The sequence below is a fragment of the Paenarthrobacter nitroguajacolicus genome, assembly GCF_031455195.1.
Classification (GTDB): domain Bacteria; phylum Actinomycetota; class Actinomycetes; order Actinomycetales; family Micrococcaceae; genus Arthrobacter; species Arthrobacter nitroguajacolicus_D.
In genome coordinates this window covers 1-56,193 of sequence record NZ_JAVDSH010000013.1, presented here as the reverse complement: position 1 = coordinate 56,193, position 56,193 = coordinate 1, and the positions used below count along the sequence as shown (strand labels likewise).

Genomic DNA, 56,193 nt, shown 5'->3' with positions numbered 1-56,193 from the left:
ACGACGGCGACTACGTCAACCTCGGCATCGGCATCCCCACACTGGTAGCGAACAACCTGCCCGACGGCGTGCGGGTGATCCTCCAGAGCGAAAATGGCCTGCTCGGAATGGGCCCGTTCCCGTACGAGGGCGAAGAAGACGCGGACCTCATCAACGCCGGCAAGCAAACGGTGACGATAACTCCGGGTGGCAGCATCTTCGACTCCGCTACCTCGTTCGGCATGATCCGTGGCGGCCACGTGAAGGTAGCCATCCTGGGCGCCATGCAGGTGTCCGGCAGCGGCGACCTCGCCAACTGGACTATCCCCGGCAAGATGGTCAAAGGCATGGGCGGTGCGATGGACCTGGTTGCCGGGACACCGCGCGTTGTGGTGCTCACCGAGCACAACGCCAAGGACGGTACGGCCAAGATCGTCGCCGAATGCACCCTCCCCCTCACGGGGCTCAGCTGCGTGGACCGGATCATCACGGACCTCGCCGTGTTCGACATCGCCCCCGAAACAGAAACGCCCGACGGCGACGCCCGCCTCGTGCTGACCCGGCTCGCCCCCGGCGTCACCGTGGAAGAGATCCGTAGTAAGACGGACGCGGAGTTCACGCTGGCGCTGGACGAAGACGCATGGGAAACAAACCTCGAAGGAGCCAACGCATGAGCCTGCAAGACCAGTTCGGTAAAGACATCCTGCTCACGGGCTGGGGCCACAGCAAGTTCGGCAAGCTGACCGACGAGACCCTGGAATCGCTGATCGTCCAGGTCGCCGGGGAAGCCATCAGCAACTCCGGTTTGGACCCCAAGGACGTCGACGAGATCTACCTGGGGCAGTTCAACTCGGGCATGCAGCCCCTGGGTTTCACATCGTCCTTGGCACTCCAGCTCTCCACGGAACTCGCCAACGTCCCCGCCACCCGTACCGAGAACGCCTGCGCTTCCGGCTCGGCTGCGTTTCAACAGGGAGTCAAGGCCGTGCTCGCCGGAACCGCCCGGAACGTCCTGGTGATCGGTGCCGAGAAGATGACCGACGCCGGAGCCGACGTCGTGGGAGCTGCCCTGCTGGGCGCTTCGTACGAGATGGCCGGAAAGGCGTCATCCACTGGTTTCACGGGCCTGTTCGCTGAAGTCGCCAAGCACTACGAAAAACGCTACGGCTCTTCCATTGCCCGCCCCGGATTCGAAGCAGGTCTCGGCGACGTCCTCGGTTCCATCGCCGCCAAGAACCACCGCAACGGCATGGACAACCCCTATGCCCAGATGCACCGGGACTTCGGCGAGGAGTTCTGCCGGACCATTTCGGACAAGAACCCCATGGTGGCGGAGCCCTTGCGCCGCACCGACTGTTCGCCGGTCTCCGATGGGGCCGCCGCCGTCGTACTGTCCACCCAGGCGACCGGAGGCGCAACCGCAACCGTGCGCCTGGCGGGTTTCGGCCACGCGAACGATTTCTTCCCCGCCGAAAAGCGCGATCCCACGGAGTTCGCCGCCACCAGGGCTTCGTGGGAGCGGGCGTTGGGTATGGCCGGCGTCGGAATTGACGGCCTGGACTTCGCCGAAGTGCACGACTGCTTCACCATCGCCGAGCTCATCATGTACGAGGCAATGGGCCTGACCCCGCGCGGCGAAGGTTCCCGCGCCATCCAGGAGGGGTGGGTATATAAGGACGGCAAGCTTCCCATCAACGTCTCCGGCGGCCTGAAGGCGAAGGGCCACCCCGTCGGCGCCACCGGTGTGTCGCAGCACGTCATCGCCGCCATGCAACTCACGGGCACCGCCGGGGACATGCAGCTCCCCAACGCCCGCCGGGGCGCCGTGCAGAACATGGGCGGCGTGGGCATCGCGAACTACGTGAGCGTGTTGGAGGCGCTTTAACCCCGGATCAGCGCTGCGATCTCCGCGAATCCGAGCCGCTCTGCGTTCTGCAGGGCGGTTCGGCCTTGGGGGTCGCGGATGTCCGGGTTGGCTCCAGCGTCGAGCAGTTGCCGGACCACGTCCTGCTGGTTGGGGCCACCATTGTTGAGCAGGATGGCTTCCTGCATGGCGGTCCATCCCAGGTTGTTGACGTGGTCCACGGGCACCCCTGCAGCAATCAGGATCCGAACGGTTTCCGTGTGCCCGTGTTCGCTGGCCGGGATCAGGGCCGTGCCACCGTACCGGTTAATGCTGCGCACATCTGCCTCGGCGGCCAAGGTGAGCTTGAGAACCTCGTTGAAACCCTCGGCCCCTGCATAGAGGAACGCGGAATCCTGGATCCCGTCCTTGGCGTTGACGTTCCCGCCAGTCGCGATCAGTTCTTTGACCTTCACGGGATCATTGGCTTTCGCAGCAAGGATCAGGAGTCGGTCGGTTTCCAGTTGGGCATCCGGGGACAGTTTGGGTGGCGTCGCCTGGGCAGCAAACGACGACGGCGGGACCGGGCTGGCGCTCGACGGCGCCGTGGACGTGGGGGCTGCTTGCGACGCGGGGGGTGCGGCAGGGCTGGAAGGCGAGGTTCCCGCCGTCGTACATCCAGCCAGCAGCACCTCAACCATCAGCAACCCAACCCCCACCGCCCGTGCTTTCATGGCTACTTCGCTGCCGCGGCCAGGGCGTCCGCACCGGCGGTAGCGCAGGCTTCGTCGAGGGCGCCGTCCGGAGCGCCGCCGACGCCGATACCCGCCACCGAGACGCCGTTCACCTTCAGCGGCACGCCGCCGGACAGGAAGAGGGTGCCGGGGAGGTCGGCGATGGATGGGCCGTTGCCGTTGATGCGCTTGGCAAGCTCGCTGGTGGGCGCACCGAACGCGGCTGCCGTGTAGGCCTTCTGCTTGGCGGCCTCGATGGTGTGCTCGGCGGCGTTGTCGCCGCGGAGGATGGCCTGGACCGTGCCGAAACGGTCCACCAGTGCGACCGTCACGAACGGCAGCTTGTCCGCTTGGCACTTGGCGAGCGCAGCGTTGACGGCCTTGCTCGAGGCACCCACCGTGATGCGGTTCTGGGCAACCACGTTCTCCGGTGCGGGCTGGACGTCAGCCGGAGCTTTGGCCTCGACGGCAGCGGGGGCGGCGGCCGGAGCTACGGCGTTGGCCACAGCCGTGGCGCCACCTGTGAGCAACAATGCTCCAGCAGCGGCAACGGCAATCATCTTGTTGGACTTCTTCACGGCATTCTCCTTGTAGTCAGCATCGGTACACCTTCATGCTCCCGGGGCGGCCCCGGCACCACATCGGCCTGTCGCCGTTCCCAAGCTCAGCCTTTTCGCTGGCCGTATCAGCCAAAAGGTGGAGAGACCACAACCGCGCAGGGACCTAGCATGGAAAGAACGCCTCCACGGGAAACGGATACCGGAACCGATCATGCCTACTGCCCCTCCACAGCCCGCACCAGGCGGCCGTATCGATGGCCGGATCGACGCCGTGGTCCACCTCGGCTTTGCCGTCCTCATGGTGGCCTCCGGGGTCCGCTACGTCATGCGCCACTCCCCCGCGGACAACCTGTGGACGGTGGCCTTGGCGGCCGCGGTTTGCGTGCTCTACGCAGTCACAGCGGCCCTGGCCGGCCCCCGCACACCGGGCCACCGAAACAGGCCATGGATGTTCGCGTTGCTGGCTGCCTGGGCAGCGCTGGTGATTGTCGCCCCGAGCTTCGCATGGTGCTCCTTCGCGATCTTCTTCCTGGCCCGCACGGCTTTCCGCGGCTGGGCAGGATACGTGGCCGGGGGCGCGACGGCGGCGGCCACCGCCGTCGGGCTCTTCCGCATGAGCGACTTCACGGACGTGGCCATGCTACTCGGCCCGCTTGCCGCGGGCGCCCTGCTCACCCTGATCTACGACAAGATCGAGCGCGACGCCGCCCTCCAAAAGAAGCTTTTCGACGACGTCTCACAAGCCCAGGAGCAGCTCGCCGCACGTGAACGGGAGGCCGGGATCGCTACGGAACGCCAGCGTGTTTCCCGCGAAATCCACGACACCGTCACCCAAGGGCTCGCCAGCAGCTTGCTGCTCCTCGAAGCAGCCCAGCGATCCTGGCCAGCCCAGTCCGCCCAGGACGATGTGCGCCACGCGACCGGGCTGTTGCGGCGGAACCTCGCCGACACCCGCAGCCTGGTTCATGAGCTCTCCGCCCCCGGACTGGAATCGGGGCCCCTTCCCGAAGCCCTCGAACAAGCAGCACGCCAGTATGTGGACACCATCCGGGTCCAGGTCACCGGCGAGGCAAGGCCGCTTCCCAACGAGGTGCGGCATGCCCTGCTGCGAGTCACGCAAAGCGCCGCGGCCAACATCAACCTGCACGCCCGCGCCGAGCACGCCAGCGTAACCCTCGGGTACTTGCCGGACGCCGTCACCTTGGACGTGTTCGACGACGGCCTCGGCTTCGATCCCGGAACGGTACCTCCGCCGTCGCCAACCGGAGGATACGGGTTGCGGGCCATGAGGCAACGCGTGAAGCAGTTGGGCGGAGAATTGTCCGTGGAGAGCACACCCGGCGAGGGCACCATCATCGCCGCGCAACTGCCCTTGCCAGCTGCAGGCCCCGAGATGAGGGAGCGACCATGACCACCATTTCCGTGCTGCTCGTGGATGACCACACGGTGGTCCGGAGCGGACTCAAGGCGCTGCTGGGCACCCAAGCCGATATCGCCGTCGTCGGTGAAGCGGCATCAGGCGAGGAAGCGCTGGAAGCCGCCCAACGGCACCAACCCGCGGTGGTCCTCATGGACCTGGCGATGGGCGCCGGGATGGATGGCATCGAGGCAATCAAGCAACTGCGCCAGCGCACCCCGCAACAAGCCATCATCGTGTTCACCACCTACGACTCCGACGCCGACATTGTCCGCGCCGTCGATGCCGGAGCAATGGGGTATCTACTTAAGGACGCCGCGCCTGAGGAGATCTTTGCCGCCGTCCGCGGGGCGGTGCAGGGAAAGAGCGTCATGTCCGCGCCCGTTGCCTCCCGGCTGTTCCAACAACTGCGTCATCCGGACGAGATCCTCACCCCACGCGAAGCCGAACTGCTCAGCCTGCTGACCCAGGGGCTCAGCAACCGTGACCTGGGCAAACGCCTCTTCATCTCCGAAGCAACGGTGAAAACCCACCTTGCGCACATCTACGCCAAACTGGGCGTCGAAACCCGTGCGGCGGCCATCGCCACCGCCATCCGACGCGAGGGGATGCGGTAACCTCCGGTGGTTGGTTACGCTGACCCTATGTCGGACACAGCGGATCGCAGAATGTTCAAAACCCCGGGAACTGCTTTGCTGGTCCGGGGAGCCCTCGCAATCGTTTTTGGCCTCCTAATGCTCGTGCTGCCAAGTGCCACCGCGTTCGTGGTGGTGGTCATGTTCGGTTTCTTCGCGATCATTGACGGCATCACCAGTGTGGCCCACTACTTCTACGACCCCGCCGGCCGGTCGCGCTGGTCAGTGGCGGGTGGCTTCATCTCCATCGCCGCCGGAATCGTGGCCATTGCATGGCCCGGGCTGACAGCTGCAGCCATTGGTGTGCTCATAGGTTTGTGGGCGTTGGTGTTGGGTATCTCGCAAATCATCCTGGCCCTGGCCGCACGGACCTTCGTTCGAAGCTGGGGAATTTGGCTGCTGGTCGGCCTGGTCACCACAGTGTTCGGCATTGTTGTGCTGGTCAACCCCGGGCTCGGATTGCTGGGGCTGGTGGCAATGTTGGCGACATTCGCCATCGTGACAGGGTTGCTGCTGATTGTCTCGGGCATCGGGCTCCGCAAACTCGCCCACACGCAACCGCTGTACGGCCACTGATCCGGCGGTAAAAAGCGGTAGGGGGATGCGCTCAGCGCCAAGTTCGGTAAGTTAGTTGCTGTGAAGATAGCTACCTGGAATGTGAACTCCCTCCGTGCCCGCGCCGACCGGGTGGAAGCCTGGCTTGAGCGCAGCGACTGCGACGTCCTGGCAATCCAGGAAACCAAATGCAAGGACGAGAACTTCCCGTGGGAGCTCTTTGAACGCATGGGTTACGAGGTTGCTCACTTCGGCGTGAACCAGTGGAACGGTGTGGCCATCGCATCCCGCGTCGGCCTGGAGGACGTGGAGCGCACCTTCCTGGACCAGCCAGCGTTCGGGAAGGCGGGCAAGGACCCTGTCCAGGAAGCCCGTGCCATCGCGGCCACCTGCGGCGGCATCCGCATCTGGAGCCTGTACGTTCCCAACGGACGCTCGTTGGATGACGAACACATGCCATACAAGATCAAGTGGCTGGACGTCCTCCAGGGCCACGCCGCCGAATGGGTCAAGTCCGATCCGACCGCGCAGATCGCCCTCATGGGTGACTGGAACATCGCCCCGTTCGACGACGACGTCTGGGACATCCAGCTTTTCCGCGACAACAACTTCACGCACGTCAGCGAACCCGAGCGCGCCGCGTTCCACGCCTTCGAAACCGCGGGTTTCACCGACGTCGTCCGCCCCCACACCCCGGGCCCGGGCGTCTACACGTACTGGGATTACACGCAGCTTCGCTTCCCCAAGAAGGAAGGCATGCGCATCGATTTCTGCCTCGCGTCACCGGCGTTGGCCTCACGGGTCACCGGGGCTTCCATCGACCGGGAAGAACGCAAGGGCAAGGGCGCCTCGGACCACGCACCCGTGATCGTGGAGCTCGCAGACTAGGTACATCCACATCGACGAAAGGGAGGCTGGACATGGCTGGAAACCTGTACCGGGGCCAGGCAGGCCTGCCCTTCTCTTCGTCGCTGCGCGTTTACGAGCCACTCGAAGCGTTTCCGCCCGAGCAGCAGCAACAGCTCGCGGCGGCAGGCGGCAAGACGGGTTCCCGGGCCGCCGTCGAAAATGCGGAGCTCCAAGCTTCGCTGGGCCGCATCACACGGCCCGGAGGCGATCCATTCCCTACCGGTCGTACAGACCTTGTCCGGATGACGCGCGTCCCCGTGGGACGGCACGCCGCCACTGAAAAAGACGGGGACGACGCCGGGCGACTGCTTTACTGCCCCAGTCAACTGGTGATTCGGGCCGGTTTGGCGGCCAACGCCCTAATGGACGGAGTGCACAGTCCGCTGGCTGATTTGCTGATCCCGGTATCGCAAAGGGACAAGCACCAAGTCAGGATAGACCGCCTCAACGCCGGTGACGGCGCCAAACGGGTGCATACCCGGGCGTCCACCTGGGGCATCCCCTTTAGTTGGTTCTCACTTTTCGCCGAGTCCGACCGCAAGGACGTGGTTGAAGCCGACGGGCGTATCCTGACCGTCCGGGTGTGGACGCCCCTCACAGAAGCGTTGGAAAGGGCGCGGTTCGCCGTAGCCCACCTGGCTTTGGCTGCTCCCGACCTGGACATGCTGGACGACCTGACACAGCTCACGGAATGGCTGGAGCTGTTCCATGCGCAGTCAATGGTGGAACTCGATTACGGTGCCGTGGCTGACAAGGTCTATCCGGACGACTCGCCCATGGATGTCCGGCTGGGCATTGAATGCTTGGCCGAAGGCGACATGACAGGAGCTGCGGCCGCGTACCGACGCCTGGCGTCGCGGTGGATTCCCATCAGGCAGCTGGCACGCGCTTCCTAGCCTTGGCTGGCTGTGCTGGGTGGCGCGGTGGTCTCCCGGACGATCAGTTCGTGCGGGGCAACCTGCGAATGAACGGCCCCGGGATTGCCATCGAGTTCGTCCAAAAGCATCTTGGTGGCAAGCTCGGCCTGGTTGTCAGGGCGTTGGCCCACGGTGGTCAGGCCAAGGGACGACGAGAAATCGTGGTCGTCGATGCCAATGACCGACAGATCCTGCGGCACCCTGACACCGTGGCGTCCGGCTTCGAAAATCACGCCCATGGCCATCTCGTCCGACGAACAGAAAATAGCTGTGGGTTTACGGCCGGGCTGGCTCCACAACCGGTTGAAGGCCTGCTGTCCGCTGGCAACGGTGAAGTCCCCCCACTGGTCCCATTCCGGCCGGACTTCCAGGCCGGCGTCGGTCATGACCTCCTGGAAGGCGCGGATCCGCACCCGGGGCACGTCGAAGTTAAGGTCCGTTTCATCGTCGCCGTGGAGCAAGGCAATGTCCTTGTGCCCCAGATCCAGCAGGTGTCGCACGGCGGTGGAAGCGGCGTCGTAATCGTTGATACCGATGTAGGCGCAATCCTCGACGTGACCACCCACCACCACCAGCGGGATGTCGATCTTGTGGAGGTGTTCGAGTTCCTCCTCGGTCAGCGACATGCAGAGCACCAGCAGGGCATCGATCTGCTTGTACACCATGGTGGAGCTGAACAGCCGCTCACGGTTGCTCCCGTGGCCGCCCAGGTTGAACAGGGACAGGTTGTACTTGCGCGAATGCAATTCCCTGTCTGCGCCCTCGATGGCCTTGGAGAAGAACCAGCGGCTTACGAACGGAGCCAGGACGCCGATTGTCCGGGTGCGGCCCGTGGCCAGCCCGGAAGCCGACGACGACGCCACATATCCCAGCGAACTGGCTACCTCCAGGATTTTTTCCCGTGTGGCCGGGGAAACCCTCGGCAGGCCCCTGACCGCCCTCGAAACAGTTGCTGTGGAGACGCCTGCCGCCGTGGCGACGTCCTCGATGCTGACGCCCGTATGGCCGCCGCGTTGGGATCTACCCGTTGTTCGTGACACAGGCTCCCCTCTCCGGCCGCCGTTGCTCCGCATTCACCTTATGTGGGACTTGCCTTCTGCAACGCCCGGTTACGCAACGGCGTAATGCGCTGCGTAACCGGGGCTGCAGTGGTTATCCCTTGAGACCGCCGGACAGAAGGCCCCGAACGAAGTACCGCTGCAGGCCGAAGAACACCAGGAGCGGGATGATGATCGAGACGAATGCCGCCGCCGGGTTCAAGTAATCCCGGGCACCGCGCGTACCGGAAATCTCGGCCAGGCGTTGGGTAATGGGAGCAACGTCCGCTGTTCCACCCGAGAACACCAACGCCACCAGCAGGTCGTTCCACACCCACAGGAACTGGAAGATCGCCAGCGATGCAAGTGCCGGCACCGACAGCGGCAGGATGATCCGCCAGAAGATGGTGCTGTGTCCGGCGCCGTCTACCCGGGCTGCCTCAATCACTTCCCCGGGAATCTCAGAGATGAAGTTGTGGAGGAGGAAGATACCCAGCGGGAGACCGAACATAGTGTGGGCGATCCACAGCTGCGCATAGGAACCGGCAGGCAGGTGGAGCGTCTGCGTGAAGAACTGCAGCAGCGGGATCAGTGCCATCTGGAGCGGGATGATCTGCAGGGCGAAAACGAAGATGAAGAGAGCGTCGCGGCCCTTGAACTTGCCCCAGGCGAACACGTAAGCGGCCATGGAAGCCAGCACCAGCACAAAGATGGTGACCGGAATGACGATCGCTATCGAGTTAACGAAGTACTGCGAGAGATTGGCCGACTGCGAGCCTGCAGGGGTCAGGACGTCCGTGTAGTTCTTGAACGTGAAGTCCCAGTCAACAAAGGCATTCCACCAACCGTTGGAGCGGGGCCCAATCTGCTTCGCAGCAGGACGGAACGACGTAACGAACAGGCCGAAGGTCGGAACGGACCATACGACGGCGATGATGATGGCTGCCGCTGTTGCCCACTTGGAGGTGAGCTTGGTCTTGACGCGCCGCATCATTGGCTGGGCGTCCTCCGTGGGATCGGATCCAGGACGCTGCCGGGTTACGGCCTTCGAGGCCTCTTTCGGGGCTGGCGTGGCTGTCAATGGATCTCCCTTTGCTTGCGAAGGACTCGAGCGTTGTACACGACGATCGGCAGCACCATCAGGAACAGGATCAGGGCCAGAGCCGCACCACGTCCCGGTTCACCGGCACGGAAGGCCTGCGTGTACATTTCGTTGGCCACAACCGAGGTGTCGTAGTTGCCGGCCGTCATGGTCCGGACAATGTCGAACACCTTCAACGTGGCGATCGTGATGGTGGTCAGGACCACCACAAGTGCTCCACGGATGCCGGGCACCGTTACGTTGCGGAACTGCTGCCAGGCGTTCGCACCGTCAAGGCGGGCCGCCTCAATGAGTTCCACCGGGACACCCTTGATGGCTGCCGACAGAATCACCATGGCGAAACCGGTCTGAATCCAGACCATCACGACGATCAGGAAGATCGTGTTTTCCGGGGCGTCCAGGAGGAACTGCTTTGGATCCAGTCCCAGGGCGTCCCTGAGGAAGTTGATGACACCGGTCTGCTCGAGACCAGGGCCGCGGTAGTCATATACGAGCTTCCAAATGATGCCGGCGCCCACGAAGGAGATGGCCATTGGCATGAAGACCAAGGACTTCAGGACCTTCTCGCCGCGTGCCTTATCGATGAAGACTGCGTAGGCCAAGCCGAAGCTCGTAGACAAAAGCGGGACCAGGACGGTCCAAATGACGGTGTTCCGCAGCGTGGTCAAAGCCTCAGGCTGCGTGAACATCCAGACAAAGTTGTCGAAACCATTGCCGTTGCCGCTGGCGTCCGTGAAGGCCAGCATTGATGTGCGCACCGCGGGATACACGAGTCCCACGAGCATAAGGATGGCTGCCGGGGCGAGGAAGCCGGCCACTGTGACCTTGTCCTTCACCGACTTCGGTGCCCTGTCCACCACCAACATGATGATGCCGATAATCGCCGCGAAGATCGCCAGCGCTATCACTACTTGAAGGAGTTTTCCTCCGATAAAATCCATACCCAACCTCCGGGGCGTGAGTGAATCACTGAGTTCCGGGAAAAGCGCTGCCTCCCAGACCAGGCGAAACCCTGGCAGGGAGGCAGCGCTTTCGTAGTTAGCTCTTAGGCCAGCTGGCTTCGATGCTGTCCGTTACCTGCTGGGAGGAGCTTCCATTGATCCAGGAAACAATGCCCTTCCAGAAGGAGTTGGAACCCACTGCACTCGGCATCAGGTCCGAGCCGTCAAACCGGAAAACAGTCTTGGGATCCTGGAGGAGCTGGATGGACTGCTTGTCCAGGGCCGACTGTGCGTTGTTCGGGTCGAGGCCCTTGTTGGCGCTGATGGCACCGCCGAGCTTCACGCGGTTGTTGGCGAAGTCAGCGCTGGCCATGAATGCCAGGTAAGCCTGAACCTCAGGGGTGTCCTTGTAAGCACCAACGGTTTCACCGCCACCGGTGATGGCCGTGCCCTTGGATTCGTCGACGGGAGGGGTCATGAAGGCCCACACGTCGCCGTCCTCGGCAACGTTGGTTCCAGCGGGCCAGTTGGCTGCCTGGAACGATGCCTGGTGGTGCATGGCGCACTGGCCATCAAGAACCGGCTGGCCAGCCTGGGCGAAGGCCGTGCTCAGGATGGAGCGCGGATCGCCGAAGCCACCGTTGACGTAGGCCGGGTTGAGGAGGATGTCGCCAACCTGATCGAATGCCTTGACGATCTTGGGGTCATTGAAAGGAATCTGGTGGTTGACCCACTGGTCATAAACCTCGGGGCCCTGGGCGCGAAGGACGACGTCCTCGATCCAGTCAGTGCCCGGCCAGCCCGTTGCCTCGCCCGATTCGAAACCGGCGCACCATGGCTTCATGGTCTTGTCATCGGCGATCTTCTTGGTGAGGTCCATCATCTGGGCCCAGGTCTTGGGAACTTCCCAGCCCTTGTCCTTGAAGGTCTTGGGTGAGTACCAGACGTAGCCCTTGACGTTCGCGAGCATCGGGGCGCCGTAGTAGGTGCCATCTACGGTGCCGTACTTCTTCCAGTCAGGGGACCAGTTCTTGTCCACCAGGTCGGAGACGGTCTTCGGAGCGGGCTTGAGGTAGCCGGCGCGGGCCTGGGTGGCGAGAAGGCCCGGCTGCGGGAAGATCGCTACGTCAGGAGCCGTTCCGGACTGGGCACGGACGCCGATCTGCGTTTCGAATTCCTTGCTGCCTTCGTACTTGATGGTGATGCCCGTGCACTGCTCGAACTGCTTCCAGGATTCTTCGAGGTTGGTGGCTTCGGTGTCCACGATCGTGGAGTACACCGAGACGGTTTTGCCATCGTGCTTGCCATACGTGTCGTAGGCGGAACAGTCGCTGGATCCGGCGGTGGATCCCCCGCCGCCGCCATCGCCGCTGCAGGCGGACAGGGTAAGTGCCAGAACACCGGCCGTTGCGACCGGTAGCAGGTACTTGGTTTTCTTCATGCTAAAGACTCCTCGCTGAGTACAGGTGATTCGGCGGCGCAATTGATGTGGTGACGCTCACACTAGCCATGATCATCGCACATATGCAAGCGCTTACACGCACCGTAACCACAACGATACAAAGTAGCCTGCCTACTTCTGGATTCGCCCGCGCGCTGGCTTCCTCGGCTCTGGCGTGCCCGGCCATGGAGCAGGTTGCCCATTATCCGATTTGGTTGCCTAATGTTGCCTATGGAAAACTAAGAAGTGTGGATGAACTTGAAGCACTGCAGACCATCGGCCGATTGATCAAGGAAGAACGCCTGGCGCAAGGCCTGAGCCAGGTGCAGTTGGCCAAGCAGGCTGGAACGGCCATCAAGACCGTCCGGACGCTGGAATCGGGAACCCGCCGCGCGCAGGAAATCAACCAACGCAAGCTTGAACACGCCCTGGGCTGGCGCGCCGGCTCGGTGTCCGAGGTCCTCAAAGGGAAGTCAACGTTCGCCCCGGACATGATCACCCCGGACGACATGCGCAACGGAGACGAAACCCGGCCAGGTCCTCCCCGCGTCGCCGTTCCCAGCGCGCCCATTGCGCGGGCCTCGCACCTTTCAGACGAGGAACTCCTCGCCGAGATCACCTACCGAATGATGCACCGCAACAGGGGCTAGTTTCGCGGAGATCAGCCCTTGCGGCGGACCATTTCATTGATCCAGATGGGTGCAAAGGGTGAGGTGCAGTTGGGCGGCGTGGGATAGTCCTTGAGGACCTCCAACCGTTCACCAATGCTGAGCGCCCGGGCCCGATGCCCAGGGTGCTCGATTCCGATCTGCGCCAGGCAGTTGTTCATTGCCCACTGGAGCCGGTCAGGGGCGTCCTTCATGCCAGCCTCGATCAGGTCCAGGAGTTGGTCCAGGTCCAGGCCCTCGGGCTTCTTGACGACCCGTTCGGACGTCAGGGCCCAGCCAGCAGCGGCCACCACAGGGTCCGGGTCGGAGAACCACGACACCCGCAGTTCCTCGCAGTACGGGCTTTTCTTGATCACATAGTTTACGAGCCAGTCGTTGACCTTCGGGGTGTGCGCTTGGCGCAACATGCCGTCCAGCTCGGTCTTCGCAAACGCTTTTGGCCGGCAGATCAGCAATGACAGGAGCCTGGCTGCCGTGTCACCGGTGTCCCAAAGCTCTTGGGCCAGGTCCTGTTGCGTCTTAAGCCTCTTCGCGACGGCGCGCAGCTTGCTGAGGTTCACTCCGTGATCGTCGCCGTGCCTTTCGTTCACTTCACGCGCACGGGGATCCTCCAACGCCGCCAGTTCGGCCATCACCTCGGCCACCGACGCCTCAAGCACCGGCGTTCCAGCCATTGCGGCCTCTCGTCCTGTCTGATTCGTTCCCTAACATCAGCGAACCCGTTCAGCGCGGGTGAACCGGGACCGGGCGCCCGAAACCATATGAACCAGCACAGGGGTTTTCTGCCCAATCACCAGGTCCAGGGCTTCAACCAGTTGGGACACTTCGGCGGCAAGGATGTGGGGTGCTACTCCTTGCCTGGGTTGGATGCGGATGCGCAGCCCCGGCTTTCCCTTCACCTCAAGGGTTGCCACTGATGCGCTGGCGAGGTCCGTCCTCTCGGAAAGAGCGGCCCGCAACGCCTGCTCGGCGACGCCGCCGCCAATCCGAACTTGGCCGTCGACGTCGCTGTCGTCATCACTGGATACCAGGAAGTTGGCCCGGCCTTTGCCTTGCTGGGACACCCAGGCAATCATCGCGACAATGATGGCCACCAGGACAAGGCCAGCCACGATCCACAGCCAGCTCTCTTCCCGCCCCGGAAAGCGGGTGTCCCGGAAGAGCTCTTCTGTCCGCGCCCACGCGGCGGCGGACCAGCCATGCCACCACGTGGCTACTGCCGGAACTGTGGCCAACAGCAGGAGGAGGAGCCCGACAGCAAGGAGTTTCACTCCAATAATGAACAGCAGCACGCGGTTGAGGGCTCTCGGTGTTCCGTTCATGCCCCGATCACCCCCGACGACGCCAGATTGACCCGCACCGAAGGCATCGGTACAGGCGACATCTCCTCAAGTTCAGCCTGGACTGCGGACCGCACAGCCTCTTCGCTCACGCGGCTCCCCGAAGTAGGCCTCACGTTGACGACGACCAACTGCCGCGACACCACCACCATGACCTGTTCCTGCGTGACATTCGCGGCAGTCCGGGCCCTGCGGGCCAGCGCCGAGGCCAGGACCTCGTCATCGATGACGACGGCGGTGCGGGGGTCGCGAAGCAGATGGCGGGCCCGTCGGCCCGGAAGGACGGCGTGGAGGAGGAAAAACAACCCGACCATGGCTATCACAGCACCACTTGCGCCCAGCAGCAACGGCGAGATGCCTGCCGGAAGGGCGATGACGCGTTCCGCCGCCGTGCTGGGATCGATCAACCACGGAGGCTGTCCAACAGCACGGACACCGGATTCGAGCAAAGCGTAGACGCATAGGACAATGACCAGCACTGCCGCGATGGTGGCTGCTCCGGCGCGGGATGAGTGCGTTTCACGGCGCAGGATGCGGGCCATCTCCGGGTCTTCCCCGGCAACCGGACTGGCTCCGGAATCCACTGCGTTCACATTCTGTGTTTCCTGATCCTGCGTCATTGAACGCGCCCTCCCTCCGTGACCTGGGCTCCACTGATCCTGATGTCCACCCTGCTTAGCTGGGAGCCACTGAGCCGGGTGACAATCTCCAGTATTGTTGCCTTGGCCGCAACGGACCGGTCCCAGATCGACCCTCCGAAGCCCTGGACCCGCCTGGGATCTCGAAGGACCTCGGTTAAGGCCGGAATGCTGATAGGTGCCACGATCGACAAAGCCAGCAGGCCGTCGTCGTCTGCCCAATCGGCCCGGATGTCACTGGCCTCAACGCCGAGCGCCTCGGCGGCTGCGGCTCGGGCCAACGATGTCAAAGCCTGGGTACTGATCCGGTTGTGGCCGGCCAGGCTGGTGGTGGATTCCACAGCCTCAGCCACGCTCATGACGAGGAGCGCCGGCCCGTAATGGCGTCCAGCACGCTGCGCAGGTCCAGCTTGCCGTCAGCCGCGCGGCCCAGCAGCGCGCCGATGCCCATGAAAAGCAGGGATATGAGGAAGCCCCACAACCCGAAGGACAGGGACATGAAAGCCACGAAGGCGCCGATCGCGATTCCCACCACGGTCATACTCATTGGAGCGCATCCCTTTCCACTACAACTGTTTTGCCGCCGGGGGCCTTCACAGGCGGGGCGATATAGACGTCCGTGATTTCGATATTGACTTCGATAACCTGCAGTCCCACCAGTTCCTCGACCGCCCTGAAGACAGCGGCCCTGACCTGGTTGGCGACGCCGTGAAGGGGATGGCCATAGAGGGCCACAAGATTGATGTCCACGGCTACCTGGGTCTCGCCGACCTCGGCCCGAACACCTGCTGCATGGTCTGAACTGCCCACGGCGTCGCGGATCGCGCCCAGCGCACGGGACGGGCCCGAACCCAAGGAGTAGACGCCAGGAACCGTCCGGGCAGCGATCCCGGCTACCTTGGCCACCGCAGCTTCGGAGATGACGGTGCGTCCGGTCCCGACGATCTCGCCACCAGGCACGGGCTCAAGCTGCACGTTCTGTTCTTCCATGGAGCACTCCCCTTCTCTTGACTACCACCCTAGCGTCTAGCTCCGACGCTTTGGCCACAAGGGCCAAGAGCCATGCGGTGGGCCCAGGGTCGGGTTATCCACAAGCGCCAAAATTCGACTGGGTAGCGCCCGATCGCTCCACCTAGACTGGCCGACACATCGCCACAACAGCTGCTGGGGAGCCTGTCATGCCATGCCGTCCGATTGCCGCAATATCGTCTGTACGCGCCTCTGTTGCGGCGGTGGTTTTGTGTGTGGTGTGGCTTTTGACGGGCTGCTCCACGCCGGGCAGCGCACCCTCCGAGACAAGCACGACGACGGCGCCACCCGCCTCGAGCGCCTCGGCGGCCACTCCCTCGGCTACCCCTTCAGCTCCGGGTGCCTACAAGCCGGCCGACGCGCACGGCAAGGCCCAAAACGTACCCGTGCCCGTGATGCCGGAACTCGCGAAGGAAAACTCGGAGGCGGGGCTGGAGGCGTTTATTGGGTACTGGTACGCGCAGCTGTCATATGTGGACGAAACAGGCGACTTGTCCGCTTGGCTCCCCCTCAACTCACCGAACTGCAGGCTCTGTGTTCAACTGCAGAAATCTGGCGAAGACGCATACATCAATGGCCGGTGGATAGCTGGTGGCAGGATCACAGTTCCCGTTGTTAACGTGCAATGGTCAGCTGACGATGTCCACGCGTCAACAGTCCAGGTAATCCAAGAGCGAATTGATTACTACAACGCCGACGGAAGCATCGGCCGCGCGAGATCGGAAGCATCCAACGACGCATTCGCATTCTTTGCAAAACACATCGAAGGTGCTTGGACAGTGGTGGACCTTGGTGTCGTCGCATAGAACTCCATCTCGGATCACGGGGACTGGGTTTTGGACTGTAATTTTGGTAATTGCGTGCTGCTATCTGGCGGCACCATCTGCAGCAGGCGACGATGCCTGGGCTGCAAACAATGGAGGCGATCAGGCAATCGATATAGGCGCGAGATTCACGACCAATCCCGCGACAGGAGAGCTCAAGCCAAGCTTGAGCGGATCAGGAAATTCGCCCGCCGTGGAGGATCCGAATCAGTACATGGCTGACACTCACTGCCGAGCCGACGGACCTGACACCAAGGACCCCGGCTGCGATGCCCTGAACTGCCCGCCCAAGTCTCCAGGAGGTGAAGTCGGTATACCGGTGATCTGGAAAGAGGCGCCTAAAGCCATCACCAACCCGGGATGGACCGATTGGGTTCCTGTCAGCGGACCAACCTGCCTCTACGACGCCAAACCCGAAGACGTCCTGGCCAACATCGCCGCCCGAATCCTCAACGACTTCCGCCAACTACCCGTCAACCCCGGAACCCTCCAAGCCCAACCCTTCCCCAACACGCTCAAAGGCGGACCCACCAACTTCTACGCCACACCAGGGCAACAAACCTTCGACCTCACCATCCTCGGCCAGAACGTCCACCTCACCGCCACCCCCGCAAACTACACCTACACCTACGGCGACGGCACCAAACTCGGACCCACACCCCTAGCCGGCTACCCCATCCCCCAAACCCAATGGCTCACCACCGAGACCCGCAACAGCCACACCTACACCCAAACCGGAAACTACCCAGCCACCCTCACCACCAGCTTCACCGGAACCTACTCCGTCAACAACGGCCCACCACTACCCATCAACGGAACCCTCGACCTCACCACACCACCCACAACCATCCACGTCTGGAAAACCGAAAAAGCACTCGTGGCCGACACCTGCGAGCAAAACCCCAAATCCTGGGGCTGCCCCGAAGCCGGTGGAGACTAAACAGGCACCACGTTCAGGGCAGCCTGAACTGAACTTGGACAATCAGCCGCACTACTTACCCACTCCGTCGGCGAGTCCACGGATGAAGTAACGCTGTCCTGCAAAGAAGAGCACGATGACCGGAAGCGCAGCGATCACCATCCCCGCGAACACCACTGGGTAGTCCGTGCCATGTTTGGACATCAGATTCGTCAATCCCACGGGCAGGGTTTGCAAGGCTCCCCCACTGGTGAACACCATGGCGAAGAGGTACTCATTCCAGGTGAAAAGGATGTTTAACAGGACGGTAGAAACCAAGATGGGCTTGCACATTGGCAGGATGATCTGCCAAAAGGCCCTGGACTTCGAAGCACCGTCGACGGCGGCCGCTTCGTCAACTTCGGCTGGCAGGTCCATCATGTAGGCCCGGATCAGAAAGGTAGTAAAAGGAACCCGGAAGGCCGTGTAGAGAATCAGGAGTGCCCAGAGGTTGTTGTAGAGACCCAGGCTTTGAAACATCTTGACCAGAGGGATCAGGGCCACCGTTGGGGCCAGCATTAACCCACCCAGTATGAGCACCAAAACCAGCCGGTTGAAGGGGATATTGACCCTTGTGAGTCCGTACGCGGCCCAAGCGCTGATGAATACGGTGGCAATGGTGGAGGCTACTGTCACCAACACACTGGTGGTGAGGTAGTCCCCTACCCCACGGTTCCAGGCAGTGACGTAGTTATCCCATTTCCAGGCGACTGGCAGGGCGAACGGATTGGAGAACAACTCGGAGTTGGACTTCACTCCGTTCAACGTCATCCACAACAACGGGTAGATAACTACCACGGCCAGCGCCAGTAGGAATGCTTTGACCAGCACCCTTCCCAGAACCAGCAGAACTGATGAACGCGTCACCATTGGACCCTCCTGCGCTTGGAGATGCGAAGCTGAACGACAGCAAGCACCAGCGTGATGATGAAGACAGCGGTGGCGACGGCGGCCGCGTATCCGAAGTCGTTTCGCACAAAGCCACTCCGGTAGAGCCAGGTGCCCAGGACCTGGCTCGAATTGTTGGGCCCGCCGCTGGTCATAACCATGACTTCGTTGAAGACCTGAAACGCACCAGACACAGTGACGATCATCATCAGGCCGGTCATTTCCCTGACAAGCGGCAAGGAGATGGAGAAGAAGCGTTGAAACGCGCCTACACCGTCTATTGAGGCTGCTTCGTAAAGCTCGGACGGTATTCGCTGTAGGGCGACCGAGAAAAGCAGTGTGCAGTACCCAAATCCTTGCCATTGGCTCATTGCGATGATGGCGAAGATCGCCGTGTTTTCCTGACCCAGCCACGCTTGGGCAAATTCGCCCAAGCCGAGGAAGTCCAGAGCCGCATTCAGAATGCCCATCTGGGGTTCGTAGATGAAGTAGAACAAGAGGCCAGCCACGGTCAACGAGATCGCTGAGGGAACGAAGTACACGGCCCGGAGAATTCCGCGCCACCGTTGGCTTCGAAGCCCTTCAATCAGGGCTGCGAGGATCATTGCTCCAAATACTTGGAACGCGATGGAGATAACCGCGTACAGAGTGTTGTTGAGCAGTGACTTCCAAAATATGGGGTCGTTGAACATCCTCACATAGTTGTCCGCCCCAACGAAGGTCTGGCGACCGCTGTATATGTCCCACTTGAGGAAGCTGAACCCCAGGTTCTGAACCAATGGAAAGTACGCAAAGACGCCCAACAGGAGGATTGCGGGCAAAACCCAGACGAAGCTGAGCCAGCGTCCCGAAGAGAACTTCTTTCCCGGCAGGCTCTTCGGCTTCATCCCGGAAGAAGTTGCCGGCGGCGATGCTGCCGGCTTCCGGGCGGTGTCAAAAACAGTCATGGCGTTGCCCGCTACTTGGCCGCGCTGGAAGCTGCCCGGACGGAAGCGAGAACCTGTTCGGGGCTCTGCGTCCCTGCGACCAAGGCTTCACCACCAGCCAACCAAGCGTCAGCGACGGCGGGAACGGTCACCGAGTCCAACCAGGTTATCGCCGCCGAAGCGTCGTTCACTTGCTTGATCCCTTCAATGACAGGCCCTGAGGAGTTCTGTTCGGAAACTGCGCCCTTGACCGCACTCGGCTGGCCATACGGCGGAGCCGAGAGCTTGGCGGCGTTTTGACTGTTAGTCGCGAACTTCATGAAGTCCGCCGCCAAGGCAACGTTCTTGGACCGCGCATTGATGATGTAACCCTCGGGTGAACCTTCAATCGCCTTCGTGTCACCTTTGGCGTCTGTTGCTGCAGGAAGTTTGAAGATGCCGAGCCCATCGACTTTAAGCTTTGAGTCGGCGGATGCGGTGCTGTCGAACTCGAGCACCTCCTGGTAGTACATACCTGACTTACCTTCTGCCAGTGCCTGCTGGGCCGTGGTGTACAGGACGCCGTTGGAATCCTTGCCGCTGCCGGTGCACTCGTTGACCAAAGATTTGAACTGATCCATGGCCTTGAGATAGCCCTTGTCCTCGAGCTTTGCAGTTTCAGGGCTGAAGTCTGCTTGCAGCGTCTCAGCGGGAACTTCGTAAGCGAAGAGCTGTTGCAGGTAGTGGAGCCCAGGCCAGCCGTCCTTGTTACCGAAAGAGATCGGCTCGTAGCCTGCGCCCTTGAGCACCGAGCAGGAGGAGATGAGTTCCTCGAAAGTTGTGGGTGGGGTCAGACCCAGTTCTTTGAAGATCCTCTGGTTATATCCCATGAATTTTCCGTTGTTGTACAGGGGAACAGCGAAGTACTTACCGTCCTTGGCAAACGCTTTAAGCGCCGACTCCCCGAACTTGTCACCCCACTCCGTGCCCGGCGCGATCGCGGGCGTGAGGTCAGCGGCGAGCCCGCCGTCGATGAAGTCATTGGCCCAACTGCCCGCCCAGGTGAAGTAGATATCAGGCATGGCTTGCGACGCTGTCAACGTCTTTGTTTTGTCCTTGATGCTTTGGTCGGTCTCCTGGATGAGGTCAAAGGACACCTCAGGGTGCAGTTTCTTGTATTCGGCGGCCAGGTCCTCGAAATACGGCTCCAAGGGATCTCCGCCGAACTTCGTGAGGATGCTCAGCGTGCCCGAAAACTGTGGTGCCGCATTCAGGTCCACGGAGGCTGCTGGCTGGCTTCCGCCGTCGGCACAGCCCGCGAGCGCCAAAGCGGCGCCTGCCAGCAATGCCATCATCGTTTGGGTGCTTTTACGCATGGTTTCTTCTTTCGCTCTGTGGCCGTTCAGCCGGCGCTCCACGTTCTGGAGCAGTAGTCATGCCCGCCGTTGGGATGAGGCCGGACTACATGGGACGAGAAGTGTGTGGGTGAAACTTGTGATACCGGTACCACAGTGAATCATGGTTTGGGGCAGCGAGGGAAGAGCCCGGCAAGAATTGCTCGAAGGAAAATTGCTAGCGGCGACTGGCGGCGCGGACAGGCCCGTCCGAAGAGCGTGCGACGAGCAGTGAGGGCAGCACGTGCTTCTGCGCCGCCGACGTGTCGCCGTCGATCCTTGCAATGAGCTGCCGGGAAGCCACCGAACCCATTTCACGCATGGGCTGCTGGATCATGGTCAAAGGCGGCTCCATGACGGCGGCCCATGGGCTGTCATCAAACCCAATTAAGGAAACATCTTCCAACAAGCGGAGGTTCTTCGTGCGCAGGGCATGAAGCGCCCCTACTGTAGCTTCGGTCTCGGTGGTGAAAATCGCAGTAGGAGGATCGGCCAGGGCCAACATACCGCTGATGGCTCGCGCAGCCTGGCCCTCGTTCTTCAAAACATGGGTGATCAGGGCCGTGTCGAAGGGAATTCCCGCCTCCTCCAGCGCGTCCAAGTACCCACGCAGGCGTTCACCATCGCTCCACAGTGCTTCATCCAGGATGCTGTGCATCTGTTTCAAATCCGTAGCCGGACTCAGAGTTACTGGACCCCACGCAAAAGCTATACGCCGATGCCCATTTCTTATGAGGGAGGCCACGGCTGATCGCGCCGCTTCCCTGTTGTCGATCACCACAGAATCTGTTTCCAACCTGTCCACCAGGCGGTCGATGAGGACTACCGGGGTGCCACGATCGATGGCGTTGGACAGATGTGAAACGTCGTCATTCCTTCCAGCGGCAGATGCCACCACGAGTCCGTCCACTTGCTTTGCCAGCAGGACAGCTATCGCGTCACGCTCCAGCTCCAACTTCTCGTCGGTGCTCAGGATGATGGCGTCGTAGCCAGAAGCCTTGGCTGTTTCCGAAATTCCCCTGAGCACGCCCGAGAAGAATGGGTTAGCCAAATCCGCCAGGACGATCCCCAAGGTTTTGGTGACGCCCGTCGTCATGCTCCGCGCCAAGGAGTTTGGTTGGTAGCCCAACTTCTCGGCCGCCCGCATTACCTTGGCGCGGGTAGCATCGCTGACGGACCCGTAGTTCCCGAGGGTGCGGGCCACTGTAGCCCGCCCCACCCCCGCGGCTGCGGCGACTTCGGTGATGGTGGGAGCAGCCGGGTGGTTCTGATGATCCGACGCCATCCGGTCCCCTTTAGTCGTGGAATCCGCCGCTGCGGTTCCTTGCTTTGATTGGTCTCTGCATCAGATCCTAGTTGGTTCCCCGACGGGGCGGCCGTATCCGAATGCCCCCTCCACATAACACTGCGTTGCAGCGGCCTGCGCCCCTCGAGCCAGGGCATTTTGCAGGGCACTGCTCGAGGGCAGGGAACCCCGGGTCCAGCCGGACCCCAACAAGCTGACCACCAGCCCTGCAAGGAAGGCGTCCCCACAGCCCATGGTGTCTGAGAACTGCCGCGGATCCGCAGGTGAGGCCGACTGGGCAAGGAAGCGATCGCCGTCGAACATCAGCGCACCCGACTGACCCCGCGTGCCTATGACCAACGAAGCCCCAGCCGCGTGCACCCGCTTCAGGTCGGTTTTGGCCGCTTCCGCGGACATACCCCCGCAGGAAAGGAGGGCGAGATCCACATAGGGCGCCGTGCGCTGGAGGTACAGGTCCGTCCTCCGCTCTGGCTCGGACGAGTAGTCGAAACTGACCAGGGTTCCAGCAGTCTGGAGAGCCGGAAGTTCGGTTTCGGACGCAGAATAGACGCTCGAATGCACCAGGTTGGCCGACGCCAGGTATGCGAGGTGTTCCGGCCCCAGCTTGAAGGGTTCACTTATGGTGACACCTCCCTCGTTCCAGCCCATGAAGACCCGGTCCCCCTCCACCACCTTGATTTCGGTGACTCCGTTGGGCCCGTCCCGGACAATACATCCGCTGGTGTCCACGCCTTCGGATTCGATGGCATCGCGGACGAAGCAGCCCAAGGCATCCGAGCCGAAAACACCGAGATATGCAGATTCAATGCCCAACCTACGCGCAAAGACGGCGAAGTTGACGCAGTTTCCTCCCGGGTACATCACTTTGCGGTCAACAAATCGGTCGACGATGTTGTCTCCGAACCCGATTACTTTCATGCTCTTCCTGTCTCGATGCTGCGGGTCCGGGACCACCGGACCCGCAGCGCGGGATTTGACGTCCCCAAACGGGGTGCGGCAATTGGTCAGTACTCGACCACCCGGTAATAGCGGCGAAGATCCAGGGAGTGATTGCGTACACGTTCCAGATGCTTGCTGAAGCGGTCAAGGACCGTATCCAGAACAAGTGGGGAAAGCAGCGCACGGAATCGCGGGCTTATGCCCGGAAGCTCGTAATCCTTGCTGTCCAGCAATGTGGTGTTCTTGTTGTAGTTCTCGGCAAACTTGACCACGCGCTCCATGAGCGGGCGGCTCTCATCCTCACCCACAAGAAGCATGAGGCTGGTGTCCTCCTCGATCAGTTCCAGCGAGCCGTGGAAGAACTCTGCGCCGTGAACACGGGTGGTCCGGAGCCACTGCATTTCTTCCAGAATGCACATGGAATACAGGTAGGTGAGGCCCCACAGGTTCCCGGTTCCCACCAGGAAATGGTAGTCAGCGTCCTTGTTCTTCTCCGCGAAGGCTTCAGCCACTGATTCTGCCTGGCGGGCGGCATCGACCAAGCTTTCGGGGACGGTCTGGAGTTCTGCGGCCAGTTCTTCGTATCCTTCAAATTCGCCCCGGGCTGCGAGAAGGCACGCGCTCAAGAGAATCATTGGGATATCGAACGGCCAGGTTTTAGGTTCGGTCACCAAGACGACATCCAAGGCATTGGCGAACGGGCTGTCACCGAATCCAGTGAACCCAACGGTGTATGCGCCCTTGGCCTTGGCAAACTCGATGGCCTCAATGACGTCTTCCGTCGTACCCGAAAGGGAGGCGAAGACAGCCACGGAGCCGGGGCCGAACGTGGGATCCTGGGTCAGCATCAGCTCTTTGCCGATGGACGCACGGACGGGCAACGTGGAGCGGGACCGGATGAAGTGTTCGTACGGCAGCATCGCGGCATAGGTCCCGCCGGCGCCGATGAGGAACAGATTGGTCATCCCGCGCTGCTGGATGGAGTCAACCACCGTTTCGATTTGTCCCTGCAGTGCCAGTGCGCTGCGGGTCTGCGTGAGGAATTCCTCTTCTTTGAAGCCAAGCACGGGTGGTCCTTTCACTATGACGATCTGAGAGAGTTGAAACAAGTTGATACCGGTATCAAGATGTGGTCATCATGGTGTCATGGGGAATCGGGGGCGTCAATAGATTGATCGGCGTGGATTTCGGCAGAACGGAGGTAGCCGGTGCGCACCAAACGTTAGGAGGTGGCCCTACGGGCGAAAAATGGGAACGTACGCAGCACGACGACCGGCCTGATCAGGATGGCAGTTCGCGATGCTTGAGGGGAGGCCCTCGAAATCGCTCTCCGCAGTGTGCGTCATCCGTGGATGGGTTTGGTCAGGTTGAGGCTGATGATCTGGCCGGGGGCTACCTCCCCGGAGGGCAGGTCTGAGAAGGCGTACCAGACACGGTCGGTGCCGGCGAGCGGGCGGTTCGCCGATGATAGATCCGCGATCTCCGGAATTCCAAAGCGGAAAGCGATCTGCCGCTCCGTGTCCCCCGGGGCGGTGGTGTAGGTCAGGGGGATCCCTTCGGCGTCTGCAGTGTATGTGCCTTGCGCACCCTCAATGACGGTTTCGCCGGGCATGAGTCTGAGCTTGGTTCCCGCCGGGATGGTCCGGTCGGCTGTGAGGATCGTGTTCCACCTCAGCAATTGGTCGGTGGTGCACCGGAATTTGTAGCCGATGCTGTCGAAGGAGTCACCGTCGACAGTGGTGTAGAAAATGGCTTGGCCGAAGGAATTGTTGATGCTCGTTCCCCGTCCGGATCTGCTATCCACCGGGTTCTTCTGCAGTTGGATGTGGTTCCCGGCCCGGACGAAATAGACATTCCCCTTCTCGTACGTGAAAGCGACCTTGTTCGCTTCCGCCAGTTGTTCTTCGGTAATTCCGAACCGGTAAGTGATCCCGGCAAGGGTGTCACCGGGCTCGATGGTGTAACTGGTGGGTATGCCGTTCGCGTCCAAGGTGGCCGTCCCTGTTGCTCCGTTGGTTGGACCCGGAGCGGGGAAGAGTCGAAGCGTCGTGTTGGGTGCCAACTCAGCGCCAGCCTGAATCCCGTTGAATTCAGCAAGTTTCTTCTCGTTGATGCGCAGGTGTGCAGCTACTGCCGTTATCGTGTCACCGGGGACTGTGGTGTAGTAGGCGACGTTGCCAAAGGAGTCGGTAATTGTGTTCCCTGCCAGGGAAGATTTTCCAGAACCGGGCGGTGTCGCCGCCGGGATGACTGTTTCTTCTGTGGGGAACGCAGCGGTGTTGTCCGGTTGCGACGTCAGGTTAGCGCCGACCAGGACGGTGGCCGCGACGGCCGCTGCGGCAAGCCCGGCGACTGCGAGACGCCCCCAGTGACGTTTGGCCGGAGCACGGCGGAAGTGGGTGGATCCGCCATCTGCGAGAGAAATGAGATTGGGATCAGCGGAATAGGCGTGGGACTGGCCCGGCAGGACGCCCGGGGTTGTTCCGGGGTCTGGGAGGTGGGGTTTGGCGTTTTTCATGAGTTGTTCGATGCGGTCCATGGTTAGACTTCCCGTTCTGTCATGAGGTGTTGTGGGGCGGCTTTCGCGAAAGCTTTGCGGGCCCTGTGGAGCCGCACGGCCGCTGCGGATGATGTACATCCGAGGCTTTCGGCCAGTTCGGCAGTGGTGAGATCGTCCCAATAGGAGAGCATCAGAATTTCCCTGTCCCGGTCCTTGAGACGGGACAGGATCACGGCGACGCTCCCTTGCTGGCCATCGTCGGGCGCAGTGGCGTCTCGGGTGCGGGCTTCTTCCGCGAGCCGTTCCATAAGTTGTTCGCGGCGGCGTCGGCCTTTGTACTCATTGCCAAGGACGTTCCTGGCTGTGGCGATCAGCCATCCGATTCCGGGGGGCTCGGGTGGTTGTTTCTCCCAGACAATCCGGAACACGTCGTTGGCGAGTTCCTCAGCCCGTTCACGGTCGTTGATCCGATACGCGATGTACTGGTAGATGCGGCTGAAGTGTTCAGCGTGAAGAGCGATCAGTTCCTGCTCTCTGGTAGCCAACATCTAGTTCTGTTCCCCCGGGCTAGTGCGATGTGATCAGTCAACTCTTTAGTGTCCCGGGAACCGTCGTTTCTTACACAAGCGGAGAGAAACTTGGAAATGGCTGATGAGGTCAGCCCGTCATACCGCAGTTGCGTCACCAGGGACCGGGGACGGGCAGTAATTGTTCGGATATTCCTACGGGATCCCTATGCGAGGTGAGCCAATATTTTCTGGCGCTGCCGGGTCAGTGTCTCAGCTTGGGCTTCCAATTCGGTGACTCGCCGTGCGAGGTGTGAACGCAGTTCGGCACACATCTCAAGCTGCGGTGCTCTGCCGCGGGCACACGGAAGGTACTGGCGGACCGCGCCCGAGTCCAGGCCTACCGCGAACAGGCCCTGTATTTGATCGACGATGACGTGAGCCCTTAAGGTCCCATGCTATGAACATAACAACGTCGCCAGTAACGACTCATTCCCTCCGACGCGTCCTCATTGTCCACGGATACGCTGCCGCACCGGATGCACACTGGTTTCCTTTGCTCCGCGACTCACTCGATACCGCCGGCGTTGACGCGACCGTGGTCGCTCTCCCTGCTCCTGATGCTCCCAACGCGGCAGCTTGGACGGACACAGTATCGAAGGCCATCGGTGTACCCGACGCCGGAACATGGATCGTAGCCCACTCCTTGGGAGGCATTACGGTGCTTCGCGCCCTTGCAGCGCTGACCGGGCCGTGGCAGCTCGGCGGGCTTGTCCTCGTCTCCGGTTTCACGGGGGCACTGAAGTCCCTGCCGGTGTTGGACAAGTACTTCAGTGCAGATGTCGACGCGGAGCGAATCGCTAAGAATATTGGCGTACGGGCAATGGTCCGGTCGGACGCCGATGCTTTCGTGCCGACGGCGGCATCCGATGTGCTTGCAGAAAGACTCAAGGCCGAGCTGCACATACAGCCCGGCGCCGGTCACTTCCTCGCAGAAGACGGAGTACACAACCTCCCACTCGTGCTGGATCTGCTGCGACGGTAGTACGGCTCCCTAAAAGGTGCCCGTAGGCCCGCGGGCCCAACGCATCCTCCTGCGTTCGATAGGGGATCCCTGACCGGACCTGTGACATTCACATCGTTTTGGGCGCCCCAATATTCGATGGCCCACCGGTTCGGCTCGCACCCTGCCTGCTGATTGGCCGTCGGGCGGAGCGCAGTCCAGAAACGCATTTGGGTCCTCGGGGCCCCGATTCCCATCTTTTTCGCGAGCTGGTCGCCCACGCCGTCCAGGTCACCGTGCGTTAAAGAAGAAAAGCACCAGTTCCGAAGAACTGATGCTTCCCAGTGGTGGCTCCGACCGGCGTCGATCCGGTGACCTTTCGATTTTCAGTCGAACGCTCTACCAACTGAGCTACAGAGCCTAGGTGACATGTCACCTTGAGAACCGAATTTCTTCGGCGCTCAGAGCGACCCTGACGGGACTTGAACCCGCGACCTCCGCCGTGACAGGGCGGCGCGCTAACCAACTGCGCTACAGGGCCTTGCGTTTGCGGTATCTCTACCGCGTTTTTTTCAAGGCTTCTAGCTTACCAGACTTTTTTCATCCGATTTACCACTTGCCTTGCGTACCCCCAACGGGATTCGAACCCGTGCCGCCGCCGTGAAAGGGCGGTGTCCTAGGCCGCTAGACGATGGGGGCCTGAACTCAATTCGGATTTTGCAAGAAAAAACAACGCTTTACGCGTTCTTTCCGGGTCTCGCTCGTCCGAACTGGACTCTAAAACTTTAGAGCATAGATGGCGATATTCCCAAATCGAGCTCTGCAGACCCCCGGGGCCTCGTCGAAAGAGCCCACAAAGATTGGCAGGATCTTGCCCTGACGCGTCCGAAAACCGCCAGCCGTCCGGTGGCCTCCGCGGCTAGATTGGCTCTATGACAACCACCACCCCGGCCGAACCCGGCCAGCCGTCCCCGGACCTGCCCCCGCGCACCACCCCCGCGCCGGCCGCGGCCATCAGCAAACTCGGCATCGTCGCCGTCATCGTCACAGTGGTCCTTTGGGCTTCAGCGTTTGTGGGCATACGCGCCGTGGGCCCCAGCTTCTCCCCCGGCTCCTTGACGCTCGGACGGTTGGCGGTTGCCGCCGTCGTGCTGGGAATTGTTGTGCTGCCCACCCTGAAGGTCTGGCCGAGCGGCCGCGAGTGGCTGCCGATCCTGGCATACGGGGTGATGTGGTTCGGCGGGTACAACGTTGCGCTGAACGCCGCGGAGCACATGCTCGACGCCGGAACCAGCGCCATGCTGATCAACGTTTCGCCCATCCTGATCGCGATTCTCGCAGGCATCTTCCTCAAAGAAGGCTTCCCAAGGTGGCTGCTGATCGGCAGCGGGGTGGCATTCTGCGGTGTAGCGATGATCGCCTTGGGTTCCGGACAGCGTTCGACGGCGGACGTCGCCGGTGTGCTCTTGTGCTTGCTTGCCGCCGTGCTCGCCTCAGTGAGCGCGATCCTGCAGAAGCCTGTGCTGCGGAAATTCTCGGCCGGCCAGGCGACGTGGTTTGGCATCATGGTGGGTGCCGTTTGCTGCCTGCCATGGACGGGCCAGCTGATCTCGGAGGTGCAGGCGGCACCGCTGCCCGCCACCCTCGGCCTCGTCTACCTGGGCATCTTCCCCACCGCCATCGCCTTCACCACCTGGGCTTACGCGCTGTCCCTGATCTCGGCTGGAAAGCTGGCCGCCACGACGTACCTGGTCCCAGGCACCACCATCCTGATTTCGTGGGCCGTTCTCCAGGAAGTGCCCACCATCTGGGGGCTCATCGGCGGTGTGGTGTGCTTGCTCGGGGTCGGACTGACCCGCCGCAGAAGCCGTTAGCGGGCCATCCCCGCCAGAAGCTCGCGATGTGTTGGCGGATTGGCGCCCGGGCGGCCAACCGTGATGGACGCTGCCATTGAGGCGATGCTGCCGATTCGTTCCAGCACCGTAGGCGCCAGACCGTCGCTCCCCCGCAGCAAAAGGCCCATGATCAGCGCCGACATGTAGGAATCTCCGGCCCCGATAGTGTCGGCCACGGTCGACGGAATCGCGGGAACACTGAGTTGAATGTGCCGGGTGGCCATCAGCGAGCCCTGCGCGCCCTGGGTGATGACCGCCAACCCCGTGCCAAGGGCAAGGAGGTGGCTCGCGGCGTCCTCCAGCGTTTTGTCCGGGTAGAGCCAGCGGGCATCCGAGCCGCTCATCCGGACGACGCTGGTCAACGGCACGATCTCTTCGAAAAGAGACAATGCCTCACGGTGGCTACCCAGTAGATCGGGGCGGATGTTGGGGTCATAGGTGACCATGCAACCGCCCCGTGCCTGCTCCAACAAGCTGCGGACAACTCCTGCACCAGGCTCCAGGAACGTGGCTATGGAGCCGGTGTGCAGGATGCGCGGCGCGTACGGGAGGGCAAGAGGAGCCAGTGCCCAATCAATATCGAACGTGTAGGTTGCCGAACCGTCGGCAGCGATCCGCGCGGTCGCCGTCGCCGTCTCCTGCAACGATTTGGACCCGGGGAGCAGCACGACGCCGGCACTCTGCAGGTGCGCTGCAATGGCGTCGCCCCGTTCGTCCCGGCCGATGGCGGTCAGGAGGCCCGCTTTGACGTCCAGTCGGCCCAGGCCGTAAGCGACGTTGGCCGGCGAACCTCCCGGGTATTCGGCCACCCCGTCGGCGGACTGCACGATGTCGATCAATGCCTCACCCACCACAACGACGTCGAGGGGTTCGGGCGCGAGGGAAGAGGTGGCAGTCATGCGGTTCCTGTGTCTGTGGAAGAAGGATTGAAATCAGTATCCCGCATCACGACGGCGCCAATGCAGTCTCGGCGGACTAAAGTCGAATCATGCCCGCGAACCTTCCTCCCGGCCTGCCCATCGTTCCGGACGGCGACCTTCCTTCGTCCAAGCTGCCGGCGCGGACTCCCGTACACAGTCCCGCTGAAAGTGGCGCCGTTGAGGCCATCCCCGCCGGCGCCCCCTTTAGGATGTCGCCGGAGGATTTCGAAGAAGCCGTCAGCGATGCACTTCAACTCATTCCGCCCAAAGCGGCGAGCGCCATGGATAACGTTGCGATCTTCATCGAGGACGACTACACCCCGCAGCCCGGCGAAGATCCGGGGACTGTGTTGCTGGGACTTTACGAGGGCGTCCCACTGACAGAGCGCGACTCCTGGTGGGAAGCCGGCTCCCTGCCGGACCGGATCACAATCTTCCGCCAGCCCATCCTGGACATCTGCACCACCCGCGAGGAAGTCATCGACGAAGTGGCGATCACGGTAGTCCACGAGATCGCGCATCACTTCGGAATAGACGACGACCGCCTTCATGAGCTCGGCTGGGGCTAGCCTTATAGGCATGGGGCACGACCACAACCACTCCCACGGAGTCACTGCAACCGGCAAGCATCGGAAACGGCTCATTGCCGTCCTGGCCATCACGCTTGGCGTGGTGGGCATCCAGGTGATTGGCGCCGTCGTCTCCGGCTCGCTGGCACTGCTGGCCGACGCCGGACATATGCTTTCCGACGCCGCGGGCGTCTTCATCGCGCTCATGGCAGCCTGGATTGCCACCCGCCCGGCCAGTGACCAGCGGACTTACGGGTACCAGCGCGCTGAGGTACTTGCCGCCCTGGCCAACGCCCTGATCCTCATTGTCATCGCCGTGGTGATCATGATTGAGGCCATCCGGCGATTCGGCGAAACCACCGAGATCCACACGGACGTCATGCTGTGGGCAGCCATTTTGGGCGCCGTCGCCAACCTCGTTTCGCTCCTCATCCTGCAAGGCGCCCAAAAGGAAAGCCTGAACGTGCGCGGGGCCTACCTGGAGGTCCTTGGCGACCTTCTTGGATCCATCGCGGTAATCGTCGCGGCCATCGTGATCATGACCACGGGGTACGCCGCGGCCGACCCCATCGCCTCCGTGCTGATCGCCTTGATGATCATTCCCCGTGCATGGCACCTGCTCCGTGATGTGGTGGACGTGCTGCTTGAGGCAACCCCCAAAGGCGTGGATGTGAACATGATCCGCGAGCACATCATTGCCGTGGACGGTGTAGTGGAAGCCCACGACATCCACATCTGGACCATCACCTCCGGAGTCCCGGTGTTCTCAGCCCACGTGGTGGTGGAAGACGAAGTACTCAACGCCAGGGGCGCGGACCTCATCCTTGACCAGTTGGGATCGTGCCTGGGCCGTCATTTCGATACCGAGCACTGCACGTTTCAATTGGAGCCTGTCAGCCACTCCGAACACGAGTCACACCAGCACGCCTAAGACCTGATATGCCGCGGCGGAACCTGCCTGCGAAGCTCGGCTGACCGGCCCCGGCAAGAGCCCGTCCCCATCCATGTGGCCCGCAGCTCCGAATAACTGATGGCGCGTCACCCCGTGACGCGCGGACAACGTCAGCTATGTACTGGAGAAGATCCCGTGAACAAGCCCACCAGGAACGCCGCACGTTTCGCAGTCGGAACCGTCCTTGCAGCCTCCGCCTTCACCCTTGCTTCCCTCCCCGCACAAGCAGCGACAACAGCTCCTGCAGCCACCGCCGCCATTCCCACCAGCACGAGCACCCTCAGCGGCGGCGTCCTCAACAGCTTCCTCAGCGGCGGCATCCTGAACGGCGGCCTCATCAACGGTCCGCTCATCAATGGACCCCTGATTGATGGAGATGTGCTGGGCCCCCTTCAGCTCGGCCAGTTCCAGTAACCCCCACCCTCCCGACGCGGCAGTCCTGATTCCCAGGGCTGCCGCTGCTTTTCCACGCCTCCCCCCACTGCAGAGAAGGATCATGAACTCCCCTATCCCCGCATCCCCTGACCAGCCCGGCATTTCGGCGCACCAGGCACCAGCCCGGATGGGTTTATCTGCCGCGCAGCGGGGTATCTGGTACGCGCAGAAGTTGGCGCACAGCAGCCCCATGTACCAGATCGGGCAGTTCATCGAAATCTCCGGGCCCTTGGATGTTTCCCGCTTGGAAGCAGCCGTAGCCCGGGCAGTTTCGGAGACTCCGGCGCTGAACCTGGCGTTCGGCGAGGACGACGACGGTCCGTTCCAGTACGCCAAGGCCATGGATGCCCAGGTGCAGTTCATCGACCTCAGCGGATGCGGCGGCGAATCAACGCGTGAACAAACTGCACGCGATCTGATGGACACGGATATGGCGCAGGCGCGCAGTATGGAAGACGGCGGGCTGCTCCACACGGAGGTCATCCGGCTCTCCGAGAACCGTCACTTCTTCTACCAGCGCGTCCACCACCTGCTCCTGGATGGGTACTCCGCGGTGCTGGTACTTCGACGCGTCGCCGCAGTTTACGAGTCCCTGGGCACCGCCAATGAAGCCGACGGGAACGCCAGCCTCGATTTTGCCGCCCTGGACGAACTGATCGCGGACGATCACAGCTATCAGGACTCCGCAGCCGCCGCAGCCGACGCTGCCTACTGGACTGCTGAACTGGACGGACAAGCCACGCCGGCCGGGCTCGCGGGCCGCCCTTCCGGAACGGCAGAGGCCCTGCTGCGGTCAACCCAAACGCTTGCACCATCCGCAGTGGACGCGCTCCTGTCAGCTTCCGGGAGTGCGCCTGCATTGATCCTGACGGCAGTGTCCCTGTACCTGCACCGGATGACCGGCGAGCAGCACGTGTCCTTGGCCCTCCCCGTGACGGCCCGCCGCGGGAAGCTGGCCAAGTCCACAGCGTCCATGCTGTCCAACATTGTCCCCATCCGGCTGGATATCAACCCCGGAGCCACCGTCCAGGACATGGTGGCCACCACTGGCGGCAAGCTGCGTGGAGCCCTGATCCACCAAAGGACCCGCTACGAGTCCATGACCGGACAGGGCAGCTACCTGGGACCATCGGTGAATATCCTTCCGGTTCTGGACGACATCGCTTTCGGTGAAGCCACCGGCACCATGCATATCCTGTCCACCGGCCCCATTGATGACCTGTCCGTCATTGTCCATGGCCTCGGGAACAACGCCTCCGACGGCGTCACTGTGCAGTTCGCCGCCAACGCCGGCCTCTACACCCAAGCAGACCTGGACAAGCACCTGACGCGCTTTGTCCGGCTTCTTGGCGAGCTTCTGGCCAACCCGGAAAATCCGACGGCGGCACTGTCAGTGACGTCGACGTCGGAGGAACGCTCCCTGCTCGCCGAGGGCGACGCAGAGTCGATGGACCTGCCGGGCCACACGGTTGTGGAAGAGTTCCAGGCCGTGGCCTCGGCCTCACCTGGGAGAACTGCCGTAGTGGCTGCTGACGGCCGCCTGAGCTTTGCCGGACTGGAACAGCGCTCCAACCAACTGTCCCGCTTTCTCCGCGAGCGCGGCGCCAAGCCCGGGAGCACGGTGGCCGTCAGGTTGGACCGCAGCGTCCTGCTGCCCGTCGCTATCCTGGCCATCCTGAAGGCGGGCGCCGCCTATGTTCCCCTGGATCCGGACTACCCTGCCGGCCGGGTGGAAGGCATGGTGGAGGACGCTGCACCGGTCCTCCTGCTGACGGAAACGGCCGTAAATGGGGACACTGACCAGGGACGGCCCCGCACCAGTGTGCCCGTGACTGTACTGGATTCCAGCGTGGTGTTGGCCGAGCTGGACAGCAAGGACCCGGCCCCGCCTGCGCCCGTAGCGGGCCAGCATGATCTTGCGTACGTGATCTTCACTTCCGGCTCCACCGGCCGCCCCAAAGGCGTGGGTGTGGAACACCTGGCCCTGCTGAACCTGCTGACCTCGCATCGGGACAGGATTTTTGATCCTGCCGCATCGCGGCTGGGCCGCAGCCTCCGGGTTGCCCACACTGCGGGATTGTCGTTCGATGCCTCCTGGGATCCCATCCTGTGGCTCCTCGCTGGGCATGAGCTGCACATGGTGGATAACCAGACACGGCGCGATCCCGAGGCCCTGAGCCTGTTCCTGGCAAGGGAGCGCATCGATTCGATTGAAACTACGCCGTCATTTGCCAAGGCGCTGCTGGCCGGCGGCCTTTTCGACCAGGACACCCACCCCTCCGTGGTGGCCCTGGGTGGCGAAGCCGTGGACCCGGCCACGTGGCGTGAGTTGGCCGCCCATGAGGGCGTGGTGGCCTACAACTTCTACGGTCCCACCGAAACCACCGTGGACTCGCTGACCGCAGTGATGGAACCCGGCACGGACGTCACCCTGGGTGGATCGGTGGCCAACAGCCGGCACTACATCCTGGACTCGGGCCTTAACCCGGTCCCCACCAATGCCATCGGCGAGCTGTACGTCGCCGGTCCCAACCTCGCACGCGGCTACCTTGCCCAGCCTGGGCTCAGCGCAGGTAAATTCGTGGCCGATCCCTTCGCGCTGGACGGCACGCGCATGTACCGCACAGGGGATGTGGTGCGCCGCCTGGACGATGGGACCCTGCAGTTCCTTGGCCGGATGGACCAGCAGGTGAAGATCCGCGGGTTCCGGATTGAACTGGCGGAAATCGAAGAGGTCCTCCGCGGCATGGAAGGGGTGGCCCAAGCCGCGGTGACGGTGACCAAGAACAAAGCCGGCTACGACCAGCTGCTCGCCTACGTCACCGCCTCCCACCCGGAACAGGAATCCGGGGGCAGCGCAGCCCTGGACTCCGCAGCCATCCGCAAAGAGGCCCGCAGGACGCTGCCGGACTACATGGTCCCCGCAGCGGTGATCGCCATCGACTCCATACCCCTGACAGCAAACGGCAAGCTGGACACCCGCGCCCTGCCAACGCCGGAACCCGAGGCCGCAACCAGTGCGCCGCGCACACCGGCCGAGCGTGTTGTGGCTGATGCTTTCCGCGAAATCCTGGGCCTGGAATCCGTTGGACTTGAGGACGATTTCTTTGAGCTGGGCGGCCACTCCCTGCTGGCTACACGCCTCGCCGCGTTCCTGCGCGACGCCACGGGTTCAGCTCCTGCCCTGCGCACCATCTTTGAAGAGCCCACAGTGGCAGGACTCGCAGCGGCGTTGGAAAGCGACGGAACAGGCGCTCCTGTGCTGAGTGCGACGGAGCGGCCGGACACCATCCCGCTGTCCTTCGCCCAGCGCAGGCTGTGGTTCCTGAACCGTCTGGATCACCAGTCGGGTGCTTACAACATTCCCATTGTGCTGACGTTGAAGGGCCGTTTGGAGGTGGGTGCCCTGGAGGGTGCGCTCACGGATATTGTGGACCGCCACGAGACGCTTCGCACCATTTTCCCGTGGTCCAACGGTGAACCGCGCCAGGAGATCCTGCCGCCGGGAGCCATGCCCGCCAAACTTCTGGCCGTGCAGTGCGATGCGGGGAACCTGGACCGGGCCTTGCAGGCAGAAACCCAGCGCGGCTTCGACATCACCGGGGAACTCCCGGTCCGTACGGTCCTGTTCCAACTGGCGCCGGACCACCACGTCCTGGCCATCACGTTGCACCATGTGGCCGCGGACGGATGGTCCCTGGCTCCGCTGGCGCGTGATCTCTCCGAGGCCTACACTGCCCGGCTGAACGGAGCGGAAGCTCCCTCCAACGAGCTGCCTGTCCAGTACGCCGACTACACCTTGTGGCAGCGCGAAGCCCTGGGACAGGAAGATGATCCGTCCAGCCCCATTTCACGGCAATTGGAATTCTGGGCCCGCGAGCTCAAGGGATCTCCGGAGGAACTCCAGCTGCCCTACGACTTCCCGCGCGGAACCCGCGAAGGCGACCTCCCGGCGTCGTCGATTCCCTTGGAACTGGACGCCGGCACCACGGCGGGCCTGAACGCCCTGGCGAGGAAGCAGAATGCGAGCCTCTTCATGGTGCTCCAGGCCGCGCTTGCTGCGCTGCTGACAAAGTCGGGCGCTGGAGAGGACATCCCGCTGGGCACGCCGGTGGCTGGCCGCACCGACACGCAACTCAACGAACTGGTGGGCTTCTTCGTCAATACCCTGGTGCTGCGGACCAACACGTCCGGCAACCCCACCGCATCCGAGCTGGTGGAAAGCGTCCGGTACACCAACCTGCACGCCTATGGAAACCAGGACGCCCCTTTCGAGCGCGTAGTGGAAGAACTCAACCCCACGCGATCCCGCCACCGCCATCCCCTGTTCCAGGTGATGCTGACGCTGCAAAATACCCCCGATGCGTCGCTGTCCATGGAAGGCCTTGAAGCCACTGCGGACATGGGAAGGGAGCCGGGCGGGGCAAAGTTCGATCTCCTCCTGGACCTGGCCGAAACGGCCAGCGCCGGCATCTCCGGCTCGCTGGCCTACAACCCCGCGCTCTTCAGCCGGAGCACCGTGGAGCGGCTTGTTGAAGGGTTCACGCTGGTTGCCGGGCAGTTTGCCGACCACCCTGCCGTGACACTGGACCGCTTGCGTATTCAGACCCCCAGCCAGCATGCAGAAGTCCTGGTACACAGCTCCGCCACGAAACTCGATGTTCCGTGGCCCACCATCCTGCACGCCTTCGCGCAGACCGCCGCTGCGAATGCGTCCCGCATTGCCGTGGTGGCTGAAGGAACGTCCTGGAGCTTCCATCAATTGCAGGACCGGGTGGAAACCATCGCCAAGGGACTCACTGCCAGGGGCGTCCGTCCCGGTGACCGCGTGGCCGTGGCCATCCCACGATCCGCGGACGTGGTGGCCGCTGCCCTGGGCGTGCTGACTGCCGGTGCCGTATACATACCGATCGACCTCGTCTATCCCTCCGAACGGATCAGGATGATCCTGGAGGACAGCAGCCCGGCGGTAGTGATCGTTCAAGGCCAGGCGGGTACCGGCGTCGAACCTTCCAAGACGGTGACTCTCGCCAACCTGCTGGCGGCCGGGGAAAATGCTCCCGGAACGGCAACGGCAGAGTGCGCCCCCGGCGACCTCGCCTACGTGCTGTACACCTCGGGTTCCACCGGAAGGCCCAAGGGCGTTGCCGTGACCCACGGTGCCTTGGCCAACCTCTACGCACACCATCACCGCACCCTGTTTGCGCCGCGCCTTGCCGCGGACGCGGGAAACCCTGTTGCCGTGGCACACATCGCCGGGCTGGGCTTCGATGCTTCCTGGGACCCGATGCTCTGGATGGTGGCCGGCGCCAAACTGCACATGGTGGCCGACGCGGAGCGCGGCGACGCCGAAAGCCTCAGCCGCTACTGCCTCCAGCACGGAATCGACGTCCTGGAAACAACGCCGTCGTTCGCCGCGCAATTGCTGCAGTATGGCCTGCTTGACCAGCAACGCGAACAGCCACTGATCCTCGCCCTGGGCGGCGAGGCCGTATCCGGTACCCTCTGGGATCGCTTGGCCTCAGACCCTTCCGTCCAGGCGTTGAACTTCTACGGCCCCACCGAGTTCACTGTTGATTCGGTGATGGCGGAGATCACCGGCACCAAGCCAGTGATTGGCAGGGCCGCGGGAAACACGTCCGCGTGGGTGCTGGACGCGTACCTCCAGCCGGTTCCCGCAGGGGTTCCCGGCGAGCTGTACCTGGCCGGCGACGGGATGGCGCAAGGTTATGACCAGCGGCCTGCCGAGACGGCCTCGCGTTTCGTGGCGAATCCCTTCGCGGCCGACGGAAGCCGCATGTACCGGACCGGCGACCTGGTGAGGCGCGACGCCACAGGTGTGCTGGAATTCCTTTCCCGGACCGATGACCAAGTAAAGGTCCGCGGGTTCCGGATCGAACTCGGTGAGGTGGAGTCTGCCCTGTCCAGCCATCCGGAGGTGCAGCACGTTGTTGCCGTCACCGATGGCGTTCCTGCCCAGCGAATCGTCGCCTATGTTGTGGGCGCAGTGGACACCGCCGAGCTACGGGCACACGCGGCCACCAGCCTGCCTGACTACATGGTCCCGGCCCTGATCATGCCTATTCCGACGCTTCCACTGACGTCCCACGGAAAGCTTGACCGCAAGGCCCTTCCGGCGCCCGCGGCAATGGGCGCAGGTGAAGGAAGGGCTCCGTCCACCCCCGAGGAGCACGTCATGGCCGGAATCTTCGGTGAGGTTCTCGGGCTGGAGACGGTGGCCATGGATGATGACTTCTTCCTGCTGGGGGGACACTCCCTCCTGGCCATCACCATCATGGGAAAGATCCGGGAAGCCTTTGGCGCTGCCCTCCCGTTGCGGACGCTCTTCGATCAGCCAACTCCAGGGGCGCTGTTGGGAGCGATCTCGTCCGGACGATCAGCCGGGTCAACGCCCGACGACGGCCCGGCGGCTCCCGCTGGCCTGGCACCTCATGCTGAGCTGGCATCTCATGCCGACCCCGCCCAAGAGACCGGCCCGACGCTCGCTGAGTGGCTGGAAACCGGAACGGCACGCCGCCATGGGAACCCGGCCCTGTCCTTCGCCCAGCAACGCATGTGGTTCCTCAATCAGCTGGATCCAGGCTCCGCCGACTACAACATCTCCCTGGCCGCCCAACTGGAAGGCGACGTGGATGAGCAGGCCCTCTCCGCCGCCGTCGATTCTTTGGTGGCCAGGCACGAGGTCCTGAGGACCAACTACCCGGCAACTGCCGGCACCCCCCACCAACTGGTCCACCCGGCCGGAGATGCGGGTGGGCTGCTGCGGATCATCCCGGTGAGCAGCGAGGATGAGCAAGCCTTTATCCTGGCCGCGGAAGCACGCAAGGGCTTTGACGTCACCACCGACCTCCCCCTGCGCGCGGTCCTGCTGCGCCGCGGTGACGGCCCCGAGCCTTCGTGGATCCTCCAGCTGGTGATCCACCACATCGCCAGCGATGGCGCGTCCCTGGCACCGCTTGCCCGGGACCTTTCCGAGGCCTACTCGGCTGCTGTGACCGGCACCGGGAGCAGCCGCGCCCCGCTCAACCTCCAGTACGCAGACTTCAGCGCGTGGCAGCAGGAAGTCCTTGGTGCCGCAGGAGTGGCGGACAGCAAGGTCCGGTTCTGGCAGGAAACCCTGGCGGGCATACCCACCGAGCTCACCCTTCCAGCCGATCAGCGCCGCCCCCGTGAGCCCCGGCAGCCCGGAAAACAGCGCACCTTTGAGCTCAGTACCGAAACTTTGAAGGCCCTGAACTCCCTGGCGGTTACCTCCAACGCGAGCCTGTTCATGACGCTCCACGGCGTCCTGGCCGGATTCCTGCAGCGGATGGGGGCCGGCGATGACATCGTGATCGGCTCACCCACGGCAGGGCGCGCGGACCCGGCCCTGGCAGACCTGGTGGGATTCTTCGTCAACACCTTGCCGCTGCGGATCAGCGCCGCCGGTTCTCCCACCGTGCGTGCCATGGTTGACCGTGCCCGCACCAGCGTGCTGGCAGCGTTCGATCATGACGACGTCCCGTTTGAACGGCTGGTGGAGGTACTGAACCCCGCCCGTGAGCTGGGACGGCACCCCCTGTTCCAAACGATGCTGACGGTGGACAGCTCCCCCGCTTCCGTTCCGGAACTGCCCGGCGCAACAGTCACAGCCCTGCCGGACAGCAGTTCGGGAGAGGCGAAATTCGATCTCTCCTTCACCTTCCGTCCCGCCGCCTCGGGCCTTTCAGCCACGTTGGAGTACAACGCGGCAATGTTCCAGGACGCCACCATCGAACGGCTGGTCAAAACCTTGGTGCGTTTCGTGGAGTTGGCTGCCGCCGATCCGGAGACGCCTGTTGCGGAGCTGCCCCTGCTTGACCCCGAGGAAGCCGACGCGTTGGCGGGGCTGACAGCGGGACGGCGTTCCGGCGTCGTACATCACCAGGAAGAGGCCGACGGCGTCCTGGCCGCCTTCGCTGCCAGTGTCCAGTCCGCCCCGGACTCCTTAGCGCTGGTCAGCGGGGACAGCAAGGTCACCTTTGTGGAGTTGGCAGACTCCGTGATGCGTGTGGCGGACGGACTTCACATGGAGGGGGTGGCCGCGGGCGATGTTGTCTCGGTGTTCCTGACCCGATCCGCCGGAACCGTCCAAGCGCTGCTGGGCGCAGTTGCGGCCGGCGCGGTTTACAACCCGATCGATACCGAGTACCCGGATGACCGTGTGGTGGCCATCCTGGAGGATGCCGGGCCTGCCGTGGTGGTCAGTTCCGAATCGGAAGCGGACCGCATGGCCGCTTTGCTGTCCACGGTTGCCGCCCGGAAACCTGGCCGTGCTGTTCCGCGCCTGGTGTTGCTGTCCGGACTCCTTGAGACGGCAGGGGCCACGGGTTTCGGCTCGCCCCAGGAACTTCTTGAGCGCCAGCCGGCGGGACGCAACCTCGCCTATGTCATGTTCACCTCGGGATCCACGGGGCGGCCCAAAGGAGTGGAGGTCAGCCACGGCGCGTTGGCAGCCCTGCTGGAATCGCACGGTGAGACCCTCTTTGCGGGACTCGATCCCCACACCACCGGGGCCCAGCAGAAGGTGGCCCACACCACCGGAGTCGGCTTTGATGCATCGTGGGATCCCATCCTGTGGATGGTTGCCGGCCATCAACTGCACATGGTGGGCGAGGACATCCGGCGGGATCCCGCCGCGTTGGCAGGCTACTTTGAAGAGCACCGGATCAGCGTTTGGGAAACAACGCCCGGGTACGCGAGGCATTTGCTGACCGAGCCGGCGTTCACCCGGGTGCTGGACGGAGACGGCTTCAGCCTTGCCCTGGGTGGTGAAGCCTTCGATCCCGCCCTGTGGGACGCACTCTCCGCCAAGGAAAAGGTGACAGCCTGGAACCTTTACGGCCCTACGGAGGCCGCGGTGGATACCGTGATGGCACATGTCAGTGATCATCCGGCACCTGTGTTGGGAGCTGCCACGTCCCGGACCGCGCTGTATGTTCTTGACCCATTGCTGCAACCTGCGCTGCCGGGTGTCTCCGGCGAGCTCTACATCGCAGGCAAGCAGCTGGCCAACGGATACCGGGGCCAGCCTGGACTGACGGCTGAACGCTTTGTGGCCGATCCCTTCAGCGCCGATGGCGGGCGTATGTACCGCACCGGTGACCTGGTGGTGCGGCACGCTGACGGGAACATCGTGTTCTCAGGACGCAATGACAACCAGCTCAAGATCCGCGGATTCCGTGTGGAGCCCGGAGAGATCGAACAGGCCGCCACCACTGCGGCGGACGTCCAGGCCGCCGTGGTCCGGGCGTTGCCCTCAGGGGACAGCGTGCGGTTGGTCGCCTGGGTGGTCCCCGCGGCCGGCGTGTCCGTTGACACAACGGATAACGCGGCAGCCTTCACTGACGGTGTGCGCGCCCACCTCCGGAACCTGGTGCCGGATTACATGGTGCCCGCAGTGGTGCTGGCCATCCAGGAGATCCCCCTGACCCATCACGGCAAAGTGGATGTTGCTGCCCTGCCGGAAGCGGACAGCGCGCCGCGCACGTCCGGCAAGGTTCCCCGGACTCCACGGGAGCAGACGGTGGCCGCTATCTTCGCGGACGTGTTGTCCGTGGATAAGGCCGGAGTGGACGAATCGTTCTTTGAGCTGGGCGGGCATTCGTTCCTGGCGCAACCGTTGATTGCCCGGATCAATGCGGCCCTGGGTACATCGCTGCAGGTGCAGGCCTTGTTCCGTGCACCCACGGTGGAGGGGCTCCTGGCAGAGGCCGATCGTGGCGTGGAGGAAGGCGCCGCCGCGAGCCTGCGCCAGATTCTTCCCCTACGCACCAGTGGCCCCAAAGCGCCCCTGTTCGCCGTCCACCCGGCGTCGGGTATCGCGTGGGGGTATGCCTCAATGCTGGGTTCGCTGGACGCGGAGCGGCCCCTGATCGGGCTGCAGATGCCAGGCATGGAACCGGGCGCCACCCACGCCGTCACCGCGATGGACCTTACGGAACTCGCGGACAGCTACATTGCCCGCATCAAATCCGTTCAACCGTCGGGCCCCTACCATCTGCTGGGCTGGTCCTTCGGTGGGCATCTGGTCCACCGCCTGGCCACCCGGCTCCAGGAACTAGGCGACGAGGTTGCGTCACTGGCCATCCTCGACGCCTTCCCCGGAAACCAGGAGAGCAACGATGACGTAGGTGCAGGCGCCGGAATTTGGGCTGCGTACCTTGAGGCGCAAGGCTACGCCCTGGACAAATCCGACTACGAGGATCTCGACGCTGCCAAGGCCCAGGAAATCCTCCGCAGGAACCACAACCCGCTGGGCACCGTACCACTGGAGGCCGTGCAGGCCATGGTAGAGAACTTCCCCGTGCTGGCGCGGCTGATCAGGGAACAGGAACCGGCAGTTTTCGACGGCGACCTGCTGCTCTTCAGAGCAACCGTGGAGGTTCCGGTGGGCACGCCGCGAGCCGATGCATGGGAGCCCTACATCACCGGCCGAGTGACCGACGTCGAGGTGCCGGACCGGCACTCCCGAATGTTAAGTGACACAGCTCTCCCGGTAATTATGCCTGCCCTGGCCATCCAGCTGGGGGGTTGAGTCCGAACCACTGGAAACGCTCCGGAACCCGGGGCACTGTTTACGCCGGAACAACCCGAAAGGTCAATCCTCGTGACGAACCCGTTTGATGACACCTCAGCAACCTTCTCCGTCCTGGTCAACGAATACCAACAGCACTCCTTGTGGCCCTCCTTCGCGGCCACGCCCAAGGGGTGGGTGGCAATGTTTGGCCCGGACAGCCGGGAAGCCTGCCTCGATTACGTGTCGCAAACGTGGACCGACATGGCGCCCCGCAAGGTTGCCGAGCTGGCCGCCAGCCAGTGATCCGCGTCGACAATGTCCGCAAGTCCTACGGCTCCTTCACGGCCTTGGATGGCCTGAGCCTGGACGCCCCCGAAGGCACGGTGCTGGGATTGCTAGGGCCCAACGGCTCCGGCAAAACCACTACGGTCAAGGTGCTCACCACCTTGCTGACCCCGGATTCAGGGGACGCCTGGGTGGCCGGCCATTCGGTCGGCGCTGACCCGCAACTGGTGCGCCGCAACCTCGGCCTCTCCGGCCAGTACGCCGCCGTGGATGAAAAGCTCACCGCTTTTGAGAACCTCCACATGGTGGGGCGCCTCTACGGAATGAACCGCCGGAATGCCACGGCACGCGCGCATGAACTGTTGGCGGACTTCCGCCTCACGGATGTGGCCGGCAAACGTGCCGGGGCTTTCTCGGGCGGCATGCGGCGGCGGCTGGACCTTGCCGGCGCAGTAGTGGCCCGACCCAAAGTCGTGGTGCTGGACGAACCCACCACGGGCCTGGACCCACGGGGCAGGCTGGATACCTGGGATGTAGTGGCCGGACTGGTATCGGGAGGTACCACCGTCCTCCTGACCACCCAATACCTTGAGGAAGCAGACCGGTTGGCGGACCACATCGCCGTGATCAACCACGGCTCCGTGATCGCCGAAGGCACTGCCAGCCAGCTCAAAGACCGGGCCGGCTCAGAACGGGTGGACATCACCGTGAAGAATGCGGCCGATCTGCGCAGCGCAACCTCCGTGCTGGTTGAAGCCACCGGCGGGGGTGCCATCCCGGAGGTGGACGAGGCCGCCTTGAGTGTGTCCGTCGCAGCCCCCGGCGGCCACGGCGTGCTGGTGCGGGTCCTGGCCGAGCTGGATGCACGTTCCCTTCCCGTGACCGAGGCCTCCCTCCGGCGCCCTACCCTGGACGACGTCTTCCTCCAGCTCACCGGAGGCTGCACGCAACCGCAGAACCGCGACAGCGATGAAACCAGCAAGGCAGGGGTACCCGCATGAGCGTCATCACCGCCGCTGTCCGGGACAGCTCCGTCATTGCCCACCGCAACCTGCTCAATGTTCTCCGCACCCCCGGTGCACTGGTCACCGGCGTCGTGCAGCCGGTCATGTTCGTCCTTCTGCTGGGCTTCGTCTTCGGCGGCTCCCTGGGCGGCGACCAATACCGCAGCTTCCTCATCGGCGGCATCCTGGCCCAGACCTTGACCTTCAATGCGTCCTTCACGGCCGTATACCTGGCCAAAGACCTCCAACTTGGACTCATTGACCGTTTCCGCTCACTGCCCATGTCCCGGGTGGCAGTCATCCTGGGACGCACCACCTCGGACCTCTACACCAGCGTCATCTCCATTGCGGTGACCCTGGTCTGCGGGATTGCCGTGGGATGGCGGATGAACACGGGGGCCCTGCAACTGCTCGCCGCACTGGCCATCCTGCTGCTATTCGCCTTCGCGGTGTCCTGGATCGGGGCGCTGATTGCCCTCACCGCCCGCAGCGTTGAAGTCGCGCAAAGCCTTGGCCTGGTATGGCTGTTCCCCGTCACCTTCGTGTCCGGCGCATTCGTTTCCACCGCGTCCTTGCCGGGTCCACTGCGGGCCATCGCCGAATGGAACCCTGTCACTTCTGTGGCCACGGCCGTCCGGGAGCTCTTTGGAAATGCTGCACCTTCCGGTTTCATCGCACCGGGCGGTTGGCCCGCCGACAACGCCCTGCTCTACGCCCTCGCATGCAGCCTTGCCATCATCGCGGTCTTCGCGCCCCTGGCGATCATGAAGTACCGGCGCATCAGCAAGCTGTGAACGCCAAAGCGGGGACCCCCGGCGTCGGATACTTGATCATGCCCTCTGCCGGCGTTGAGGCGGCCTGTTCCGGTGTCGGCGGCATGGACCGCTTCCTCACCTCCGAAGAAAAGCACGCACGACGCCGGTACCGCACCGTTGCGGACAGCCGCGACTATGCGGCATCCCATGTGCTGCTTCGGCTGCTCGCCGCGCACCGGCTGGGCGTGGACGCCGCCGATTCGCTGAAGCTGGAGATCACCCGCAACTGCCCCGGATGCGGCAGTTCAACCCACGGGCGGACGGCGATGCCTGGAATGTCGCTGAGCCTTTCCCGCAGCCACGGCCTGGTGATGGCGGCCGTGGGACCGACCGCAGCCGAGGTGGGTGCCGACGTGGAACTGATACCTCCGGCGCTTTTTGACTCTTTCGATAGCTATGTCCTTTCCCCTGGAACGTCGGCTGCCATGGATGTGCGGGAAAAGATGCTTCAGTGGGTTGCCAAGGAAGCCATCCTGAAGGCGGCCGGGCTGGGACTCGCCGTCCAGCCGTCCACCGTGGCGCTGTTCTCCGACGGGGACCTTCCCGGGGTTCTTCGGGCTGAGTGTCCGGAACAACCCTTGGTGCACGGGCTCAGGGTCCATCCCATCCCTGCCGCCCCAACCCACCTGGCTGCTGTGTCTGCCAGGACCATCAACCCACCCGGGTTGATGGATGCGGCCGACGTACTGCCTGCCGGGAGTACCCGGCTGGCTTCATAAAGCTTGCAAATCAGCGAGGCGTAGTGTGGAACACGGACGAAAAGGAGCATTTCATGAAGAAAATCCTCATGGTACTGACCAGCGTTTCCGAGATCGGTGACACCGGAGAAAAGACCGGCTACAACGTGGCCGAGGCAGCACACCCCTGGAAGGTCTTCAAGGATTCCGGGCATTTCGTCGATTTTGCCTCCATCAAGGGCGGCCAGCCACCCCGCGATGAAGTGGACACGGATGACCCCATCCAGGTTGCGTTCACCGAGGACGAGACCACCCGCGCCGGGCTGTACAACACCGCACGCGTGGATGTTGTCGATCCCGGCCAGTACGACGCCGTCTACCTGGTGGGAGGCCACGGCACCATGTGGGACTTCCCGGACAGCGAAGGCCTCCAGAACCTGGTTGCCAGCGTCTACAACGCCGGAGGTCTTGTGGGTGCTGTGTGCCACGGACCAGCGGGTTTGTTGAATGTGGAGTTGGATAACGGCTTCCGGCTGGTCCAGGGCCGCGACGTCGCTGCCTTCACCAACGACGAGGAAGTAGCCGCAGGCAAGGACAAGGTCATCCCCTTCTTCCTGGCAGACCGGCTGGAAGAACAGGGCGCCCGCCACGTATCCGCCGGTGTCTTCGAGGAAAAAGTCGTGGTGGACGAGCGCCTGGTAACCGGCCAGAACCCGGCGTCCGCCGCGGGAGTCGCCAAGGAGATGGAGAAACTCTTCGCGGAGGTTATCCATCAGGAAAAGGCGGAAGAGCAGCAAGAGGCCGAAGCCTTGCGCGCCGAGAAGGATGCCGAGAAAGCGGCCCAGAAGCACGCATCCGCAGAAGGCGAACACTGACCTGTCCCTCGTAGACCGCGGATGTGCTGGCGGCCCCCGTATGGGGGCCGCCCTCATGGATGCTTGTATGGGGATGATCTACAGCAGCAGCTTCCCGGCTTCTACGCCACGCCAAGCATCGGACCGAAGTTGGGCCGATCGGCGAGCCGCGGATCCTCCCGGTCCGGAACCACCATTACCGGCCCTTTCGCGTGATGAAGGACTCCGTCAGAGGTGGAGCCAAGGAGCATCCCGGCGAATCCCCCGCGGCCACGAGTGCCGAGAACCACGAGTTCAACCGCGCGGCTTGTTTCCACCAGGACATCCACCGGAGCACCGTCTCGGAGCTCAGTCTCTATGGTCAGACCCGGGAAGTGGCTCTGAAGCCAGGCAAGCCCGGCATCCAGCTGGACTTTGATGTCCGCAAAGAGGGCATCGCGATCAAGGGGTGCCGGTACCCACGCCAGGGAACCGCTGTACTGCGGAACAGCGCAGATCACACGCAGCTTGGCTCCCATGCGCTGTGCTTGCTCTGCGGCTTCGAGCACAGCTACGCGGGCTTGCTCGGAGCCATCCACCCCGACTGCCACGACGTTCTCAACGGTTCGGGGACCAGCCTTGGCGTGCTCGGCTTTGATGTGTTTGTCCTCGGTGCTCTCCCCGAGGCGGTCCGCGCAGTACAGCGGAACTGTCACCGTGGGGCACTTGGCATGGGCGGGCAAGGCACTGCTTACCGACCCCAGGAGGCGCCCAACGAAGCCGCCCCGGCCCCGGCTTCCAAACACCAGGAGGGCGGCCTCCGCCGAGAGGTCGAGCAGGACACCGGCAGCATCACCGTTTTCCACCGAAGCATCAACGTCGATCGCGTAGGCGGAAACCTTGTCCATCGCCTGCTTGACGATTGCATCGGCGCCCTCACGGATGACCGAGTCGTCCACCGTTGCGTAGCCTCCGTCCAAACCGGACGCGGCAAAAATGGGAACCGAGTAGGCCGTAACGATATGCAAGGGAAGTTGGCGACGCTCTGCTTCACGCGCTGCCCAGACCAAGGCACACTGGCCATGCTCGGATCCGTCCACGCCAACGACGATGCCGCCGGGTGCAACCGCCTCATCCTCGCCATCGCGTGGCACTTCGTTGTGTCTTCCGTGCTGGTCCATGGGGCCCGCCTCTCCACCTACTGCTTGATGTTCCGGCTATTCTGCCAGAGGTTCTCCGCGCCGGATTCCCTGACTCTCCATATGTCAATGGCCGGAGAAGGAGAAACTTGGAATCTCTCCTTCCAATGCCCACTATTCTCGGTCGGAAGTACCGAATCAAGGCGACTTCAGGCTATGTGCATAACGGTCCGGGCTCAGTTCAAACGGCCCGATATTGAGCTGCCGACGAACACGCAAAACACGACCCCGGGAAGGCTACCCATGGCCGAAAAAGTTCGGTAGTGTTCGAGTCACCGAATAGCCGGGCAGGGTGTCTCAGGACACACCCCGGCTGTTAATTTGCGGCCGCTTGGGGAACTCGGACGCGATCCCACGCGATGCCGCAGGGCACACACGTCAAGGAGGAACCAAGCAGTGTCACTCACGCCTGATTCCGGCACGGAACGAACCACCACCGTGGTCATCGGCGCCGGCCTCTCCGGCTTGGCCGTTGCCAGCGAGCTCAGCCGCTACGGGGTGGGCTCCATCGTCGTTGACGGATTCGGATCGTTGTCAGCCACGGGGCCTTCAACCCACACGGGAATGCTCCAGCGCTGCGACATCGCCGATCCCGCCATGAAGGAACGTAGCGAGATTCTCCGCCATCTGCGCAACTACGCTGCCAACCATCATTTGGACGTGCGCAACACTACCCGTGCCGTTCGCCTGGATTTCCTGGGCGCTGACCCGTCACAGCAGATGGGGCACGGCCCCACAGGAAGCATGGCATCGGCCACTCTCCGGGGCAGGATCGTTTCCGGCCCCCTGGAGTCCACGCCCCGTCAGTGGGCGGTCCACACGGCCCATGGTGTCCTGCTGGCAGACCACGTTGTGGTGACGCGCTGCGCCCAGAGCCAGCTGCGCCGGATGCTGGCGGAACTTGGAATCGCCGTGGGCCAAAATCTGGCCGCGGCCATGCGGGCCGTAGGGATGCACCTTGTTGGCGTTGGCGAACTCATCACCCCAACCCCCAAAGAGGTGCTTCGGCAAGCCAAAGCTGTGGGACAAGCCATCTCCGCCAAGGTAGCGTTACCGGTCGGCAACGGCGTAGCCATCGCCTAGCAAGGCAACTACTGCCCACTGGAACTTTTGCGCACAATTCTTAACGCCAAAGGCCGGCACCTTCGAAGAGTGAATCTTCGAGGATGCCGGCCTTTGAACTGAAGCGTGAGGCTTATGCGCCTGCGCGTACGTACGTGATGGGACCAGTTGCGGTCAACCAGCTGATCGGGTGGATGCCCGTCTGGTTGCCGTTGATGCCACCGCTGATGGCCTGGCCGTTGCCGATGTAGATGGCAACGTGGCCGGACTGGACGATCATGTCGCCGGGCTGGGGGTCACTGACAACCTTGCCGTAGTTCAGGAACTGCATGGGAGCCAGGTCACCAACAGGGATGCCTGCGGAGCCGAGGGCCCGCTCCACCATTGCGGTGCAGTCCTGCATGATGCCGATCTGGGCGTAAGCCGAGGCGACCATGGCTGCGTTGACTCCACCGACGGCCGGTGCAGCGGCTGCGGGAGCAGCAGCAGCCGGAGCGGCTGCAACCGAAGCGGCAGCCTTTGCGACAGGAGCGGCCGCAGCGGTTGTTGCCACTGCTGCCTTCTTGGCTACAGGTGCCTCAACAACGGGAGCCGGCTTTTCGATGACCGGAGCTGCTACGGATGCAACAGCAGGGCGCTCGAAGTTGACGGTAGCCGTGGCGGCAGCGGTTACAACCTTGGTGGGGGCCTCGGAAACGGTCTCGGCGACCGTGGCGGGGCTGGAGTCGCGCTGAACCGGGGTTTCGGCTGCGTGTGCAGCGATGGAGCCGGTCAACACAAGGCCCGAGGCTGCTGCGATAACAGCTGCCTGGCGGCCAGCGCCGGAAGCGTTGCTGGCGACTGCCCTGGAGATGGAGATGAACGGATTAGGACGTACGCTGTCCGCCTTACGACGGCCGCGAAGAATGCTTGAAGACATGAAAAAGCCTCTCCCGATGCCTGCGAGGTTAGCTGTCGGATTCGGATGGGAGTCACCCGGCCACTATCCCCCGCTGTTCAGCGGAAGCATCGTGACTTCACCCCAAGGCACACTTGAAAGCGGCCTAAATTGGGTTCCCCGTCTCTGCCGTAAGGTTTGTCTGCGAACGGATTCCGGACTGCGGCAGAGCTAGGCAATCAGGCCGGAAGTGCCCGCTACGTGGAACAGGCACAGGTACTACCGTACGCGATGATCACGCCGAAGTCACATTTAAGTAACGAGAACCGGGCTTTTGGCGTGTCGCGGTAACCATTCCGAGATATTCGCAGCTACGTAGAAAAGCCCGTTATTCCGCGGAATCGCCCGCATCTGAGTCGTTGGAGGCTGCAAGTTTCTTACGTGCGGTAACGGCGAGATAAACAACGAGGCAGATAGCAACCACGGCCAGTCCCACGATGCTCCACGGGAAGGGTTGCGATGCGTCCGCGGCCGGGGTGCTGGTGGCCGTTCCGGGTGCGGCAGTTCCCGCCGTCGGGACCGTATTGGAAGGTGCTGACGACGACGGCGCGGCGCCCGCGGTGCCGCTGGCCGCCGTCGTGCTTCCAGCAGCGGCCGTGAACGTGAACGTGCCTTCGATGGGGTGCGAGTCGGAGCTGACAACACGCCAGACCACTGTGTACTCGCCAGCCGGTGCGCCTTCGCGGATCTTCTGGACCGCCTGGTTATCGATAATTTCGACAGGCCCGTCCGCCCAGTTTTCGCCGCCCGCGGTGACCGTCACGCCTGACCCGATGGCCAGCGGCCTGTTGTTGAACGTGATGGAGACCGACGCTGGGACGGCAGCCACGCTGGAACCGTTGGCCGGCGCTGTGGATTCGGCGACGTCGTGCGCGGAGGCCGGGGCCGCGGAAAACAACAAGGCGGACGCGAAGGCCAAGGCAGCAACGACGGCGGCCAGAAGCGGGCGGATGGTGCGCATGGGGCGGTTTCTCCTAGTGTTGGCTTCCTTACAGACTAGGCGAATCGGCCGGAGGCCCATATCCGACGGCATAGGATTTGAGGGCACACTCCCCTCGATCCCCGGAGTCCTTCATGCTTAAACAAGGTTCTGCCATCGACCGCTACTTCAAAATCTCCGAGCGTGGCTCCACATACTCCCGGGAAATCCGCGGCGGCTTCGCAACCTTCTTCGCCATGAGCTACATCGTGGTCCTTAACCCTTTGATCCTTTCCGGGCCGGATTCCAGCGGAGCTTCCCTGGGATTCACCGCCGTGGCGGCCACCACGGCATTCGTTGCGGGCATCCTGACCATCCTCATGGGTGCCTGGGCCAAGCACCCGTTCGCCGTGGCCACGGGCCTGGGCGTTAATGCTTTCGTGGCTGTCACCGTCGCCTCGCACCCGGGCCTGACGTGGCCGGACATGATGGGCCTTGTGGTGCTCTCGGGCCTGACCATGTTGCTCCTGGTCCTCACCGGTTTCCGGACCGCCGTTTTCAAGGCCGTTCCGGAAGCCCTCAAGACCGCGATCGTGGTGGGCATCGGCCTCTTCATCGCGCTGATCGGCCTGGTCAATGCGGGGTTCGTCCGCCGCATCCCCGACGCCGCCGGCACAACCGTTCCCTTGGGACTGGGCGTCGACGGGAAACTGTTGGGCTGGCCAACCCTGGTGTTTGCCTTTGGCCTGATCCTGACCATCGCACTGGTGGTCCGGAAGGTCCGCGGCGCCATCCTGATCGGCATCGTGGCGTCCACGGCTTTGGCCGCCATCCTTGAGTTCACGCTTCACATCGGCCCCAGCAACGACGGCACCAACATCAACCCGCGCGGTTGGTCCCTCGTTGCCCCGACCCTGACCAAGTGGGGCGCCCCGGACCTGTCCCTTATAGGTAAGGCCAACCCGTTCGGCGCGTTTGAACACCTCGGGTTTATCGCGGCAGCGCTCCTGGCATTCGTGATCCTTTTGAGCATCTTCTTCGACGCGATGGGCACCATGGTTGGCTTGGCCAACGAAGCCGGAACGGTGGACAAGGACGGCAATATCCCCAACGTTGACCGCGTGCTGCAGGTTGATGCCCTCGGCGCGATCGTTGGCGGTGGCGCGTCCGTGTCGTCCAACCAGATCTTCGTTGAGTCCGGCGCAGGCATTGGCGAAGGCGCACGCACTGGTCTCGCCTCAATCGTTACGGGCGTGCTGTTCCTGGTTGCCATGTTCTTCACGCCACTGATCAACCTTGTGCCGTTCGAGGCCGTCGCTCCCGCGCTGGTTGTGGTGGGCTTCATGATGGTTTCCCAAGTGGGCAAGATCGACTGGCAGGACTGGGGCGTGGGTATCCCCGCGTTCCTGACCATCGCCCTCATGCCGTTCACGTACTCCATCGCAAACGGCCTGGGCGCGGGGTTCATCTCCTTCGTCCTGATCCGGACGTTCCAGGGCCGCGCCCGCGAGGTACACCCGCTGATGTGGGCTGTGGCCGCTGCCTTCCTGTTGTTCTTCGGCATCGGAACGGTCGAGGAACTGCTGGGCGTCAAATAGCCCAGTCCGCAATCCCAGACACGCCCCACCCTGAACTGCTGGTTTCGGCAGCTCGGGTGGGGTGTGCTTTAAGAATGCAAACAAGCGTCCCCACAGTAGATGTCAGCCCCACCCCGTGGACCGGACGGTTCGACGGCGACGGCCCTGAGCATCGCCGCTGGTGGCAGGCCGTTGCCCCGCACACGTCCGCAGCATCCGAATCGGCCGTGCGCCCCGCCGTCGTGCTTGGGTTTTGCAGCGACGCCGGGGTACTTCGCAACAAGGGCCGCACAGGTGCAGCGGCGGCCCCTGCCGCTATCCGTTCGGCGCTGGGGCCGCTGGCCTTCCACCTGGACCGGGACGTGTTCGACGCCGGTGACATAGTTGTGGAGGACGACTCACTGGAAGCGGGGCAAGAACGCGCCGGCCGCGCCATTTCGGGACTGCTCGACGCCGGCAACCTCACTGTTGTGTTGGGAGGCGGCCATGAGACCGCGTTCGCCAGCTACCTGGGCGTTGCCGGTTCGGAGGCGCTCCTTGGAAAGCGGCTGGGTGTCCTGAACCTGGACGCCCACTTTGACCTCCGCGATGACACGACACCGAGCTCGGGCACCCCGTTCCTGCAGATGGCCCGCGCGGAAGCTGCCGTGGGACGCGAACTGCAGTACGCCGTCGTCGGAATTTCCGAACCAAACAACACGCGGACGCTATTCGACACGGCGGACCGGCTTGGCGTGAAGTACCTGTTGGACGAACAGTGCTCGGCGGAAGCCGCGGAGCACTTCGTGGCCGACTTCCTGGCCGGCGTCGATGCCCTCTACCTGACGATCGATCTGGACGTGATGCCGGCTTCAGTGGCGCCCGGAGTGAGCGCACCCGCCGCGTACGGCGTGCCCTTGCCGGTGATCAGTGCGATCTGTCGCCAGGTTGCCGCCAGCGGGAAGTTGCTGCACCTGGACGTCGCGGAGCTGAATCCGGAGTTCGACATTGATTCCCGGACGGCGAAAGTTGCGGCCCGGTTGGTGAACACCCTGCTCGCTTAGCTTCGCTGGCCCTTTCCCGTCCGCCCTCCTCCGCTTAGCCTGTGTGGAGGGAAGGATGGCGATGCACGAAGTTCCTGTGCAGGACAAGTGGGCGTGGGTGTCCGGGCTACTCGCTGTTGGGTTGGGGCTGGCCGCCCACATGGCCGCTGGCGGCAGCGCTCCGGCCGTCCCTGTCCTCCTCGGCTTCGCCGCGTTATGTTGCCTGGCTGCGCAGCTCCTGGCCCGCTTGGTTCATGGGCCCCTGCTCTTGCTGCTGGCGTCCGGTGTGGCCCAGCAACTGTTGCACTTCGGGTTCGCCGCGTTCGGAGGCTACTTCCCGGGCAGCGGGCTGGTGGATCACCTGCATGGCGTGGGCCAGGGCCTCGGCGATGCGCCCGCAGCAGCAGGCGCCGGCGGAGGTTCGCCGCACCTCATGCTCTACACGCATATGGCGGCCGCGATTCTTACTCTCCTGCTTGCCGCCGGAGTAACCAGGCTACTCAATCGCGTGTCACTGTCGGCAACCAGGAGCAACACCGCGTAGCCCTGCGTAGCCCCGCGAAAGCCAAGGCAACGAACGTTGAAAACGGTGCGACCGGGCCCCTAGTGTCGTTGGAGCGTGGTGTACCCAAGAGGCCAGGGAGCTGCCTGCAAAGCAGCGCACGCGGGTTCGAATCCCGCCACCACGTCTCTTGGGGGTGCAGGGGAATGAGACCCAGGTCACCGCGCTGCCAGTCATCTTACAAATATATGCCTCCCGCCGACTATGATTGATGGGTCGCCCTCGCATGCGGCACGTAATAGGAGGCCCCCAATGACCCCTGCAATGATTGCAGAACGCGAAATTCGCCTGTGCTTTTCCAAGGCAGACGAGATCCACGACGGACTCGACCGCGCCGTGGATGCACTGATCGAAAACGCAGCAGCAGACGCTAACTGCGGCATTCTGGTGACCCGGCACGAGCCCGGCACCTACACCGTGGCTCTGGACGAATCCGTTCCCTTCGGTCAGACCCGCGAAGTACTCGCTGCCTGATTCCCCAACGAATCCCGGCAGCGACGCCAAAAACCGGGGCTCGTTCCCTTCCGCATCTACTACCCGCGGAAGGGAACGAGCCCCGGTTTTTGGTTTAACGCTTGCCTTCAGGAACTGACACCTACCCCCGGCGGAGAGTCACGCCGTCGGACTTCATGAACAGTTCCTTGCCCTCTTCGGTGACGCCGGGCCCCGAGTGCTCAAGCCACACAACGTTCCCGCTGCTGGAAATCTCCTCGATCCGGCCGGTTGCGATGACGTGGGCATACTTGACCACTTCCACCGACTCACCAACATTCAGCGTCCTCCAGTCGGAAACCGTAGCCGAGTGAGCGCTTCGCCTGGACAGGACTGCTCCGCGTGCCTTCATTGAACTTCTACCCCTTTGTGGATGTTCTCTGTTGTGTATTGAGTTGTGAACGGTTGACCGTCAAGCCCACGGCAACGCTGGCGTGGACGTGACGTACACCATAAGTTCTACTACATTTGCCACGCCCCGGTGGTTGCGTTGCGAACAAAGACCGGGGCGTGACAAATCTGCTCAGGAAATGAGCGTTTTATTCGACGTCAGGCCAAAATCCCGACGGCGGATTCGGCGGCCGCGCGGACCGCGCCGGAACCAACCAAACGGTCGGCCGCTTCCAGCTCCGGTGACAGGAACCGGTCGGTTCCGGGCCCCTGGACCACCTCGCGAAGCACCTCAAGCACGGCCGCACCGGCCGGGCCCGGGGTGAGTTCACCGTCGGACATTTGCGTCCGCATGTCGATGGCGCGGGCGCTGGTGACAAGCTCGACGGCGAGCACCCGGCGGAGGTTCTCCACAGCCTTGCGCAGCTTCCGGGCTGCGTGCCAGCCCATGGACACGTGGTCTTCCTGCATCGCGGAGCTCGGGATGGAGTCCACCGACGCCGGAACGGCCAGCCGCTTGTTGTCCGAAACCAGGCCGGCCTGCGTGTACTGGGCGATCATGAGGCCCGAGTCCACGCCGGGGTCCCCTGCGAGGAAGGCCGGGAGTCCGTGCGAGCGGGCCGGATCCAGCATGCGGTCCGTGCGGCGCTCGGCAATGGAGCTGAGGTCCGCCACTGCGATGGCAAGGAAGTCCAGGACATACGCCACTGGGGCGCCGTGGAAGTTGCCGTTGGACGTGACGCGGCCATCCGGGAGGACCACCGGGTTATCGATCGCAGCTGCGAGCTCGCGGGAAGCGACCAGCGCGGCGTGGTCCACGGTGTCGCGGACGGCGCCCGCAACCTGCGGAGCACAGCGCAGCGAGTAGGCGTCCTGCACCTTGGTGTCGTTGATCCGGTGGGACGCAACAATCGGCGAGTTGGACAGTACTCGCAGCATGTTGTCGGCGCTTGCAGCCTGGCCGGGATGCGGCCGCAGCGCTGCATGGAGCTCGGGCAGGAACACCTGGTCGGTGCCCAACAGGGCCTCGACGCTGAGCGCGGCGGTGACGTCCGCCGTCGCAAGCAACATGCGGATGTCGGCGATGGCCATGAGCAGCATCCCGAGCATTCCTTCGGTGCCGTTGACGAGCGCCAGGCCTTCCTTCTCCGCCAGCGTGACCGGCTCGATGCCGTGCTGGGCGAGGAGTTCAGCCACTGTCTGCTTGCCGGGAACTCCGTAGAGTTCGCCGTCGGGACCGGTCGCTTCACCTTCGCCCATGAGGACCAGGGCGCAGTGGGACAAGGGGGCGAGGTCGCCGGAACAGCCGAGTGAACCGAATTCGCGGACCAGCGGGGTGATCCCCGCGTTGAGGACGTCCACCATGGTCTGCAGGACCACCGGACGGACACCCGTGCGGCCGGAGGCCAGGGTCTTGGCGCGGAGGAACATGATCCCGCGGACCACTTCGCGTTCAACGGCCGGGCCCATGCCCGCTGCGTGGCTGCGGATCAGCGACTTCTGCAGCTGCGTGCGGAGGTCGTTGGGGATGTGGCGGTTGGCCAGCGCGCCGAAGCCCGTGGAGATGCCGTACGCGGGGACATCGCTTGTGGCGAGGCTGTCGATGTGCGCACGGACCTTGGCGACGTTGTCCAGGGCTTCCTGGGAGACTGTCACCTTGGCGTCATGGCGTGCGACGGCGACGACGTCTTCCGGGGTCACGCCGCTGGAGCCGAGGGTGACGGTGAGTTGCTCGTTGGAGGTAATAGTCATGTTCTTACTTCTCGTTCATGGGGATGCGGACGCCGCGTTCGTTGGCGACGTCGATGGCGCGGTCGTAGCCGGCGTCGACGTGGCGGATGACGCCCATGCCGGGGTCGTTGGTCAGGAGTCGTTCGAGCTTCTCCGCGGCGAGGTCTGTGCCGTCCGCGACGGAGACCTGCCCGGCGTGGAGTGACCGTCCGATGCCGACGCCGCCACCGTGATGGATCGAGACCCACGTGGCACCGGAGGAGGTGTTGAGCATGGCGTTGAGCAGCGGCCAGTCAGCAATCGCGTCGGAACCGTCCTTCATGGATTCGGTCTCACGGTATGGGGATGCGACCGAGCCGGAGTCCAGGTGGTCACGGCCGATCACGATCGG

General features: G+C 63.2%; 52 protein-coding genes, 4 tRNA genes, 1 pseudogene and 1 riboswitch (1 of these 58 only partly in view). Of the genes and pseudogenes, 27 read left to right on the top strand and 30 right to left on the bottom strand.

Annotation, left to right across the window (positions count from 1 at the left end):
• Together J2Y68_RS21055 and J2Y68_RS21050 are read left to right on the top strand one after the other, a co-directional pair.
• Positions 1–653: the 3' portion of a CoA transferase subunit B gene (locus tag J2Y68_RS21055; RefSeq protein WP_309996664.1), read on the top strand. Its footprint begins 49 nt before the window's first position; only the last 653 of its 702 coding nucleotides appear in the window; its start codon lies off the left edge, out of view; it ends in the stop codon at positions 651–653.
• Positions 650–1,864 (top strand): acetyl-CoA acetyltransferase, encoded by a 1,215-nt coding sequence (locus tag J2Y68_RS21050; protein ID WP_309996661.1) that lies wholly within the window; start codon positions 650–652, stop codon positions 1,862–1,864. The genes J2Y68_RS21055 and J2Y68_RS21050 overlap by 4 nt, the downstream gene beginning before the upstream one ends.
• On the opposite strand, the gene J2Y68_RS21045 is transcribed toward J2Y68_RS21050, so the two are convergent.
• Complete coding sequence (locus J2Y68_RS21045) at positions 1,861–2,556, bottom strand: ankyrin repeat domain-containing protein (protein ID WP_309996658.1); 696 nt, start codon at positions 2,554–2,556, stop codon at positions 1,861–1,863. The genes J2Y68_RS21050 and J2Y68_RS21045 overlap by 4 nt on opposite strands.
• Positions 2,557–2,558: 2 nt before the next feature.
• Positions 2,559–3,134 carry a GlcG/HbpS family heme-binding protein gene (locus J2Y68_RS21040; protein WP_284985173.1) on the bottom strand — a complete coding sequence of 192 codons (576 nt, stop codon included), beginning with the start codon at positions 3,132–3,134 and terminating at the stop codon, positions 2,559–2,561.
• Positions 3,135–3,327: 193 nt separating this feature from the next.
• Between J2Y68_RS21040 and J2Y68_RS21035 the strand changes: the two genes are divergently transcribed.
• From J2Y68_RS21035 to J2Y68_RS21015, 5 genes are read left to right on the top strand one after another with little or no spacing between them, the layout of a single operon-like run.
• On the top strand, positions 3,328–4,527 hold the full coding sequence (locus tag J2Y68_RS21035) for a sensor histidine kinase (protein WP_309996655.1): 1,200 nt from the start codon (positions 3,328–3,330) through the stop codon (positions 4,525–4,527).
• On the top strand, positions 4,524–5,150 hold the full coding sequence (locus J2Y68_RS21030; RefSeq protein WP_309996652.1) for a response regulator transcription factor: 627 nt from the start codon (positions 4,524–4,526) through the stop codon (positions 5,148–5,150). The genes J2Y68_RS21035 and J2Y68_RS21030 overlap by 4 nt, the downstream gene beginning before the upstream one ends.
• 27 nt (positions 5,151–5,177) lie before the next feature.
• A complete protein-coding gene (locus J2Y68_RS21025; protein ID WP_309996649.1) occupies positions 5,178–5,744 on the top strand; it encodes an HdeD family acid-resistance protein in 567 nt (188 codons plus the stop codon).
• Between the two features lie 60 nt (positions 5,745–5,804).
• Positions 5,805–6,611, top strand: a complete 807-nt coding sequence (locus J2Y68_RS21020; RefSeq protein WP_309996647.1) for an exodeoxyribonuclease III — start codon at positions 5,805–5,807, stop codon at positions 6,609–6,611.
• Between the two features lie 32 nt (positions 6,612–6,643).
• A complete protein-coding gene (locus tag J2Y68_RS21015) occupies positions 6,644–7,528 on the top strand; it encodes a hypothetical protein (RefSeq protein ID WP_309996644.1) in 885 nt (294 codons plus the stop codon).
• Here the strand turns inward: J2Y68_RS21015 and J2Y68_RS21010 are convergent.
• The 4 genes from J2Y68_RS21010 to J2Y68_RS20995 form a co-directional block, all read right to left on the bottom strand.
• A complete protein-coding gene (locus J2Y68_RS21010; RefSeq protein ID WP_309996641.1) occupies positions 7,525–8,589 on the bottom strand; it encodes a LacI family DNA-binding transcriptional regulator in 1,065 nt (354 codons plus the stop codon). The two genes, J2Y68_RS21015 and J2Y68_RS21010, sit on opposite strands and share 4 nt — an antisense overlap.
• Positions 8,590–8,701: 112 nt before the next feature.
• Complete coding sequence (locus J2Y68_RS21005) at positions 8,702–9,667, bottom strand: carbohydrate ABC transporter permease (protein ID WP_309996637.1); 966 nt, start codon at positions 9,665–9,667, stop codon at positions 8,702–8,704.
• Positions 9,664–10,629: a carbohydrate ABC transporter permease gene (locus tag J2Y68_RS21000; RefSeq protein WP_309996634.1), complete on the bottom strand. Its 966-nt coding sequence runs from the start codon at positions 10,627–10,629 to the stop codon at positions 9,664–9,666. The genes J2Y68_RS21005 and J2Y68_RS21000 overlap by 4 nt, the downstream gene beginning before the upstream one ends.
• A 97-nt stretch (positions 10,630–10,726) precedes the next feature.
• Positions 10,727–12,070, bottom strand: coding sequence for an ABC transporter substrate-binding protein (locus J2Y68_RS20995; RefSeq protein ID WP_309996632.1), 1,344 nt, complete (start codon positions 12,068–12,070; stop codon positions 10,727–10,729).
• 248 nt (positions 12,071–12,318) lie between these two features.
• Here J2Y68_RS20995 and J2Y68_RS20990 point away from each other — a divergent pair, with 248 nt between their 5' ends.
• Positions 12,319–12,720, top strand: a complete 402-nt coding sequence (locus J2Y68_RS20990; protein WP_309996630.1) for a helix-turn-helix domain-containing protein — start codon at positions 12,319–12,321, stop codon at positions 12,718–12,720.
• An 11-nt stretch (positions 12,721–12,731) separates the two neighbouring features.
• Here the strand turns inward: J2Y68_RS20990 and J2Y68_RS20985 are convergent, their stop codons facing one another.
• From J2Y68_RS20985 to J2Y68_RS20960, 6 genes are read right to left on the bottom strand one after another with little or no spacing between them, the layout of a single operon-like run.
• Positions 12,732–13,412 carry a DNA alkylation repair protein gene (locus J2Y68_RS20985; RefSeq protein WP_309996627.1) on the bottom strand — a complete coding sequence of 227 codons (681 nt, stop codon included), beginning with the start codon at positions 13,410–13,412 and terminating at the stop codon, positions 12,732–12,734.
• A 36-nt stretch (positions 13,413–13,448) separates the two neighbouring features.
• Positions 13,449–14,060: a hypothetical protein gene (locus tag J2Y68_RS20980; RefSeq protein WP_211713883.1), complete on the bottom strand. Its 612-nt coding sequence runs from the start codon at positions 14,058–14,060 to the stop codon at positions 13,449–13,451.
• Positions 14,057–14,698 carry a DUF6286 domain-containing protein gene (locus tag J2Y68_RS20975; protein WP_309996624.1) on the bottom strand — a complete coding sequence of 214 codons (642 nt, stop codon included), beginning with the start codon at positions 14,696–14,698 and terminating at the stop codon, positions 14,057–14,059. The genes J2Y68_RS20980 and J2Y68_RS20975 overlap by 4 nt, the downstream gene beginning before the upstream one ends.
• Positions 14,695–15,075, bottom strand: a complete 381-nt coding sequence (locus tag J2Y68_RS20970) for a hypothetical protein (protein ID WP_211713885.1) — start codon at positions 15,073–15,075, stop codon at positions 14,695–14,697. Before J2Y68_RS20970 ends, J2Y68_RS20975 begins: the two co-directional genes overlap by 4 nt.
• Positions 15,072–15,263: a DUF2273 domain-containing protein gene (locus J2Y68_RS20965; protein WP_089593421.1), complete on the bottom strand. Its 192-nt coding sequence runs from the start codon at positions 15,261–15,263 to the stop codon at positions 15,072–15,074. Before J2Y68_RS20965 ends, J2Y68_RS20970 begins: the two co-directional genes overlap by 4 nt.
• The gene (locus J2Y68_RS20960) at positions 15,260–15,706 is read right to left on the bottom strand and encodes an Asp23/Gls24 family envelope stress response protein (protein ID WP_309996620.1); all 447 of its coding nucleotides are present in this window, start codon (positions 15,704–15,706) and stop codon (positions 15,260–15,262) included. The genes J2Y68_RS20965 and J2Y68_RS20960 overlap by 4 nt, the downstream gene beginning before the upstream one ends.
• Before the next feature lie 254 nt (positions 15,707–15,960).
• Between J2Y68_RS20960 and J2Y68_RS20955 the strand changes: the two genes are divergently transcribed.
• The gene (locus J2Y68_RS20955; protein ID WP_309996617.1) at positions 15,961–16,551 is read left to right on the top strand and encodes a DUF6318 family protein; all 591 of its coding nucleotides are present in this window, start codon (positions 15,961–15,963) and stop codon (positions 16,549–16,551) included.
• Between the two features lie 232 nt (positions 16,552–16,783).
• On the top strand, positions 16,784–17,509 hold the full coding sequence (locus J2Y68_RS20950) for a hypothetical protein (protein ID WP_309996615.1): 726 nt from the start codon (positions 16,784–16,786) through the stop codon (positions 17,507–17,509).
• A gap of 51 nt (positions 17,510–17,560) precedes the next feature.
• Here J2Y68_RS20950 and J2Y68_RS20945 read toward each other — a convergent pair whose 3' ends face one another.
• From J2Y68_RS20945 to J2Y68_RS20910, 8 genes are all read right to left on the bottom strand, one after another.
• Positions 17,561–18,397 (bottom strand): carbohydrate ABC transporter permease, encoded by an 837-nt coding sequence (locus J2Y68_RS20945; RefSeq protein ID WP_309996611.1) that lies wholly within the window; start codon positions 18,395–18,397, stop codon positions 17,561–17,563.
• Entirely contained in the window at positions 18,391–19,362 is a 972-nt protein-coding gene (locus tag J2Y68_RS20940) for a carbohydrate ABC transporter permease (RefSeq protein ID WP_309996609.1), read from the bottom strand. The genes J2Y68_RS20945 and J2Y68_RS20940 overlap by 7 nt, the downstream gene beginning before the upstream one ends.
• An 11-nt stretch (positions 19,363–19,373) precedes the next feature.
• Positions 19,374–20,696, bottom strand: coding sequence for an ABC transporter substrate-binding protein (locus tag J2Y68_RS20935; RefSeq protein WP_309996606.1), 1,323 nt, complete (start codon positions 20,694–20,696; stop codon positions 19,374–19,376).
• Between the two features lie 196 nt (positions 20,697–20,892).
• The gene (locus J2Y68_RS20930) at positions 20,893–21,999 is read right to left on the bottom strand and encodes a LacI family DNA-binding transcriptional regulator (RefSeq protein WP_309996602.1); all 1,107 of its coding nucleotides are present in this window, start codon (positions 21,997–21,999) and stop codon (positions 20,893–20,895) included.
• A 60-nt stretch (positions 22,000–22,059) separates the two neighbouring features.
• The gene (locus J2Y68_RS20925) at positions 22,060–22,938 is read right to left on the bottom strand and encodes a PfkB family carbohydrate kinase (RefSeq protein ID WP_309996600.1); all 879 of its coding nucleotides are present in this window, start codon (positions 22,936–22,938) and stop codon (positions 22,060–22,062) included.
• 86 nt (positions 22,939–23,024) lie between these two features.
• On the bottom strand, positions 23,025–24,026 hold the full coding sequence (locus J2Y68_RS20920; protein WP_309996597.1) for an SIS domain-containing protein: 1,002 nt from the start codon (positions 24,024–24,026) through the stop codon (positions 23,025–23,027).
• Between the two features lie 275 nt (positions 24,027–24,301).
• Entirely contained in the window at positions 24,302–25,498 is a 1,197-nt protein-coding gene (locus J2Y68_RS20915) for a lytic transglycosylase (protein ID WP_309996594.1), read from the bottom strand.
• Between the two features lie 2 nt (positions 25,499–25,500).
• Positions 25,501–26,007 (bottom strand): RNA polymerase sigma factor, encoded by a 507-nt coding sequence (locus tag J2Y68_RS20910; RefSeq protein ID WP_309996592.1) that lies wholly within the window; start codon positions 26,005–26,007, stop codon positions 25,501–25,503.
• Positions 26,008–26,425: 418 nt separating this feature from the next.
• Here J2Y68_RS20910 and J2Y68_RS20905 point away from each other — a divergent pair, with 418 nt between their 5' ends.
• Positions 26,426–27,010: an RBBP9/YdeN family alpha/beta hydrolase gene (locus tag J2Y68_RS20905; protein WP_309996590.1), complete on the top strand. Its 585-nt coding sequence runs from the start codon at positions 26,426–26,428 to the stop codon at positions 27,008–27,010.
• A gap of 303 nt (positions 27,011–27,313) precedes the next feature.
• Here J2Y68_RS20905 and J2Y68_RS20900 read toward each other — a convergent pair.
• From J2Y68_RS20900 to J2Y68_RS20890, 3 genes are all read right to left on the bottom strand, one after another.
• Positions 27,314–27,389 (bottom strand) — tRNA-Phe (locus J2Y68_RS20900).
• Positions 27,390–27,435: 46 nt separating this feature from the next.
• A tRNA-Asp gene (locus tag J2Y68_RS20895) sits at positions 27,436–27,509 on the bottom strand.
• 85 nt (positions 27,510–27,594) lie between these two features.
• Positions 27,595–27,667: transfer RNA gene (locus J2Y68_RS20890), tRNA-Glu, on the bottom strand.
• A 233-nt stretch (positions 27,668–27,900) separates the two neighbouring features.
• Here J2Y68_RS20890 and J2Y68_RS20885 point away from each other — a divergent pair.
• Positions 27,901–28,842: a DMT family transporter gene (locus J2Y68_RS20885; RefSeq protein ID WP_309996587.1), complete on the top strand. Its 942-nt coding sequence runs from the start codon at positions 27,901–27,903 to the stop codon at positions 28,840–28,842.
• On the opposite strand, the gene J2Y68_RS20880 is transcribed toward J2Y68_RS20885, so the two are convergent.
• Entirely contained in the window at positions 28,839–29,762 is a 924-nt protein-coding gene (locus tag J2Y68_RS20880) for a carbohydrate kinase family protein (RefSeq protein WP_309996584.1), read from the bottom strand. The genes J2Y68_RS20885 and J2Y68_RS20880 overlap by 4 nt on opposite strands.
• A gap of 89 nt (positions 29,763–29,851) precedes the next feature.
• Here J2Y68_RS20880 and J2Y68_RS20875 point away from each other — a divergent pair, with 89 nt between their 5' ends.
• From J2Y68_RS20875 to J2Y68_RS20835, 9 genes are all read left to right on the top strand, one after another.
• Entirely contained in the window at positions 29,852–30,352 is a 501-nt protein-coding gene (locus J2Y68_RS20875) for a metallopeptidase family protein (RefSeq protein ID WP_309996581.1), read from the top strand.
• A gap of 10 nt (positions 30,353–30,362) precedes the next feature.
• Entirely contained in the window at positions 30,363–31,283 is a 921-nt protein-coding gene (locus J2Y68_RS20870) for a cation diffusion facilitator family transporter (RefSeq protein ID WP_309996579.1), read from the top strand.
• Between the two features lie 156 nt (positions 31,284–31,439).
• A complete protein-coding gene (locus tag J2Y68_RS20865) occupies positions 31,440–31,718 on the top strand; it encodes a hypothetical protein (protein WP_309996576.1) in 279 nt (92 codons plus the stop codon).
• An 82-nt stretch (positions 31,719–31,800) separates the two neighbouring features.
• Entirely contained in the window at positions 31,801–42,315 is a 10,515-nt protein-coding gene (locus J2Y68_RS20860) for a non-ribosomal peptide synthetase (protein ID WP_309996574.1), read from the top strand.
• Between the two features lie 72 nt (positions 42,316–42,387).
• The gene (locus J2Y68_RS20855) at positions 42,388–42,600 is read left to right on the top strand and encodes an MbtH family protein (RefSeq protein ID WP_142936941.1); all 213 of its coding nucleotides are present in this window, start codon (positions 42,388–42,390) and stop codon (positions 42,598–42,600) included.
• Positions 42,597–43,583: an ATP-binding cassette domain-containing protein gene (locus J2Y68_RS20850; RefSeq protein ID WP_309996570.1), complete on the top strand. Its 987-nt coding sequence runs from the start codon at positions 42,597–42,599 to the stop codon at positions 43,581–43,583. The genes J2Y68_RS20855 and J2Y68_RS20850 overlap by 4 nt, the downstream gene beginning before the upstream one ends.
• Positions 43,580–44,380 (top strand): ABC transporter permease, encoded by an 801-nt coding sequence (locus J2Y68_RS20845; RefSeq protein ID WP_309996567.1) that lies wholly within the window; start codon positions 43,580–43,582, stop codon positions 44,378–44,380. The genes J2Y68_RS20850 and J2Y68_RS20845 overlap by 4 nt, the downstream gene beginning before the upstream one ends.
• A complete protein-coding gene (locus tag J2Y68_RS20840) occupies positions 44,377–45,120 on the top strand; it encodes a 4'-phosphopantetheinyl transferase family protein (RefSeq protein WP_309996565.1) in 744 nt (247 codons plus the stop codon). Before J2Y68_RS20845 ends, J2Y68_RS20840 begins: the two co-directional genes overlap by 4 nt.
• Before the next feature lie 53 nt (positions 45,121–45,173).
• Positions 45,174–45,953 (top strand): type 1 glutamine amidotransferase domain-containing protein, encoded by a 780-nt coding sequence (locus J2Y68_RS20835; RefSeq protein WP_309996564.1) that lies wholly within the window; start codon positions 45,174–45,176, stop codon positions 45,951–45,953.
• 101 nt (positions 45,954–46,054) lie between these two features.
• On the opposite strand, the gene J2Y68_RS20830 is transcribed toward J2Y68_RS20835, so the two are convergent.
• Positions 46,055–47,092, bottom strand: coding sequence for a universal stress protein (locus J2Y68_RS20830; RefSeq protein WP_309996562.1), 1,038 nt, complete (start codon positions 47,090–47,092; stop codon positions 46,055–46,057).
• A gap of 414 nt (positions 47,093–47,506) precedes the next feature.
• On the opposite strand from J2Y68_RS20830, the gene J2Y68_RS20825 reads away from it, so the two are divergent.
• Entirely contained in the window at positions 47,507–48,193 is a 687-nt protein-coding gene (locus tag J2Y68_RS20825) for an NAD(P)/FAD-dependent oxidoreductase (protein WP_309996560.1), read from the top strand.
• A 112-nt stretch (positions 48,194–48,305) separates the two neighbouring features.
• On the opposite strand, the gene J2Y68_RS20820 is transcribed toward J2Y68_RS20825, so the two are convergent.
• Both J2Y68_RS20820 and J2Y68_RS20815 read right to left on the bottom strand, forming a co-directional pair.
• Entirely contained in the window at positions 48,306–49,091 is a 786-nt protein-coding gene (locus J2Y68_RS20820; RefSeq protein ID WP_309996557.1) for an NlpC/P60 family protein, read from the bottom strand.
• A 3-nt stretch (positions 49,092–49,094) separates the two neighbouring features.
• Positions 49,095–49,263, bottom strand: a riboswitch (cyclic di-AMP (ydaO/yuaA leader).
• Positions 49,264–49,437: 174 nt separating this feature from the next.
• On the bottom strand, positions 49,438–50,070 hold the full coding sequence (locus J2Y68_RS20815; protein ID WP_309996554.1) for a copper resistance CopC family protein: 633 nt from the start codon (positions 50,068–50,070) through the stop codon (positions 49,438–49,440).
• Between the two features lie 113 nt (positions 50,071–50,183).
• Between J2Y68_RS20815 and J2Y68_RS20810 the strand changes: the two genes are divergently transcribed.
• From J2Y68_RS20810 to J2Y68_RS20790, 5 genes are all read left to right on the top strand, one after another.
• The gene (locus J2Y68_RS20810; RefSeq protein ID WP_309996551.1) at positions 50,184–51,626 is read left to right on the top strand and encodes an NCS2 family permease; all 1,443 of its coding nucleotides are present in this window, start codon (positions 50,184–50,186) and stop codon (positions 51,624–51,626) included.
• 74 nt (positions 51,627–51,700) lie between these two features.
• Positions 51,701–52,648: a formimidoylglutamase gene (gene hutG, locus J2Y68_RS20805; protein ID WP_309996549.1), complete on the top strand. Its 948-nt coding sequence runs from the start codon at positions 51,701–51,703 to the stop codon at positions 52,646–52,648.
• 61 nt (positions 52,649–52,709) lie between these two features.
• Positions 52,710–53,171 (top strand): hypothetical protein, encoded by a 462-nt coding sequence (locus tag J2Y68_RS20800; RefSeq protein WP_309996547.1) that lies wholly within the window; start codon positions 52,710–52,712, stop codon positions 53,169–53,171.
• Positions 53,172–53,245: 74 nt separating this feature from the next.
• Positions 53,246–53,316, top strand: a tRNA-Cys gene (locus J2Y68_RS20795).
• Positions 53,317–53,441: 125 nt separating this feature from the next.
• On the top strand, positions 53,442–53,663 hold the full coding sequence (locus tag J2Y68_RS20790) for a hypothetical protein (RefSeq protein WP_309996546.1): 222 nt from the start codon (positions 53,442–53,444) through the stop codon (positions 53,661–53,663).
• Positions 53,664–53,784: 121 nt separating this feature from the next.
• Here J2Y68_RS20790 and J2Y68_RS20785 read toward each other — a convergent pair whose 3' ends face one another.
• The 3 genes and pseudogenes from J2Y68_RS20785 to J2Y68_RS20775 form a co-directional block, all read right to left on the bottom strand.
• The gene (locus J2Y68_RS20785) at positions 53,785–54,033 is read right to left on the bottom strand and encodes a hypothetical protein (protein ID WP_309996543.1); all 249 of its coding nucleotides are present in this window, start codon (positions 54,031–54,033) and stop codon (positions 53,785–53,787) included.
• 197 nt (positions 54,034–54,230) lie between these two features.
• Positions 54,231–55,823 (bottom strand): histidine ammonia-lyase, encoded by a 1,593-nt coding sequence (gene hutH, locus J2Y68_RS20780; RefSeq protein WP_309996540.1) that lies wholly within the window; start codon positions 55,821–55,823, stop codon positions 54,231–54,233.
• Between the two features lie 4 nt (positions 55,824–55,827).
• Positions 55,828–56,193 (bottom strand): annotated as a pseudogene (locus tag J2Y68_RS20775) (urocanate hydratase); the annotation flags it as partial.

Excerpts from the sequence above, each read along its gene's own strand:
- J2Y68_RS20930 (WP_309996602.1), bottom strand. The coding sequence starts at position 21,999 with ATGGCGTCGGATCATCAGAACCACCCGGCTGCTCCCACCATCACCGAA.
- J2Y68_RS21050 (WP_309996661.1), top strand. The coding sequence starts at position 650 with ATGAGCCTGCAAGACCAGTTCGGTAAAGACATCCTGCTCACGGGCTGG.
- J2Y68_RS21030 (WP_309996652.1), top strand. The coding sequence starts at position 4,524 with ATGACCACCATTTCCGTGCTGCTCGTGGATGACCACACGGTGGTCCGG.
- J2Y68_RS20910 (WP_309996592.1), bottom strand. The coding sequence starts at position 26,007 with ATGTTGGCTACCAGAGAGCAGGAACTGATCGCTCTTCACGCTGAACAC.
- J2Y68_RS20810 (WP_309996551.1), top strand. The coding sequence starts at position 50,184 with ATGCTTAAACAAGGTTCTGCCATCGACCGCTACTTCAAAATCTCCGAG.
- J2Y68_RS20965 (WP_089593421.1), bottom strand. The coding sequence starts at position 15,263 with ATGAGTATGACCGTGGTGGGAATCGCGATCGGCGCCTTCGTGGCTTTC.
- J2Y68_RS20860 (WP_309996574.1), top strand. The coding sequence starts at position 31,801 with ATGAACTCCCCTATCCCCGCATCCCCTGACCAGCCCGGCATTTCGGCG.
- J2Y68_RS20875 (WP_309996581.1), top strand. The coding sequence starts at position 29,852 with ATGCCCGCGAACCTTCCTCCCGGCCTGCCCATCGTTCCGGACGGCGAC.
- J2Y68_RS20790 (WP_309996546.1), top strand. The coding sequence starts at position 53,442 with ATGACCCCTGCAATGATTGCAGAACGCGAAATTCGCCTGTGCTTTTCC.
- J2Y68_RS20960 (WP_309996620.1), bottom strand. The coding sequence starts at position 15,706 with ATGGAAGAACAGAACGTGCAGCTTGAGCCCGTGCCTGGTGGCGAGATC.
- J2Y68_RS21000 (WP_309996634.1), bottom strand. The coding sequence starts at position 10,629 with ATGGATTTTATCGGAGGAAAACTCCTTCAAGTAGTGATAGCGCTGGCG.
- J2Y68_RS20785 (WP_309996543.1), bottom strand. The coding sequence starts at position 54,033 with ATGAAGGCACGCGGAGCAGTCCTGTCCAGGCGAAGCGCTCACTCGGCT.
- J2Y68_RS20945 (WP_309996611.1), bottom strand. The coding sequence starts at position 18,397 with ATGGTGACGCGTTCATCAGTTCTGCTGGTTCTGGGAAGGGTGCTGGTC.
- J2Y68_RS20985 (WP_309996627.1), bottom strand. The coding sequence starts at position 13,412 with ATGGCTGGAACGCCGGTGCTTGAGGCGTCGGTGGCCGAGGTGATGGCC.
- J2Y68_RS20995 (WP_309996632.1), bottom strand. The coding sequence starts at position 12,070 with ATGAAGAAAACCAAGTACCTGCTACCGGTCGCAACGGCCGGTGTTCTG.
- J2Y68_RS20815 (WP_309996554.1), bottom strand. The coding sequence starts at position 50,070 with ATGCGCACCATCCGCCCGCTTCTGGCCGCCGTCGTTGCTGCCTTGGCC.
- J2Y68_RS20830 (WP_309996562.1), bottom strand. The coding sequence starts at position 47,092 with ATGGACCAGCACGGAAGACACAACGAAGTGCCACGCGATGGCGAGGAT.
- J2Y68_RS20820 (WP_309996557.1), bottom strand. The coding sequence starts at position 49,091 with ATGTCTTCAAGCATTCTTCGCGGCCGTCGTAAGGCGGACAGCGTACGT.
- J2Y68_RS21015 (WP_309996644.1), top strand. The coding sequence starts at position 6,644 with ATGGCTGGAAACCTGTACCGGGGCCAGGCAGGCCTGCCCTTCTCTTCG.
- J2Y68_RS21035 (WP_309996655.1), top strand. The coding sequence starts at position 3,328 with ATGCCTACTGCCCCTCCACAGCCCGCACCAGGCGGCCGTATCGATGGC.
- J2Y68_RS20970 (WP_211713885.1), bottom strand. The coding sequence starts at position 15,075 with ATGAGCGTGGCTGAGGCTGTGGAATCCACCACCAGCCTGGCCGGCCAC.
- J2Y68_RS20870 (WP_309996579.1), top strand. The coding sequence starts at position 30,363 with ATGGGGCACGACCACAACCACTCCCACGGAGTCACTGCAACCGGCAAG.
- J2Y68_RS20940 (WP_309996609.1), bottom strand. The coding sequence starts at position 19,362 with ATGACTGTTTTTGACACCGCCCGGAAGCCGGCAGCATCGCCGCCGGCA.
- J2Y68_RS20950 (WP_309996615.1), top strand. The coding sequence starts at position 16,784 with ATGGCTGACACTCACTGCCGAGCCGACGGACCTGACACCAAGGACCCC.
- hutG (WP_309996549.1), top strand. The coding sequence starts at position 51,701 with ATGCAAACAAGCGTCCCCACAGTAGATGTCAGCCCCACCCCGTGGACC.
- J2Y68_RS20885 (WP_309996587.1), top strand. The coding sequence starts at position 27,901 with ATGACAACCACCACCCCGGCCGAACCCGGCCAGCCGTCCCCGGACCTG.
- J2Y68_RS20935 (WP_309996606.1), bottom strand. The coding sequence starts at position 20,696 with ATGCGTAAAAGCACCCAAACGATGATGGCATTGCTGGCAGGCGCCGCT.
- J2Y68_RS20800 (WP_309996547.1), top strand. The coding sequence starts at position 52,710 with ATGCACGAAGTTCCTGTGCAGGACAAGTGGGCGTGGGTGTCCGGGCTA.
- J2Y68_RS20915 (WP_309996594.1), bottom strand. The coding sequence starts at position 25,498 with ATGGACCGCATCGAACAACTCATGAAAAACGCCAAACCCCACCTCCCA.
- J2Y68_RS20905 (WP_309996590.1), top strand. The coding sequence starts at position 26,426 with ATGAACATAACAACGTCGCCAGTAACGACTCATTCCCTCCGACGCGTC.
- J2Y68_RS20845 (WP_309996567.1), top strand. The coding sequence starts at position 43,580 with ATGAGCGTCATCACCGCCGCTGTCCGGGACAGCTCCGTCATTGCCCAC.
- J2Y68_RS20880 (WP_309996584.1), bottom strand. The coding sequence starts at position 29,762 with ATGACTGCCACCTCTTCCCTCGCGCCCGAACCCCTCGACGTCGTTGTG.
- hutH (WP_309996540.1), bottom strand. The coding sequence starts at position 55,823 with ATGACTATTACCTCCAACGAGCAACTCACCGTCACCCTCGGCTCCAGC.
- J2Y68_RS21025 (WP_309996649.1), top strand. The coding sequence starts at position 5,178 with ATGTCGGACACAGCGGATCGCAGAATGTTCAAAACCCCGGGAACTGCT.
- J2Y68_RS20835 (WP_309996564.1), top strand. The coding sequence starts at position 45,174 with ATGAAGAAAATCCTCATGGTACTGACCAGCGTTTCCGAGATCGGTGAC.
- J2Y68_RS20975 (WP_309996624.1), bottom strand. The coding sequence starts at position 14,698 with ATGACGCAGGATCAGGAAACACAGAATGTGAACGCAGTGGATTCCGGA.
- J2Y68_RS20980 (WP_211713883.1), bottom strand. The coding sequence starts at position 14,060 with ATGAACGGAACACCGAGAGCCCTCAACCGCGTGCTGCTGTTCATTATT.
- J2Y68_RS20925 (WP_309996600.1), bottom strand. The coding sequence starts at position 22,938 with ATGAAAGTAATCGGGTTCGGAGACAACATCGTCGACCGATTTGTTGAC.
- J2Y68_RS21045 (WP_309996658.1), bottom strand. The coding sequence starts at position 2,556 with ATGAAAGCACGGGCGGTGGGGGTTGGGTTGCTGATGGTTGAGGTGCTG.